Source organism: Salegentibacter salinarum (assembly GCF_900168115.1).
Taxonomy (GTDB): Bacteria; Bacteroidota; Bacteroidia; order Flavobacteriales; family Flavobacteriaceae; genus Salegentibacter; species Salegentibacter salinarum.
Genome location: NZ_FUZC01000001.1, coordinates 519,045 through 576,715 on the forward strand (window position 1 = coordinate 519,045; position 57,671 = coordinate 576,715).

Here is a 57,671-nt window from a genome sequence, read left to right on the forward strand (position 1 = left end):
TTTATTTATTTTATAGGCACTTTCGGTAGCATAATAACCTTCAGCAATCATACTCATTTCCATCTGCGCACTTTTGACTGTGTAGCCTTTTCCAATCATATTCCCGAACATACGGTTTCGGCTAAATACAGAGTATCCTGTAACCAAAAGGTCTCCTAAATAAGCTGAATCGTTTATGTTTCGCTTCATCTTATGTACTTTTTTAATAAAGCGTTTCATTTCTTTTATGGCGTTACTCATCAAAACACTCTGGAAGTTATCTCCATACCCTAATCCGTGGGCAATTCCGGCTGCAATGGCGTAAATATTCTTCAGCATTGCGGCATATTCGGTACCGGTTACATCATCGCTTATTTTGCATTTAATGTATTCACTGTCCAGGTTTTTAGCCACGATTTTAGCCTTTTCTTCATCGGTACAGGCAATGGTAAGATAAGAAAGCCTCTCCAGGGCAACCTCTTCGGCGTGGCAGGGCCCGGTAATTACTCCAATATTATCGGCGGGAACGTGGTGAAATTCTTCAAAATGTTCACCCACAATAAGGCTGCTCTCGGGCACAATTCCTTTAATAGCCGAAAAGATTATCTTGTCTTCCAAAGAAACTGTTAGCGCGTCTAATTCGCGCTTTAAAAAGGCCGAAGGAATGGCAAAAATTAAATAATCTGCTGCCGCAATTGTTTTATTAATATCACTGCTTAGTTCTAACTGGTCGTTATCAAATTCAACCGAGCTAAGGTAATTTGGGTTATGTTCCTGTCTTTTAATATGCTCAATAGCGTAAGTGCTGCGCATATACCAAAAAATAGTATCTACATTTTCGCTTAGCATTTTAACTATTGCAGTAGCCCAGCTACCGCCGCCAATTACGGCAAACTTTGGAGACTTATCCATAGGTTATTTTATTGTAATTCAAAAATAAGCAATTTTCTAAGTATATATAAAAAGACTGCGCTTATAAAGCAAAACATTAATGAATAATCAAAGAAACCGAGACTAAACTTTAACATCTATAAATTTTACCAATTTACAATTCTACACAAGTTTTTGCGTTCTCTTATAGACGATGAGGTTCTTTTTTATATAAAATGGATTTTCTTAGTTTTTTTGGTTGGTTATTTAGTTGAAAACCGCAAACTCGCAATATCTATTGTGGTTTGCGGTTTTTGTTTGAGAATTGAAAAATCTAACAAAAATTTAGGACTAAGAGTAAGACGGATACAAATTTCCTTTTGTACTTTTCTTTCACTAACTTAGTAATCAAGGATATGGGAATATTTTCATTTATAAAAGATGCCGGGGAAAAAATCTTCGGAAAAGAAAAAGAACAGGAAGAAGAAAACATAGAAATTTCTGAAGCGAAGAAAGAGGTTATACGAAAAGAGAATGCAAAAGCGGCAGATAAGCTCTTAAATACTATAAAGAGCCTGGATTTAAAAGTAGAAAATCCGGTAATTAATATTGAAAATAGTTCAGCTATAGTTTACGGCCTGGCGGATTCGCAGGCTGTTCGTGAAAAGATAGTGCTTGTAATTGGCAATTCTGGCGGAATTGCGAAGGTAGATGATAGGTTGGCCGTTAAGAAAGAAGAACCTGAATCTGGTTTTCATACGGTTGAAAGAGGTGAGAATTTAAGCAAAATAGCGAAAGAGCATTATGGCGATGCAAATAAATATACGGTGATTTTTGAAGCCAATAAACCAATGCTTAAAGATCCCGATAAAATATTTCCGGGGCAGGTTTTACGAATTCCGCGCCTGGATAAGAAATAAAGATTAAAGACTGTTTAAAGTTTTTGAGGTTGTTACATTGAGGGCAGACGACGTCCTATAGCTTGTAGTTCCACAATGAAAAAAGTAGGTTCAATCAGCTAACCAGAACAGCTAACATAAGATTTTTTAAACAGTCTTTTGTTTTTTTTAATTCCGACTATTTATAAAAATTCATCAGTTTAATATAATCCCAAACCGCATCAGGCAACATGGGCTTTATAAACTTTCCTTCCTTTACCGCTTTTCTAATAAAAGTTGAAGAAATTTCTACCACGGGAGCCATTACGCGGGTTATTTTTGGATGATCTTTAAACTCATTTTCCACCTTTCCGCCTGAAATTCTTGGGTAAACATATATTTGATGATTTTCCAAAATCACTTCGTAATTCTTCCACTTGTGGAAGGTTTTCAGGTTATCCTCACCCATAATCGGGCAAAATTCGTTTGTAGGATATTTTTCCTGAAGATGTGCCAGCGTAGTACTTGTATAGTTGGGTTGCGGTAAGCCAAATTCAACATTAGAAGGCTTTAAATGTTCAAAACCTTCACAGGCTTTGTAAACCATCTCCAGCCGGTGATGATTTTCTAAAAGCGTACTTTTCTTTTTATGCGGATTATGAGGAGTAACCACCAGCCAAACTTCATCTAAATCTGAAAATTCGGCCATATGGTTGGCAATAATAAGGTGCCCGATATGAATTGGATTGAAAGTCCCAAAAAACAAACCGACTTTCCTATTCATTTTTAGCCGAATTTTTTACGCCTACATACGTTGCCACAAGATCGTAAGCTTCCTGAAGCGCGGTATCTAAATGATGATTTTCAATAATAAAATCGAATTGCGGGGCAGTTGCCAGCTCAATTGAGGCTTTTGCCACACGCATATTTATTTTATCGTCACTTTCGGTTTTGCGCTTTTTCAACCGAATCTTTAATTCTTCAATACTTGGGGGTTTCACAAAAACCGCTAGGGTTTTCTCTGGATAGATATTTTTAATATCCAGTCCGCCAACCACATCAATATCAAAAATCACGTTTTTTCCGTGAGACCAAATGCGTTCTACTTCGCTTTTTAAAGTTCCGTAGAAATTATCGCGATAAACTTCTTCCCATTCCAGGAATTCGTCGTTTTTTATCTTCTTTTTAAAGTCCTCTAAAGAAAGGAAATAATAATGCTGCCCGTCTTTTTCTTCACCTCTTGGTTCACGAGATGTGGCAGAGATAGAAAACTCCAGGTCTAATTCTTTGTGCTTTAATAAATGTTGGACTATCGTGGTTTTTCCCGATCCTGAAGGCGCCGAGAATACGATAAGTTTACCATCGCTCATTTAGAGTACGTTTAAAAGTTGTTCTTTGATTTTTTCCAGCTCATCCTTCATTTGCACCACCAGTTGTTGCATAGGGGCATAGTTAGATTTACTTCCAATTGTATTGATCTCACGCCCCATTTCCTGAGAAATAAAACCGAGTTTTCTCCCGTTGGAATCCTGCGAATTTATGCTTTCGTTAAAATAGGCAAGGTGGTTTTCCAGCCTTACTTTTTCTTCGGTAATGTCAAATTTTTCAATGTAATAAACCAATTCCTGTTCAAAGCGGTTGTCGTCAACATTCTCTTTAAGATCGGCCACCCCTTTTCTAAGGCGTTCCTTTACCGCATTCACTCTTTCCGGATCAATTCTTAATACTTCTTGAAGTAAAGCCTCAATATTATTAACACGAAGTTTCAGGTCTTTTTCCAAAGCTTCCCCTTCGTCTGTTCTAAACTGGTTGATTTCCTCCAGGGCTTCAATCACCGCGGCTTCAATTGCTTTAAATTCAGATTCGTCAATTTCTTCGCGTTCTGTAGTTACAGCATCGGGCATTCTTACTGCCATTTTTAACAACTCGGTTTCGTCACCGTCAACAATACTTTTCAGTTGTTGCATATAATTTTTGACTACTCCCTGGTTTACAGAAGCGGAAGTTTCTTCGCCGGTTATCTCTACAAAAAGGGAAAAATCCACTTTTCCGCGGGTAAGCGATTTAGAAATTGTATTTCTTAGTTGAAGTTCTTTTTCGCGGTATTGCGAGGGGATTCGGGCGTTTACATCAAGATTTTTGCTGTTTAGCGACTTGATTTCAACGGTTACTTTTTTTGATGGGAGCTGCGTTATACTTTTCCCAAAACCTGTCATTGACTGAATCATGCGTGATTTTTAAGCTTGCGCAAAGATAATCAATTCTGTAGCAGCGCAAAGCCGGCCAATGCCTATTTTGCAGATTCTGGATTTATTGGTTCCGTTCGCTTATAAATTTTAATGCTCGCTGTTCGTGATAATATAACTTTTTACGCTGAAAAAAACCAACGTGCCCACCGTGTTTCGGTATTTCAAGATGAAGAAATTCAGAGTTTTTAGCCACTTCTACCGGATAGGAATGTGGTGACAGAAACGTATCATTTTGTGCGTTAAGCAAAAGTGTAGGAATTTTAATCTTCGGTAAAAAGCCTATACAACTGCACTTTTTATAATAATCTGAAGCATCTTTAAAGCCGTGCGCTCTACTGGTGTAAAGTTCATCTATGGCGAGTAGTGAATTACATTGTGTGATTTCTTCTTTAGTGATTTCTGAAGGAAAATACGTTTGCCGAAGTTGTAATTCCTTTTTCAGGTTTTTTATAAATCGCTTTGAATAGAGAAAATTATGGGTTTTGTTAAGTTCTTCCAGGGAAGCGCCTAAATCACAAGGGGTAGAAACGGCTACTGCCGATTTAATTTCTGAAGGAATCTCATTTTGTTCTCCTAAATATTTCAGCATTAAATTGCCGCCCAGGCTAAAACCCACTAGGCCGATTTCTTTATACTTATTTTCCTGCTGAAGATGATTTATCACCGCCTCAAGATCTTCGGTAGCACCCGCGTGGTAACTGCGGTAGAGTCGGTTTATTTTCCCGCTGCAGCTTCTAAAATTCATTGAAGCTACATCCCAAGCGTTATCCTGAAAATGCTTTGCCATCCCGAGCATATAAGGGCGGTTGGCATTTCCGGCGAGTCCGTGCAGTAAAATGATAATTTTCTCGTTTTCAGTCGAATAAAAACTTCGTTCCAAATCAAGGAAATCTCCATCGCTTAATTCTATGCGATTTTTGACCTTAAAACGGAAGTCAACTTTGCGTAAAGTTGCTGCATAAATACTGGAAACATGCGCGTTTTTAAAAATCCCTGGAGCGTTATATTCGGTTTTAATTAGAGGCATATCACGCAAAGTTAAGAATGTTAAGTTTTAAAATAATTATGCGTGCATAATATTTATGCTTAATTTTATTAAAAAAATAGAGAGAATGTACACCAAAGAATTTGAAATACGCTGGAGTGATATAGATGCAAACAGGCATTTGGCCAATACGGCTTATGTAAATTTTATGAGCCACACAAGGATGGCTTTTTTAATGGAGAACGGCTTTGGGCAGAAGGATTTGGCGAAGAATAATATTGGTCCGGTGGTTTTTTACGAGCACATTTATTATTTTAAAGAAGTGTTTGCCGGTAAACCTATAAAGGTGACTTTACAGTTAAAAGGATTGGCAGAAGACGGAATGTACTTTGAATTTCTGCATAATTTTTATGATGAAAAAGGTCGAAATTTTGCCAGTTGTGAAATGATGGGCGCCTGGATAGATTTAAAGGAAAGAAAACTTACCAAATTACCTAAAGCCCTGCGTGATAATTTAGACAGTTTAGGCCATACTGATGATTTTAAGATCTTAACTAAAGAAGATACCAGGAGATTCGGAAAACGGCCACAGCATTTAGAACCGGAAAAGTTAGGATTTTAGGGACTTCCTCGGCGGAATTGATTAAATTCCCGCATCGAAAAACATCAATTTTATATAAAATCAGAAAAAGAACAAACCCGGGAGATCCTTAAATTTTCCGGGCTTGCCTTTTTGGTTTTACTCGTGTTTGTTCTTCTTGGATTAATGCTGGAATGGTATCTTCTACCCATATTTGTTGCGCCACTAATCCTCTCGGTTCTGGCACCGTTTATAGACACACCGCAAGGAAAAAAGCAGGGGAAATTAATCTATCATTCTCCACTTTTTATTACTGAAAGAGAGAAAAATGGAAAAATCATTATTCACGGCGGAACCCTTTTCGATTACTATTATTTGATTGATAGAAACTGGAAAGCGAAGCAACGAATAAGGTATATTTTAAGACAGTATATTTTAGGCCTGGTAAAACTTACAGAATCTTATAATGAAAATGAAGCCGCAGAAATCACCCTGGAAGGCACAAGCTATATCTTAAACGAAAGGACAGCTCAAAAACTGGGTTTTACGAAAAAAAGAACTGATATACTTCAGCAAATTATACTTACTTATAATTATTTGCAGATACTTCTGGCAAATTCTCTTGCGAAAAATAAATTGAGTTTTCCGGCCGTAGGAAAAGTGAATACGTATACCGCGTCACTTTCGACTATTAAAAGGAATAAAAATTATTTAAAAAAACTCGCTGAAAAGCTGAGAGATTAAAACTTAAGGTCGTATCTCGGTTTTCTTCTTGGTTACCATATATACTCCCACAAATACCAGGATGGCAGCTACTATTTTTACCATATTCAGTTGATCTGCGCCAGTTAAAATTGCATAAGTAATCGCAATAAGCGGTTGCATATAAATAAAAACACTAATGGTAGAAGCGGAAAGTTGTTTTAGCGCATAAATATTCAGTAAATAAGTAGAAAATGTGGTTCCTGCTACCACAAAAGCCATTTTCCAAATCGCATCAAAAGGTAAACTCGTCCAATTTACATCGGTAAATTCGCCTATGGTTATTGGGAAATTAATAATAACACCAATTAGAAATAACCATTTCATCAAGGTAAACGCGTGATATTTTGCGGTTAGCGGTTTCACGAGAATTAAATATAGTCCGTAGCTGAATGCGTTTACAATAAAAAGTACGTTGCCCATAGGAATGTTAGGTGCATTCCCGGTGCTTTCGGCGCTAAAAAGGACTAAAACCAAGGCGCCTGCCAAACCAACGATTATTCCCAGGGTTTTAAGTAATGTGATTCTTTCCCTGATGAGAACGGAAGCAAGGATTAGCACCATAACCGGGGAAAGTGTTACAATAACCGAACTGTTTATAGGCGTGGAAAGGCTTAAACCTTTAAAGAAAAACAACATATTAATGACCATTCCAAAAACGGCACAACCTAAAATTCTTGGCCAGTCAGAAGTTGCAATTTTTTCTTTTGGACCCAGGAAACTAATTCCCCAGAAAAGAACAGCGGCACCAAAAACCCGTAAAAAAATAAATCCGAAAGGTTCAATATAAGTGGGCATTACGCCTTTAGCAATCGTATGATTAAGTCCGTAGATCGCACTTGCGCCAATGGCCGCGAAGATGGCCAAAATACGTTTGTTATCCATGAACCGCTGCTTTGGCCGCCGCGACGGTTTTCTTTGAATTTCCTATAAAAATTTCATTATTATTAATAATTATCGGTCTTTTTAGGAATGTGTAATGATCTAAAATTAATTTTTTATAATCGGTTTCTGAAAGCTCTTTTTTATTGAGTTCTCTTTCGCGATAAAGTCGAGCCCTTCGGCTAAATAAAGCTTCATAACTTCCGGCGAGCGCTTTCATTTCTTCCAGCTGTTCTGCAGTAATTTCCTCTTCTTTTATGTCCTGAATTTTAAAAGAATCTGGTAATTCCAGTTCCTTTAAAATCTTTTGGCAGGTGCTGCAGGTAGAGAGATGATATACTTTTTTCATAGCTAATTTTAATTAGTAGTTAAGCCATTTACTTACTTTATTCTTTGGAAAAGAAAGTTTTAATTCTCCTTCGGCATAACTGGCAGCTTCGTACCGATTATAAACCAGAATAACCCGGTTTTTGGTAACGGCAATATTTTCGGGAAGTGCAAAACTATCCTTTTCAAAGAAAAATCCGTTGGAATTTATATTTTCTCCTTCCGGAATCTCATATTTTTTTCTGAATTCTTTTTCAGCAAATTCAGTGAAAGCGTCTAAATCTGAAAATAAATCTTTTTTATAAAGTAATTCGCCTGAAGTGATATCGTAATTAGCATAACGCGTGGCACCATAACCGTGCGCCCCACCGGTAAACAGGTAGAAATTTGTTTCCAGGACCAATAATTTTTTTGTCTGACTTAATACCGATTGGGAAATTTCAACTTCATATTCGGCCTGAGCTTCAGGGAAATCCCTTTTAAAATTCTGAAAATCCTGGATAAATTCACTAACCGCGGCCTTTACATTTTCAGCTTCAGAAGCTACTTCAGTATTATTAAAAATTTTAATCAGACGCTCCTGGTTGTAGCTATTCATTTCTTTCGCTGCCTCCCGGTCTTCCCTGAATTTTAAATAATTAACTCTTATTTTAGGGCATTTTTCGGTTTTACAAGCCTCAAAATCTTTAGGCAAAAAACTTTCTTCATAAAAACTCAGCGCTTCGGTATCACCCTTAACCTGTTTTACACCGGCTTCAGATTTTTCGTCCCGACAGGAAGTGAATATTAAGAAAATAACCAGGAGGGAAAGGATTTTTTGAGACATATAAAAGGCTGTTAAATACGCGAATAAAGATAAACCTATTTTGCTTAAAGACAATGAGCACGCTACATTTGCTATAAACGCAAGAATTATGAAATTTAATACTAAAACCATACATGGAGGGCAGGAAAATATAGATCCCGCTTACGGATCTGTAATGCCACCTATCTATCAAACAACCACATATTCACAAAGTACACCGGGGGGGCATAAAGGTTTTGAATATTCCCGAAGCGGAAATCCAACCCGTTCTGCTTTAGAAAAATCTTTGGCCAGCTTAGAAAATGGGAAATTCGGATTAGGTTTTGGCTCCGGACTTGCGGCGATTGATGCGGTGATGAAGCTTTTTAAACCTGGTGATGAAATAATTTCTACCAACGATCTTTATGGTGGTTCTTACAGGTTGTTTACTTCCATTTTTGAAAATATGGGGATTAAATTTAATTTCATTGCAATGAATGAAGCTGGTAATATTGAAAAATATATAAACGACAACACCAAAATGCTCTGGATTGAAACCCCAACCAATCCTATGATGAATATTATTGATATTGAAGCGGTTTCTAAACTTTCCCAAACATATAATTTACTACTTGCGGTAGATAATACTTTCGCTACTCCTTATCTCCAACAGCCTTTGGATCTCGGGGCTGATATTGTGATGCACAGCGCGACAAAATATTTAGGGGGGCATAGTGATGTAGTTTTGGGCGGATTAGTTGTAAAAGATGAAGAATTAGCTGAAAAACTACATTTTATTCAGAAAGCCAGCGGTGCCATTTGCGGTCCGCAAGACAGTTTCCTGGTTTTACGCGGAATAAAAACTTTGCACCTTAGAATGCAGCGTCACTGTGAAAATGGAGAAGCCGTTGCAAGATTCCTGAGATCACACCCCAGAGTAGGAAAGGTTTACTGGCCTGGATTTGAAGATCACCCCAACCACGATATTGCAAAAAAGCAAATGAAAGGTTTTGGCGGGATGATCTCTTTTTCAACAACAGAAGACACATTAAAAAGTGCAACAAACCTGATTGAAAAGCTGAAGGTTTTCACCCTGGCCGAATCGCTTGGTGGCGTAGAATCTTTAGCCGGGCACCCCGCCACTATGACTCACGCTTCTATCCCAAAAGAAGATAGAGCTAAAACCGGAGTGGTGGATTCCCTAATAAGGTTAAGCGTAGGCATTGAGGATGAAGAAGACCTGATTAATGATTTAAAACAAGCTTTAGAATAGTTATGTTTTTATGCCGCTACTCCGGAGCTCGTGGATTTAGAATGTTGACTTTTATAAATATATCGCTCCTACGTAGCTTAAAACTATAGATTTAGATTCTGGGTCTAATCTATGGAAACCTCATCGAGGCACAATATTTATAGAAAAACAATAGCAATAGTCGAAAGAGCTCCATAGGAACGGTAACTATACAATCGTGAATTCGTGCCTAAAAGAATTATAAAATTTTCTTTAAAATCCATATTAATCGTTGCACTTCGTCCAGGGTGTTATAATGTACCAAACTTACCCTCACCACACCGTTCTTTTCTTTTAAGCCTGCATCTTCAATAAGTTTTTTTGCGTAAAAGTCACCAAATCTAATTCCTATTCGGTAATCATCAACCTTTTCTACTATTTGATCGCTGCTTAGCTCAGTATGCACAAACGAAATTGTGGGAACTCTTTTTTCTCGTTCTGCAATATTTCGACCAATTATTTTAATATCGGGATGTTCATCTAAATAAGTGAGTAAAGGTTTACTTATTCGTTCTTCGTGCCTGCCAATCAGCTCAAAGACCTTATCCATTTTCTCCTGAAATTCGGCTTTCTTTTCTTTTGGAAATTCGTGCTTGAATAAGTGATCAAAATATTCGGTAATACCTAATAGACTGTATGTTAATTCAAAATTGAAATTCCCCGGCTGAAATTTATAAGGAACATCCTTTTTGGTAAAAAAGTAATGGTTAAATCCTTCCATTTTGTACAGCTGATTGTATTTACCATACATTACAGCCAAATGCGGACCATAGGTTTTATACCAGCTAAAAACATAAAAATCTACATCGAGTTTGCGAACATCTACCCTTCGGTGCGGTGCGTAAGCCACTCCATCTACACAAATAAGCGCGCCGGCTTTATGGACCGTTTTCGCAATTTCTTTGATAGGGTTTATACTTCCCAAAATATTTGAAGCGTGGGTTACGGCAACCAGTTTCGTGCGATTGCTCAGTAATTTGTTGAGATCGCTTATTTCCAGTTCCAGAGTGTCCGGGTTGGCTTTCCAGATTTTTACATTAATTCCTTTTTCCTTTAAATCTGTCCAGGGAGAAACATTGGCTTCGTGATCGGTATTGGTAACAATTACTTCGTCGCCTTCTTCCCATTGCTTGCTAATGCAAATACTTAGAATTCGTAAAAGCATAGAGGAAGAAGAGCCAATTACCACTTCTTCCGGTTTCCCGGCATTTATAAATCTGCTGACCTGCTTGGTAGCGTAAGTCAGTTTTTCTCCGGCTTCCCGGGAAACTTTATAGGAAGCGCCTAATTGTACATTATGATGCAATAAATATCCGCTAATACGCTCGGCAACCTTTTTTAAGGTTTGAGAACCTCCGGCATTATCCATAAAAGTAAACTCTCTTTGAAGTGCGGGAAACTGACTCCTTACAAATTCAATATCCATTAGTCTAGAAGGCTTTCGTTGAACAATTCCAGGATTCTACGGTACTCATCGGTCCAGCTGCTTGGTTCTACAAAACCGTGATCTTCTACCGGGTAAATTGCCATTTCCCAGTCTTCTTTGCCCAATTCAATTAAACGTTGGGAAAGCCTTACCACATCCTGAAAATGAACATTTACATCTACCATTCCATGGGCGATCAATAAATCCCCTTCAAGACCTTCAGCAAAATAAATAGGGGAAGATCTTTTATAAGCAATAGGATCTGCCGCCGGTTCGTTTAGGATATTTGAAGTATAGCCGTGATTATAATGTGCCCAATCGGTAACCGATCTTAAAGCAGCACCGGCTTTAAAAGTTTCGGGTTCGGTAAACATTCCCATAAGAGTGATAAACCCGCCGTAACTTCCACCATAAATTCCTACTTTTTCAGGATTGACTCCGTGATTTTCTACCAGGTATTCTACTCCGTCAACCTGATCAGATAAGTCTTTTCCACCCATATGGCGATAGATTCCTGTTCTCCAGTCACGGCCGTAACCAGCGCTTCCGCGATAATCAATGTCGATTACGGTGTAGCCAAGGTCGGTTAACAAATTATGGAACATATATTCTCTAAAATAGCTGCTCCACCATTTGTGAGCGTTTTGCAAATACCCAGCTCCGTGCACAAAGACCACCGCGGCATCATTTTTTACATCGGCTTCGGGCTTATACAATCTCGCTGGCACCATAGCGCCATCTTCGGCTTCAAATTCTATTAATTCCGGTTCTCTCCATTCGTAGTTGCTAAATGCTTCAGATTTTCCTTCGGTTAATTGTTTGGCTTCAGCATTGGCCCTGGTTTTCTTTAAATATAATTCCCAAGGTTTGTTACTGTAGGAATGTAAAATGGCCATATTTTTTTCATCAGGAGAAAGGTAAACATCGTTGTTCCCTTCCATTTGGGTAAGTTTTTCCATTTTACCTCCCAGAACCGGCATTTTATAAAAATGGCGTTCGCCGGGCCCAACTTCAGAAGTAGTTAAAAACCAATGTTTTTTATTGTTAGAAAGTTCCGGATCAAAAACTTCAAAATCACCTTCTGTAAGCGCTTTTTTACTTCCGGTAGTCACGTCTAATAAATACAAATGCGAATAGCCGGTTTCTTCACTCTGGAAATAAATATGTTTATTGTCTGGCAACCAGCCCATTTCTTCACCACCGTAGTAAGCGTAGCCAACCCCAGGCCCCGCAATCCAGGCTTCGTCCCGCTGGCGGTCTAAAGTGTTTAGCTTGCCGGTTTCCAGGTCAATTTTAGCGATCCAACGGTCTTTATTGTCTTTAGAACGAAGGTTCACCACCGCGTGTTCCCCATTTTCAGAAAAATAAACCGTTGTAGGCGCTACTTCTCTTTTAGTTTCTTCCCATTCTTTATCGGGATAATCTTTTACGTAATCGGGTAAATCGGTAATTCCGGGTAAATCGTCTGTTTTTAAAGTATAAACGGTATCCTTTTCCAAATTGTAAATGGCCAGTTCAATGCTGGTTTTATCTTCACCAACTTTACTTCTGGCAGGTAGGTTTGCAGTGTAGCCGGACTCGTCTACATAATTTGGCACATCGGTGCTTCCATCTTGCTTCCGGGTAATAAGCTTGAAAGTCGCAAATTTTGCATTGGGAGAAACCTGTAAATTACTAATATCACGATCTTCAAGGTAAAAGGTATAATCCTCTTTTTCAGCGGTTGCCTCTTGATAGGCTTCCCTGTTTTCTTTTTCGCTTTTACGTTGATTTACAACTTTCAGGAGTTCCAGGTTTTCATCCCTTACCCAGGCATCTTTTTCTGAAGTTTCATCTTCCTTTTCTTCTTCAGCCTTACCTTCAGCGATATTGGTTAGTTGTTTAATACTTCCCGCTTTTCTATCGTATATAAAAGCATTGTCACTTGAGTTGAAGCTAATTTTATTTTCTTCTGCAAGGAATTCAGCATTACTAATAGCTTCTGATAGGTCTAATAATTGAATAGTTTCACGCGATTTCACATCGTAAATAACGAGGTTGCCATCTTTGCTAAAAATCTTTTTGCTTCGGTTTTTATTAAAATCTCCGTAAGTCGGAATTATTCCTCGCTCTTCTTCCAAACTCACTTTACTGATTTTTGAAGTATTGTTCAACTCTATTTTATATAGCGAATCTTCGGCATTTTTTTCAGGATTATAATCAAAATAGATGGTTTCACTATCGGCGCTCCATTTTACATTAGACGGGAAGGTGCCCATCCAATTAGGATCCTGCATAATTTTTTCTAAAGAAAGTTCACTTGTTTGTGAAATTCCGGAAAAACTTAAACCTATAAATATTAAAAAGAGAAACTGAAATTTAAAATTGAAAGGGTTTTGCAGCGTTTTTTTCATCGATTTAAGGAGTTGTGGGTTTATTTTTTAAAACACTGCCAATATAGTTAAATAGATAATATCTGTAAAGAAACCCTGGAAAATGCCCACCAAGATTTAATTAATATCTTTACGCTGAAAAATTAAATTTTAAGAATTCAGAATGAAGAAAAATTTACGCACACTTTTTAGTTTATTCCTTGTAGTCGGGGCATTACAAGTGCAGGCACAGGAAGAGATGGTCGATAAAATTGTAAACGAGGCCAATGAAAATTCAAAATTAGAAGATCTTGCCCACGAGTTGGTAGATGTTGTAGGTCCGCGTTTGGTGGGAACTCCACAGATGAAAAACGCGCACGACTGGGCGGTGAAGAAATATGATAGCTGGGGAATTTCGGCTGAAAACGAAGAATATGGCACCTGGCGAGGCTGGGAGCGAGGCATTACCCATATTGACCTTGTAGAGCCAAGAGTAAGAACGCTCCAAGGAAGACAATTAGCCTGGAGTCCTTCTACAGGAAAAAAAGGAGTAACGGCTGAGGTTGTACTATTGCCAGAGGCTTCAGATTCTACTGATTTCGCTAATATGCTTTCTTTGGTTAAAGGAAAATTCGTGATGATATCGGTAAACGAGCCTACGGGAAGACCTCCTTATAACTGGGAAGAATGGGGCACTGAAAAGTCCTGGAAAAAGATGCAGGGCAGTATAAAAGAAACCGATTCCCTTTGGAGAGACCGAATTGGCAAAACCGGATATGGTTACAGGGAATTACCTAAAGCACTTGAAAACGCCGGAGCTGTCGGAATTATTACTTCTAACTGGTCTCACGGCTTTGGTGCAAATAAAGTATTTGGTGGTTACACCAGTGAAATCCCCACTCTTGACATTAACCTTGAAGATTACGGCTTGCTTTATCGTTTAGCTGAAAATGATAATGCACCCAAATTAAAAGTGGTTGCTCAGTCTAAAGACCTTGGCGAAATGCCGACGTTTAATACTATTGCCAGAATTGAAGGCAGTGAAAAACCTGAAGAGTATATTATCCTTTCAGCGCATTTTGATTCCTGGGATGGTGGAACCGGCGCTACCGATAATGGTACAGGAACTATCGTAATGATGGAAACTATGCGAATTCTTAAGAAACTTTATCCAAACCCGAAGCGAACAATTATTGCCGGCCATTGGGGAGGTGAAGAACAGGGGCTTAATGGTTCCCGAGCCTTTGTAAAAGATAATCCAGAGATTGTTGCTAATGTCCAAGCCTTATTCAATCAGGATAATGGAACCGGAAGGGTTAAGAATATTAACGGACAGGGTTTTCTGCACGCTTACGATTATATAAGAAGATGGCTGGAGCCGGTTCCGCAGGAAATTAAGGGAGAAATTGAAACTTCTTTCCCAGGGACTCCATCCAGTGGAGGAACAGATCACGCTTCATTTGTAGCAGCCGGTGCACCTGCATTTATGCTTAATTCATTAAACTGGTCTTACTGGGACTATACCTGGCATACCAATTTGGATACGTATGATAAAATTGTTTTTGACGATGTGAGAAGCAACGTAATCTTAACCGCGATTATGACCTATATGGCAAGCGAAGATCCTGAAACTACTTCCAGGGAAAAAGCAGTTTTACCAATTAGCAGAAGATCTGGTGAGCAAATGACCTGGCCTGAGCCAAGAGATGCAGAAAGAAAAGGAGGACTGGATTAAACTCCCTGTTTTTTCTGAATAAAAAGAGGTTGCTTGAAAATAATTCTATTTTCAAGCAACCTCTTATCTTTTAAAAATCTCAAAATTAACCTTCAAGATCGGCCCCTACGGGAATCGAGCAATCGTGATAAGGCTCACCGTGAGCAGGGTTTTTAGTCGGTTTTGATTCTTTTAGTCTAATTGGAGACGATGTCATCTCTGAATCTGAACCTGCATTGGTGTTATTATTACTACTTGCTCCGCTTAAAGAAGCACCAACCGGCATATCACAACGGTGACCCGGTTCTCCATGCGGAGGGTTAATATCTGGCGTTTCTGCATTTCCAGAAGTATTTCCGCTCATTTCGGTATTTGGAACAGTTTGGGTTTCTTCAGTAGTTTTTTCTTCTGCGTCTTTACAAGAAGTAAATGCGGCAAGTGATACAACCGCAAGTCCAAGCATAACTTTATTAAAATTGATTTTCATAACAGCATTATTTTAAGTTATAAAGATACTAAATCTATGAGGATTACTCGGTAAGCATCTCCATTTCCTCTTCGGAGACATCTATGAGTCCGGCTTTTGGTAACCGCTTCAGCATTGTTCTCCAATTTTCGTCCTCTTCAAAAATTCTATCAAAAATTTGTTTTGCTTCGTCCAACCTATCACTATTGGCAAGCGCCACAGCTTTCCAAAAACGCATTTCCAGGTTATCTGGAAACATACTTTCAGCCGTGCCATATTCCTCTAAAGCTTTTTCTACATTTCCTTCTTCCATAGCAAGATCGCCGCGGTTCATAAATTCGTATGCTCTCGCCGTTTTTAATAAACGGTCTAATTCTTCTATAGGATTCTCGTGATCATCTACCCTGAGATCTATTTTCTTGTCTTTCCAGACTTCTTCAACTTTATCTGGACCAACCACGATTAAAGCCGCCGATTGTTTCCCTCGAATATCCCCGCCGGCATCCTGTGCGGCTTTTAAAACAGCAATAACTCTTTCAGCTAAGGGTAAATTTGCATTTTCAACAAAAGCTTCGGCCATGGCGGGCACAACCTCGTCATTTAACATCATATTTGCCTGGACCGAAAAATTATCTCCGTTTAAATGTTCAGCTTCTGCTACACATTTTTGCCCGGTATATGCAGCATTATCGCCAGACTTCCCTAAAATGGCAAGTTGTCTAAAATCACGACCTTCATCATTATTGATAAGACTTTCCACGGCTTCCTCGGGTGTATAACCCTGGTCTAATAGCTTCAGTCCTTCGGGACCAAAAGCGGGATTTACAAAAGATTGGGTGGCGACCACTCCAACGCCAGATTTTCCCCAGGCCACGAGTGGGCCAACCGAAAACCAGTGACTTTGAACCCCCACGACCATTTCACCGGTTTTTGCATCCCGAGCCACAATAGAATATGTGTGTGCGAAAGCGTCTCCGCTAATTTCAGCAGTTTGGGCTTTGGTATTTATGGTTGAAATAAATATTAAAGCGAAAAAGAGTAAAAATTGCTTCATAATTCAGGTTTCTGATTAGAAGCTAAAGATAGCGAAACTCTGCTGAATAACTTAAAATGTATGGTGCAGGCTAAGCTGAATTTGTCCTTTGCTTACTGCATCTGTAGTTTGCTTCATATACCCGGCCTGGACTTTTAGATTGTCTTTTAGGGCATAACCCAGGGCAGAATAAAATCGGTTACGATCAAATAATTCTACACTTCGGCCATTGCCAATTTCGCGTTCGCCGTTAATGAATAGTTCGTTATATAAAGCGAGGTAAATAGCATCTTTATTCAGGTTTGGCTGATTTAGTGGAATATTTAAGAACAGGTTGTAACGATAACGGGTTCTAAAATCCTGATCCTCTACCCAGCGTTGCTCGTATCTAAAACGATGGGTAAGGTAGAATCTGTCGCTCAATTTATGCGGAAGCAAAGTCTCCTGGTAAATCCTGCTTTCCCCTGCAGTATTATTACCTTCACCAAATTCTCCCGAAGTAATATTACCATATCCAAGCGTGAATTTTACATCGGCATTTTTAGGGGAATAGGTGAGTCCGCCGCGAATAAGTAATTGCTCCAAATCCCCGCCAAGATCCCAGTTTCTATATTGAATATCCCCCTGAAGTCCCCATTCACTTTCACCAAAATTTGTATTCCAGAAATACATATACCACGCGCCGGTTTGCTCTTCGTCAATTTGAGCATGGACAGAAAATGACATAAATAAACTAAACAGAACTGCGGAAAGGAGTGATTTTTTCATTTTTGCTTTTTCCGCAAATATAACATTCCGTAAGAAAAAAATAAGGATTTGCTATTCTTTCACTTCGGTAACTAGAATATAATCCGGACCACCATCTACAGGATAACCTTCAATTTTTGACCCCGAAATAGTGACTTCCTTACCAACATATTCGTCCAAACTTACTTTTTCACTTTTCAATGCATAAAACTCATCTTCAGTATTTAAAGTGTGAGTTCCATATTGATAAGAAGTTATTCCCTGGCTTTCTATGGTTCCGGTAATTTGCATTTGTTCTTCAGAATTTTGCCTGTCACAATTAGTACTCAAAAAAATGAGACCTGTAACCAGGCTTAAAATAATAGCTTTCATAAAGATTTGGTTTAAAATATAAGCAGGAATAAAAATAATAAAAGGAAAGTAAGCAATTGAAGTTTTAAGTTTTAATATGATGAATTTCTGAAAACATTATTATTTTTGCGGGGCTTACCCGGCCTCGTAGTTCAACGGATAGAATAGAAGTTTCCTAAACTTTAGATCCAAGTTCGATTCTTGGCGAGGTCACTTTAAATGAAATGGGGTGCTTGCCATAAAGCAGGCTGAGATGATACCCAGGAGTTTTACTCGATAATCGAGATTAAAATATTTACGATGTTTTGTCTCGAATCAAGTTATATTTTCTAAAAATGCTTTCTGGGGCTTGCCCCGAGGTCATTTACTCCGAACCTGATCCGGATAATGCCGGCGTAGGGATTTTCTTAGCTGAGGATGCATTACTGCAATTTTCAGCTATTTCATCTCCTCATTTCATTGAAATAAATGAAGACAATGATCGAGGATTTCTTTACACAACTTACCTGGCTACAAGCCCTGGGCACTACTTTTGGAGTGGTTCAGGTGTTACTGGCACGTAAAAACAACATTCATAATTACTTATTCGGAATTGTCTCCATTCTTATAAGTTTGTTTGTAATGTACCAGTCTAAACTATACGCCGATATCATTTTAAACCTTTATTACCTCGTAATGAGTATTTATGGCTGGTTTTACTGGAGATATGGTAAAAAAGAAGAAGAAACTCCCATTTCCTATTCCAGTAAATCTGAACATTTAAAGGCCCTGGGAATTGTATTGACTTGTTTTGCAATAATGAGTTATTGGCTTCGCATTCATACCGATTCTGATGTTCCGTTTTGGGATGCGGCGGTAAGCGGATTCGCCTGGGCGGGAATGTGGCTTATGGCCAAAAGAAAAATGGAAAACTGGATTTTTCTGAATATCAGCAATAGTATTGCTATTCCTTTGCTTATTTATAAAGAGTTGTACATATATGCCGGTTTAACCGTTTTTCTGTTTATTGTAGGGACTTCGGGATATTTTAAATGGCGAAAAATTGTTAAGAATGAAAGAAGACAACAAGCAGCAAGCGCTTAGAGAGCTATGTTTGGGCATAGATATATTTCCTGACGAAGTTTTAAGCTGGATAGTAGCAGAAAATCTCTGGAATATTTGGGTGCCCAAAAAATATGGTGGATTGGAATATACGCTTACTGAAGGACTTTCAAAACTGCAGGAATTAGCTCGAATTGACGGTAGTCTTGGCTGGACGGTAACTTTATGCAGTGGTGCTAATTTCTTTATTGGAAACCTGGAACCTGAAGTTGCAGAACAGATTTTTAAAATTCCCAAAAGTACAATTTTAGGAGGCAGTGGCGGCGTTTTTGGAACAGCTGAAAAAATTGGAGATAATTATAAAATTTCCGGAACCTGGCGCTACGCAACAGGCGCAAATTATTTGACGCATTTTACCTTGAATGCTGAAATTTATGAAAATGGTAAAGCTTTATTAAATGAAGATGGATCACCATACATACGATCGTTTATTTTACCTAAAAACGAAGTAAAAATTATTGAAGATTGGAACACGATGGGGTTAAAGGCTTCGGTTACGCATTCTTTTGAAGTGAAAAATATTCTGGTCCCGGCAGGTTTCAGTTTTATTTATAATGAATTTTACCAGCCGCAGGATATTTTTAAAATTCCGTTTTCTTTTTTTGCCGATTTAACGCTTTGGGTTAATTATGTGGGAATGGCCGAGCATTTTCTGGAAGAAGCACGCAGTTTTACTTCAGCAAGTATTCTGAAGAACTTAGAAAAATGTATTGCTGTTTCCCAGGATGAAGTTTCAGCATATTCCAAAGCTATTGAAGATGAAATTGCAGCCGGCAATAAAATCTTAGATCCTTATTCAGAAGAAATTCATTCTTCAGCTTCCCATTCAGTAAAAAATCTTTCAAAAAATATTATTGAAATCTACCCATTTTTAGGCGTAAAAGCCAGCATAAACGGTCATCATTCAAACCAGGTGTTTAGTGATTATTTTACCGCAACCCAACATCATATTTTTACGAAATAGAACTTTTTAAAATTTGCGAAATTGAAATAAGATTTAAAGTTAATTCATCTGTTTAGTGTTAGAAAATGATTATCATGATCAATGCGGTAAAATATTTAAAAACCGATTAAAAACTTAAGATGAAATATAAAATAAATATAGAGAAAGTTCAAACAGTGGATGAAATCCGGGAATATTGGTCAAAGGAAGATTATATAGAATTGCTAAAAAGATTTGATTATCCTGACGCTGAAGATTCCGATCCTGAAAGTTTAAGGGAATTGCTATTTATGGCCATAACCGATTTTGAACCCGGTGAAGCGGCTAAAGTGATTCTAGATTACAAGCTGGGCGAGGAATTATCTGAAGGGCAAATTGAGCAAATCTCCAACGATATGTTGATAGATACGGTTTGTGAAGAGTATCCTGAAATGGAATTACAATCCAGATTATTCCACGTGAACCAACTGCTTTTTAAAGCCTACAACGGGAAATTCCCCAGTTCCAGCGCTACGATTATTAATTGTTCTATAACTTCTTCAAATTCCGATTCCAGCCTCGATGAAGCTACGATATTGAGAATATTAAACGACGGACTTTCTGACAGGAATATCGTTAAAAGATTGTTTGAAGAACAATTGAATGGAAATGCCGAATTTCCGGAAGCAGAAAATATTATCTGGGATTTAGAGGTTTCAGAAAATGCGCAATATAAGATCATAACATCAGGAAATCTTATTAAAAAAGATGAGGTAATTGCTTCAGAATGGGAGAAGGAAATAGAAGAAGATTCAGATAAATAAACTGAAAAGAATTGTTACAGAGGGATAGAAATTTTATCTATTTTTATCCCTCTAAAATGTAATTATGAAGACTACTTTCTTGCAATTTCTTGCTTTAACCTTGCTATTTGTTTCCTGTTCTACCGATAATAATAATCCAGGAGGTTCAGAAAATCCGGAAACAGAAATTGAAGACACTTTCAATTATTTGGCCCTTCGGGCCGATGGAAATTTATACGAAATTGGGAATAAAACAGGAGAAGTTTCGGCTGTTGGTTCAATTTCAGCAATGCAGAATAATCTAAATATGATTCCCAATGCAGTAACGGCTTCAGAAGAAAAAATCTTTATATACGAACATCTTTTTGATCCCTTTCAGGGTAGGGTTTTGGTAATGGATAAAGAAACCAGGTCTGTAGAAGTTTTTGTACTTGATTTTCCGGTGGAAGTATATGGTGAAAATGCTGGCTTGAATAGTTTAGACTGGGATGCCGGGCAAGGAAACCTGGTAGGAATTGTAAAAGATGAAATGGATTATAATAACAATAATACTAGCCGGGTAGTAAGGATAGATCCCGAAACTATGACCCTGAGTTATGAAGAAATTTCTTTTGAGCATAATTTCACCCTTTCTACGAGCCTGCTTGGTAACAAATTGTTTGCACTAAGCTCCACCACCGGGGAGTTGGAAAAGGCTGAACTTCTGCAAATTGATTTATCCGCCAAAACGCTTAAGCCGCTTGAAATTTCTGATACCGAACTTTTTATAAGCAACCTCGCTAACAACGGAACTGATGATTTTCTTTTTGGTTTATTGCCGGTTAGGGGTAGTTCTTTGATGGGTGAAATGGAAGCCTATAAACTGAATCTTGACAATAATGAATTTGAAGCGCTGCCGGAGGTAGGAAGGTTCTCGGCCCGTCAACTTGCCCGAAAGAGCTTCTGCAATAAGAAATTTAATGAGTTTGCTGAACTGGTTTTTAAAGAGGGCAAAAATCATTTACTCCAGTATAATCACCAGGAAAATGATTTGAGTCTCCTGGAACTAAGTGGAGCCGAGGATTTTGGTTCTTCTATTATTATAATTGATTATGTTGAGGTTCAGTAATATGGTTAAGATTTTTAGCTGAATAATTTTTATTTCTTTTCTAACTAAATACCATTAGCCATTATGAAAAAAGCTTGTACATTATTTCTTTTCAGCCTGTTTGTTTCTCAAAGTTTCTCCCAGGAAAAAATAAAGGTTGCGGTGGCGGGCTTAACTCACGGTCATGTAAATTGGATTTTTAACCGGGAGGGAAAAAACGATATAGAAATTGTTGGTATTTATGAAACCAATAAAGAACTTATTAAGAAATATTCAGAAAACTACGATCTTGATAAATCTCTTTTTTATACTGATTTTGAAGAAATGCTGGATAAAGTAAAACCCGATGCGGTTTCAGCATTTGGGGCTACCAACGAACATATTAACGTTATGAGGGCGTGTGCACCAAGAAAAATTCACGTCATGGTAGAAAAACCATTGGCTACTACCGTAAAAGATGCTAAAGAAATTGAAAAGCTGGCTAAACAACATTCCATTCAGGTGCTTACTAATTATGAAACTTCCTGGTATGCGAGTAATCAATATATAAAAGATTTAGTTGAAGAAGATCAACTTGGGGATATTAGTAAAGTAATGGTTAACTCCGGTCATCAGGGACCAAAGGAAATTGGGGTTAGTGAGGAGTTTCTTGAAATTCTGGTAAATCCTGAGAAAAACGGAGCCGGTGCCTTAATGGATTTTGGTTGTTACGGTGCCAATTTAATGACCTGGCTAATGAAGGGAGAAAAACCTGTTTCGGTTACTGCGGTAACCAATCAGAATAAACCTGAGATCTATAAGGAAGTTGATGATGAAGCCACAATTATTCTTCAATATGGAAAAGCACAAGCTGTAATTCAGGCTTCGTGGGACTGGACTTTTTCAAGAAAGGATATGGAGGTTTATGGTGAGAATAGTTACGCAATAGCCAGCGATGCTACCACTGTAAAAATGCGAACCGATGCAGATAAACCTGAAAATATTGTGAAGCTGGATTCCCTGGAAGCGCCTTACGACGATCCATTTTCTTACCTGGCGGCAGTTGTAAATGGGGAAATAGAAGTAAACGATTTCGGTTTGTACAGCCTCCCATTAAATCTTATTGTTGTAGAAATTTTAGAGAAAGCAATGGAATCGGCTAAAACCGGAAAGACCATACATTTTCAAAAAAATGATTTCTAAAATGTTTCCATAAAAAAAGGGGGATTGACTTTTATTTCAGAATTGCCCCCTTTCTTACCCCAATTATACACTTCAAAATTAACTCAGTTAAAGCTTATTCAGGTTAAATCAAGGTCAAGGAAATACTAAGATTGTATTATCGGTTAGATTTATTTTTAGATTAACATTCATTTAAAAATCAGGAGACAAGCCTTAATTTTTAAATAACCTATCCCAGAATTTTAGGGTCTAATTTTGCTGAAAATAATACTAAAAATTAAGTTATGACTTCAAATGAAAAGAACAATTTGGCTTTGGAAACTTTAAAATTTCCGGTTAGGTACGACAACAGGCAACAAACAATATGGGATGCCAAAGACATGATGGTTTGTGATATTCGCGGCTGGGGAAAAATTCAATTTATGAACAAATCTGAAGCACGCCAGGATGCTATAGGTGAATTAATTGCCAATTTGCTCAATAAATTTCACCGCAACGAAAATTCCAAAATAGACGAAGAACTTTTTAGGATGTTGGCCTCCTAGGTTTAAGTATATTTAATTGATTATGTTAAATCCATTATTAAATTTTAAAGAATTGAATAAGGACCTTATATTTAGCTGCATTATCCTTGAGTATTTTATTAAAAACCGCCCTTCCGGTTTGCTTAACCAACGTCAACATGCGGCAACAATTTATACTTCTATTTTCTCTAGCCCTACTTAGCACTAACCTCAGCGTTTTTTCGCAGGAATACAGGGAAGTATTTAAAAATTTTGATGAGCTCGTAAATATTGAAAACACCAATTTATTATACGGGAAGGAATATGTAGAACAGCACGCCACTATAAATAATAAACATAAATTTTTTCAAACTTCTGGGTTTTTGAATGGAGACGTAGTTTACAGCGGGGAAACTTATTACGACCTCGACTTAAAATATAATGTTTTTGAAGATTTACTTATTGTAAGAGTTAAAAAAGAAGGCGGGGAAGCAACTTATCAATTATTTAAAAATAGAATTGAAAGCTTCAGGATTGATGGGCGAAATTTTATAAATATATCGCCGAAAAAAAATGCCGAAATTCAGGGATTTTTTGAAATATTTAGTGAAGACGCTTCGCTAAAACTACTCAAAAATCATCGAAAGAAATTAAAGAAAATCCTCACTACAAATTTTACTTATTTTGAATTTGAACCGGAGCCGACGCAGTATGCCGTAGCTATTTCAGGGAAATATTTCAAGGTAAATTCCCAAGCGGGTTGGTTAGATGTTTTTCCCGAACATAAGGAGAAGATCGAAAGCTATTTTAGCTCCAATCAGGCTTTAAAAGAAACTGACCCCGATAACTTTTTGCTTCGATTATTTAGCGAGATTTCTGAATCATATAAATCGAATAACTCTTAATTCGAATGAGAATATTTCTAATTTTTCTATTCTTTCTCTGCAATGTTTTAAAGCTTTCAGCCCAGGAAAATCCACGAATTGATCTAAGTTTTGAAGATGCAACGGTAGAAGAAGTTATGATGATGATTGAAGACCGGACCGCTTACAAGTTTTTTTATTCCGAGGAGTGGATCGATGATAGTTTAATTTCAGGTTCATATAACAATGAAGATATAGAAACCGTACTTACTGAAATTTTTAATGCTACAAATCTAAATTTCTTTATTCTCAATGATCAAATTATTATCACCAGGAATAATGTTATTTATGATGAATTGCCCACTAGTTTTTATCCAGAAAGAAGCGCGGATACTTTAGCCAATGATAAACCCGTGGCGGTGAGTGAAGATTCTGAAGAAAGAAATCATCAGCCTGTTTTTTACCGGGAATCAGGAACTGTTGCAGCAGAAGAAATTGAAACAATTTACATAGGGAAGGAAGATAAATCAAACCCCAAAAATCGGTTTATACTTTCAGGAATTGTCACTAATGCTGAAACCGGTTTGCCTATTTCAAATTTATCGGTGGTAACCGCAAGTGGAAATCAGGGTTCGGTTACTAATGAGGAAGGTTATTATGAACTGGAACTTCCGGCAGGCGCCAGTATTATTGAAACTATTTCGCTGGGAAATTTAGACGTTAAAAAACGGATTGTAATTTATAATGATGGTCAACTAAACCTTAGCCTGGATGAAAGTTTTGAGCAGTTAGGAGAAGTTTTGGTAGACTCCGAAGCCGATCGTAATGTGAGGAGCGTTATTGCCGGAGTAGAAAGTATAGACGTAAGCCAAATTAAAAATATTCCCCTGGTACTTGGCGAAAGGGATATTCTAAAGGTTGCCACTACTTTGCCAGGAATAACAACCGCAGGGGAAGGTGCTGCCGGTTATAATGTTAGGGGCGGAAAAACCGATCAAAATCTTATTTTACTTGACGATGCGGTAATTTATAATCCTGCCCATTTCTTCGGAATTTTCTCAGGAATAAACCCTTTTACAACGGGCGAGGTAGATATTTATAAAGGAAATATTCCTGCCGAATACGGCGGTAGGCTATCATCGGTATTTGATATTAAAAGTAAAGACGCTAATACTGAAAAATTCGTGGGGGAAGTTTCAGTGGGTCCCGTAACCAGTAATGTTGCTTTAGAAATTCCTATTGTAAAAGATAAATCTGGCTTGATGCTGGGCGGAAGAAGCACTTATTCCGATTGGATCTTGAGAAATCTGGACGAAGAATCTCTTTCCAACAGCAGCGCATCGTTTTATGATCTTATCGCAAAATACAATCATAAGTTCAGTGAAAAGACCAGTTTGAGAACTACGGGGTATTACAGCCGTGATGTTTTTAGTATTACTTCAGATTCGCTTTTCAGGTACAGCAACCTGGTTTTTTCTGCAAACCTTAATCATAAGTTTAATGAGCGCAATGAGATGGAGGTGGTGGTCTCAAATAGCGGTTACCAGTTTGATATAGATTACGAGAGTGAGTTTAATAATAATTTCACTTCCGGGTATAACATCAATGAAACTGAAGCGAAAATAAAGATGAATTACCGGCATAGTTCTGCCCATAATTTTGAATATGGTTTAAGTAGCAAACTTTATCTTGTAGATCCCGGGGAAATTTCTCCCCTGGGTAGTGAATCTATAGTTGAGCCTTTTCAAATTGACAGGGAACAAGGCCTGGAGAGTGCAATTTTTATTTCTGATAATTTTAAAGTGAATGATGAGTTGCTGATAAGTGCAGGATTGAGATATTCATTGTACGCAGCTATGGGACCAAAATCGCAAAATACCTACGAAGAAGGTTTACCCAGAAACGAATCTACTTTAACAGGATCGCGGGAAGTAGGAAATGGAGAAGTAATTGAAACCTATGCTCGGCCGGAGTTCAGGCTTTCTGCCAGGTATGCTTTTTTGCCCGATTTTTCTACTAAAATAAGTTACAATAATACCTATCAATATATTCATACGCTTTCCAATAACACCACTATTTCGCCCACTGATACGTATAAGCTAACCGATCTTAATATTAAGCCCCAACAGGCAAAACAATATTCCCTGGGATTATATAAGAATTTCAAGGAAAATATGTACGAGTTTAGTGTTGAAGGCTATTATAAAGAATCAGATAATATTTTAGATTACAAAGTTGGAGCCCAGTTATTTTTAAATGAAAATGTAGAAACCGAAGTATTACAAGGCGATGGAAAAGCTTACGGAGTAGAATTTCTACTGAAAAAATCTGAAGGAAGGCTTAATGGGTGGCTGGGATACACTTATTCCCGGTCTTTACTGAGGTTAGATGGGGAGTTTAGGGAACAAAGGGTAAATAATGGAGATTTTTTTCCAGCAAACTTTGATAAACCTCACGATGTTAGCCTGGTTGCTAATTATAAATTAACTAAAAGGTTTAGTTTTTCAGCTAACTTTGTCTATCAAACCGGAAGGCCAGTTACTATACCGGTGGGTAAATTTAACCCGGGAACCGGTCAGCTGCCTGTTTACAGCGATAGGAACCAATTTAGAATCCCCGATTATTACAGGTTAGATCTTAGTTTTAATGTAGAGGGGAATCACAAGATTGAAAAATTCGCACATAGTTTCTGGAATATTTCAGTGTATAACGTGTTGGGGAGGAACAATCCGTATTCGGTATTTTTTGTAACCGATGATGGTGATATTCAGGCATACCAGAGTTCTATTTTTTCAATACCAATTCCTACGATTACGTATAATTTCAGGTTTTAATTTAAAAGATTCAGGACCATGTTTTCAAAACAACAAATATTAATACTGCTTTTTACCGGTTTTTGCCTGTTTCAGTCTTGCGTAGAACCTATAGAATTTGAAACCGATGAATATGAGAATATCCTTGCGGTAAGAGCCACAATAACCGATGATTTAGAAACACAGAAGGTTTATTTAAGCCGAACATTTCTTTTTGGCGAAGATGGTCCCGCGCCTGAAAGCAATGCCTCAGTTCGGATTACCGATGAAGTCGGAAACGAGTATGAATTCAGGGAAGCCGAAAACGGTGAATATCATTCTGTAGATCAATTCAAAGCCCAACCCGAAACCGATTATCAACTTCAAATTGAGACTGCAAATGGCGTTTCTTATACTTCAGAGCCTACCCAATTGGCAAGTAGTTCGCCTATAGATAATGTAGAAGCACAGCGACTCACAGTAAACGGAGAAAACGGGATTGCTATTGAGGTAGATAATTATAATACCAATGACGCGACTCAATTTTATCGTTATGAATATGAAGAAACCTATAAGATAGTTTCGCGTTATAGTTCCGACTCCGATCTTATTTATGAAAACGGACAATTTAAAGTTATTCCTAAAACACGGGAAGAACGGGTTTGCTATAATACCTTAAATTCTACCAATTATATCCTGGCAAATACCAGCAATTTAAGTGAGAATAATGTAGAAAAATTTCTGGTTAAATTCGTTGAAACAGCCAACCCAAAACTCTCGCAACGCTATAGTTTGTTGGTAAGGCAAATTGGTATTAGCAGGGATGCGCATTATTATTACAACGCCATGGAACGTCTTTCAGGCAGCGATAATTTATTTTCTCAAAATCAGCCGGGTTTTGTAGAAGGAAATATTATTTCTGAAAACCCCGATGTAAAGGTTTTAGGTTATTTTAATGTTTCTTCGGTTTCTACCAAAAGAATATTTTTTGATTATCAAGATTTTTACAGCATTGAAGATCCTAGGCCATATTTTAGCGAAGACTGTAATCCTGCACATCCTGTAACGCCTGCAGATTTGGAAAAACTCATTCCAGTGTTGCAAAGTGGTTATGTGAAATTGCTTAGAACCAAATTTCCAACCTTTGAAGTTGTGGAAACCGAATGTATAGATTGCAATGTATGGGGTACAAATGTTAAACCAGACTTTTGGGAAGAGTAAAAAGTTAAAAATGAATAATTTATTTAAAATACTCTTAGTTTTCCTTCCGCTTTGTGAGATGTGGGCACAGCCTGTAACGTCCAATATGCAATTGCAGGAATCTTTTAAAGAACTTCCACAGGAAGAGGTTTTTGTGCATTACAATTCTTCCCTTTTAATGCCCGGCGCTCAATTTTATTACAAAGTCTATGTGCTAAATACTGCTGAAAATAAATTAAGTGGACTCAGCAAAGTAGCTTATGTAGCATTGATTGATAAGAACGGTGAAGAAGTTTTTAAACATAAAATTTACCTTGAGAATGGAGTAGGAGCGAGTGATTTTTTTATTCCAAATTCGGTCAATTCGGGTCATTATAAGTTGGTAGCCTATACCCAATGGATGCAAAACGGAGGTGTTAAAAACAGCTTTAGAGCAGATCTTTTGTCCATAAATCCATACCAGAATGAACAGGATATTATTGATACAGATAAGGAAATTAGTGCTGTGAATTTAAAAGATAATAATTCCGGTGAATTTCTTTCGCTTTCTGTACTGAAAACTACCTATGAAAAAAGGGAAAAAGTCATCCTGGAAATTTTAAATACAGAAAAGATTATAGGAAATTTTTCCATTTCAGTTAATAAGCTCGAGGAATTTGAAGTCCCCGAAAAACCAACCAGCGCTAACTATGGCAGAAATTATGAAATTGAAAATAAATCCAATTCAGAATATTTTATTCCGGAGTTAAGGGGAGAGTTACTATTGGGAAGTATTTCACCTATGCCCATCAATTCAAATCGTAAACCACAAGTTGCTTTATCAATTAATGGAAATCAACAAATTTTTAGAACTTCGGTTGTGAACAACACGGGAGAGTTTTTCGTTAACCTGGATGAAAAGTTTGATGGTGAAACCGCGCTGCTTCAGGTTTTAAACGACGAGGATTCAAATTATAAAATTCAGTTGAGGAAAAAGGAAAAAATCAATACTTCAGCCTTAGTTTTTAAAGATTACAAAATAAGTGCGGAAGCCAATGATGAAATTTTACAACGCAGTATTCATCACCAAATAGAAAACGCTTTTTTTGAAGTAAAAGCTGATAGTCTTCCGGTTGCTGAAATGGAAAATAAAGAATTGTATCCTGGGGAATCACAGTTATATGTACTGGATAAATATACCCGGTTTAAAACGCTAGAGGAGACTTTTGTAGAATTCATTTATTTGGCGAGAATTAGAAAAGATGAACAGGGAGAGCCTGAGTTTAGGGTAAGCGGCATTCAAAACTCCCTGGATTATGGTTTGCCGCCATTATTATTGGTAGATAATGTTTTAGTAGAAGACCATTCTCATTTTATTAATTATCCTTCAGAAAAAGTGGAAAGTATAGAAGTTTTTCGCAATAATTTTTACCTGGGTCCTACGGTGGCGCAAGGTCTAATAAAGGTGAAAACTATTGAAGGTGATTATGTGGAAAGTTTAGATAAGCTAACCGAAATTAAAATTAAAAGTCCGCAGTTGGATAAAAATTATAGTTTTCAAAACTATAATCAGCCTGAAAAATTTAATAGAATCCCCGATTTTAGGTATCAACTTTTCTGGATGCCTCACATTGAGCTTGAAGAGAAAAATAAGGCGATTGAATTCTTTACTTCAGATGTTACGGGCACTTTTGAAATTAGCCTGGAAGGTTTCACTCGGGATGGAGAGCCCATTAGTTTAAAGAAACAATTTGAAGTGAAATAAACTTTTCTCAAGGCTAATTTGCTTCCCAAAACTCCTTAAAACCGTACTTTTGTAGATTCACACACTTTAAAGTAGAATTTATGAAAAGTCGCTTAATATTAAGCCTGTTTTACCTGGCTGTTTTAGGGAGCCTGCAGGCGCAAACGCTTGAATCTCCCAATGGAAACCTGCAATTGAATTTCTCCCTTGAGGAAGATGGTACCCCGGTTTATAAACTGGATTATGAAGGAAAAACTGTAGTAGAAACCAGTAAACTGGGAGTAGAGTTAAAAAATGAAGAACACGCTCTCACTTCAAATTTTAGCATAGAAAATACCGAAGAATATGCTTTTGATGAAACCTGGACACCGGTTTGGGGTGAGGAAAACGAGATTAGAAATCATTATAACGAACTTGTGGTTCATTTAAATCAGGAAGATTCAGAACGTAAAATGCTGATTCGTTTCCGTTTGTTTAATGATGGTCTCGGATTTAGATATGAATTTCCGCAGCAAAACAATCTGGCGCACTTCGTGATTTCAGATGAAAAAACCGAATTTGCCATGACCGGAGATCACACTGCTTTTTGGATCGCCGGCGATTACGATACCCAGGAATACGATTATACCGAGAGTAAACTTTCAGAAATAAGAGGATTGATGGAAAAAGCGGTTACCGCTAATGTTTCCCAAAAGTCTTTTTCCCCAACCGGCGTGCAAACTTCGCTGATGCTTAAAACTGAAGACGGGATTTATATTAATTTACACGAAGCTGCTTTGTTGGATTATCCTGCGATGCACCTTAACTTGGACGATGAAAGTATGGTTTTTGAATCCTGGTTAACTCCGGATGTTAATGGCGACAAGGCTTTTATGATTTCCCCGGGGCAAACTCCCTGGAGAACTGTAATTGTTAGTGATAATGCGAAAGATATCCTGTCTTCCAGAATCACTTATAACCTGAATGAACCTAATAAAATTGAAGATCCTTCCTGGATTAAACCCATGAAATATATGGGTGTTTGGTGGGAAATGATCACGGGAATGAGCTCCTGGGATTATACCGATGAATTTGCTGCGGTTAAACTTGGCGAAACCGATTTTGAAGCGGCCGAACCAAACGATACCCACGCCGCGACTACCGAAAATGTAAAATATTATATTGATTTTGCTTCAGAACACGGCTTTGACGGTCTGTTGGTTGAGGGCTGGAATGTAGGCTGGGAAGACTGGTTTGGAAATTCTAAAGATTATGTTTTTGATTTTGTAACGCCTTACCCCGATTTTGATGTAGATGAAATTAGGGAATACGCGAAAAGCAAAGATGTAGAAATGATTATGCACCACGAAACTTCAGCTTCGGTTAGAAATTACGAAAGGCATTTAGATACGGCCTATCAGTTTATGAAAGCCAATAATTATAACGCCGTAAAAACCGGTTATGTAGGGGATATTCTTCCGCGGGGGGAAAATCATTACAGTCAGTGGATTGTTAACCACTATCAATATGCACTGGAAAAGGCTGCTGAATACGAGATTATGATCAATGCGCACGAGGCTGTAAGACCCACCGGAATTGCGAGAACCTGGCCTAACCTAATCGCCAACGAATCGGCTCGTGGAACCGAATATCAAGCCTTCGGCGGAAACAAACCAAATCACGTTACCGTTTTGCCGTTTACACGTTTAATTGGCGGTCCTATGGATTATACACCGGGAATTTTTGAAATGGATATCAGCAAACTGAATCCAGATAACAATTCCCACGTAAATAGCACGCTGGCGAATCAGTTGGCTTTGTATGTCACGATGTATTCTCCATTGCAGATGGCAGCCGATTTACCTAAGCATTACGAGCAGTTTATGGATGCATTTCAGTTTATAAAAGATGTTGCGATAGATTGGGACAAAAGTGTTTACCTGGAAGCTGAGCCCGGAGATTATATCACCATTGCCCGAAAGGAAAAAGACGGGAATAACTGGTTTGTTGGAAATGTAAACGGGGAAACCCCAAGAATTTCAGAAATTGAATTCGATTTTCTTGAAAAAGGAAAATCTTATATCGCCACGGTTTATGCCGATGCCGAAGATGCGCATTACAAAGAGAATCCGCAGGCTTATGAAATCAAAAAATATCGCGTAAACAGCAAGTCTGAACTTTCACAAAAATCTGCTCCCGGTGGTGGTTATGCAATAAGCATTATGGAAGCTGATAAATCTGAAATCAGGGATTTAGAGAAGTTGTAATTCGTATAATGTAGAATTTAGATTGTATACTGTAAAAAATAAAGTTGAAACCCTCGTCAATTGGGCGGGGGTTTCCTTTTTAGAAACCTTAATTCAGTAGAAATTAATAAATAATTTATAGTTTTAAGCAGAGTTGATCAATCACAATTGCCAGAGCTCTACTTTGGGATGGGGTTTTACGATTTAGCATCGTTCAATATATGGCACTGAGATTTTTATAAATTAATAGCTATAAATTCTATAATTTGAACATAAGTCAATTCATAGAAAATACCTTTAAAAATCTTATTCCGGCGCCCTTTACTTTAGCGGTGCTGCTTACGCTAATTACGCTTTTTGTCGCATTTTTCTTTACCGACCAAACAAGCATCACTTCTGCAATTCAAATCCTCGATTTCTGGCAAACAGGGATGTGGGATCCTGCCCTCATCGTCTTTATGGTGCAAATGATGCTCATTTTGGTTCTAGGACACGTTTTAGTGCTTAGCAAACCTGTTTCCTGGCTTACGAGTCAGTTAACTAAAATTGTGACCGGAAATGCAAGCGCAGTGATTATTGTTTCGGTTTCCACAATGCTGGTGGCGTTTTTTAATTGGGGTTTGGGATTAATCTTCGGGGCTATAATGGCCAGAAAAGTAGCCGAAGCAGCTCCACCCGCGGATTTAAAATTAATTATCCCTTAATTGGAGCAGCCGGTTACGTGGGTTTAATGGTGTGGCACGGCGGAATGAGCGGTAGTGCACCACTAAAAGCCGCACAGAACGGGCATTTGGCCAGTCTTTTTCCGGGCGCAGATTCTGAGTTTCTTTCACAGTTACCTAACAACCTTCCTACTTCATGTACTATTTTTTCCTATTGGAATTTATTGATTTTCGCAATTTTATTGGTATTAATTCCGCTAACGCTCTATCTTCTTTCCAGAATCAGCGGAATAAAAACAGTGAAAACTGAATATGAAACAAAATCACATCACATCGCAAGAATTACGGGTGCCGAAAAATTAGACCATTCAAAATGGTTGAGGTTAGTTTTTGGGATTTTACTGCTTACAGCTTTTTTTGCGAGTTATTCCGAAGAACTTTTAATAGGGAATCTAACCCCTAATATGCTAAATTTTCTGATGCTATGCTTGTGTATATTGTTGCACGATTCTTTCTTTTCATTCTTAAAAGCTTTGCAGGAAGCGATTGGAGGAGCGGCTGCAATTTTAATTCAGTTTCCGTTGTATTTTGGGATTATGGGCGTAATGCGCGAAACGGGTTTAGTTGGAGATATTTCCAGCTTTTTTGCAAGTATCGCTACAGATGTTAGTCTGCCGGTTTACAGTTTCTTCAGTGCAGGTTTAGTAAATATTTTTGTTCCCAGTGGTGGTGGTCAATGGGCAGTACAGGGTCCCATTATCCTGGAAAGTGCTTTAAAACTTGGAGTTCCGCTAAACAAAGCGGTGATGGCTCTGGCCTACGGAGATCAAATAACCAATATGCTGCAACCATTTTGGGCTTTACCATTGCTTGCAATTACAAAACTAAAAGCTCGCGAAATTCTTCCTTATACCCTGGTGATGATGCTGGTGGGAACATTGGTTTATATAACCGGGTTGTTATTGGTATAAGTAATTTCAGATAAATTGAAAAAATCACTAATAACAGTTTAAGATTTCTTATTTTATATAGGAATCAATTTTTCTCATTATGGTGCCACCCAAGAATAATCCGATAAAAAGGCATGAAGCCATTCAACCTTTAAGCAGAGAGCACCACCAGGGGCTTTTACTTTGCTGGAAAATCAGGAAAGGTATTGAAACCGGTGTGGAACTGCAGCGTATAAAAAATTATACCGATTGGTTTTGGAAAAACCAGTTACAGGAACATTTTAGAATTGAAGAAAAATATGTATTTCCGGTTTTAGGTGCCAAAAATGTATTGGTAAAACAAGCCTTGGAAGAGCACGAACATCTCGCATCATTATTCTGTCAGAATAATGATATTGCCCTTGCATTAGAAATGATTAAAAACGATTTGGAAGGTCATATTAGGTTTGAAGAACGGGTACTTTTTAATGAAATTCAGGAGAAAGCTTCAGCAGAAGAACTTCAGTATATTGAACAACACCACGGCAAAGAAATCTCCTGCGGGGTTTGGGAAGATGAATTCTGGGATTAAATTTATCTAATTCATAAACTTATGCAGCTTTTCGTAAATGTTGCCTACCAGTCACTTCCTGTTTTAACCTAAAAACAGTGTCTTTTTCATAGGCCAGAAAATAATAGATCACAAAGAACAGGAAATACATAATCATTGATTTCTGTCTAAGGATTATTCCAAGATTAGACATTACAAATGTCATTGCAAAAGAGGTAGTAAAAAATAAGATTAGGCTGAGTTTTACGTGGCCCGGAGCTGTTTTTAAGAATCCGAAAAAACTCTTTTTAAACAATTTCCCGAACAACAATAAATAGACTAAATTTTCTATAGAAACTATTACTCCCATAATTCCGGGGGCATCAAAAAACAGGGGTCTAAACCAAAAAGTAAAGAATTTTTCTAAAAGCGAATAATCTGTCATTGGTACACCCGATGTGGCATTATCAAGGTTGTTGGATCGGTTTTCAGTAAACGATAAGAAATCTGCAATTAGGTTTTGAGAATTCCCAAGGTTTACCACATCCAGAATTTGTTTATGAAAAAGCAATAAAACCCCGGTTATAGCGCCAACAAAAATGGCTTTTTGCTTTAAACTAATCTGATTTTTATTGATGAATATACTCAGCAACCCGGCTCCGGCCAGTAGTAAAAACATATGTGGTCTTATGGCAAAAACCAGTAAGGATCCTAAACTTAAACTATAAATTCTGGTTTGGGGTTTTCTAAGTGCATAAGCGAATAACATTAAGCCTAAAAAGATAGGTGCTCCTTTGCCCAGAGATGCCGTCCAGAAGTGCATATTTGGTAGAAAAAGAATCAGAACCAAAAAATCTATTTTTTTAAAGATCTTGATATTTATAGCTATATTTTCTTTGAAAAATAAGTAGGCATAAACAAAACCCATAAAACCAATCCAGCTAAAAAGCAACATCATCATTTCGTAGCTGAAGCCGAAGAAATTTATAAATGGATAGGATAGAAAATCTATAAAAGATGTTCCGGTTTCTAAAAATCCGCTCCAGGTTTTCCCCTCTTTTCCCGATACGCTGAAATAGCGCTTTGAATCTGAAGGATTAAAAAAGGCGTAGGTGTAATAAACTCCGGCAAAGATTAGATGATAATAGAACAATTTATTCATCAGGTTTGCTGAGAAAAAATCGTGTTTTTCACTAATCATTTTGAAAATATATTGGTTTGCCAGGTGCAAAAACGGAATAAGCATTACCGCCTGCAACAGGTTATGAATTAGGTTTATATCTGGGGACATTTTTTAAAATCTATTTATCCCCTTAAAACCAATTTTCTTACCTAAAACTTTTAATTATGATAGCTTTAAGTTTTAAGCCAATAATTAACTGAATTTAAGTCTATAACGATGAAATATTTCGAAGTTAACAATTCTTTCAAATTCGAAAACTGTGAACTTCTACAGAAGTGTTTCCACAGGTGTGTAAATTTCAACAATGGAATTTAGAATTTAAAACCAAAGGTGAAGGTTAACCTTCCGCCATCGTCTCCGTAATAATAGCCCGTATTAGCTGTAAAAGCGTTAAAGCCATTAATCCAGATAGATCCGCCATAGTTGTTTCTCCATTTATCTGAAGTAGAATCCTCTTCCCAAACACGTCCGTAATCAAAGCCTGCGCTTACTCCAATTTGAAGCGGAATAAAATTGGTTCGGATTCGGCTTATTCCAACCCTAAGATCGGTAGAGTGGTAGAAAGATTGTTTCCCGTTGAAACGTTCCCAACGATAGGCTCTCAGGTTTTCGTTTCCGCCTAGGATAGCACCATCATAGTACTCATAATTATCCCCGAAGATGGCTTTACCGCCAACTTTTGTTGCTAAAACTGCAATTCCGCTTTCGTGCAACGGATAATCTATTGCCAGCGACGGACTCAAATAGGCAAATTCGTTATTGTAGCCGTCAATATTGGTTTTATACCCCGTGGTGATATCAGCTTCAAATCCGCGGGAAGGATATGATGGATTATCCCGATTTTCATAGTGGTAATTGACTTCCCCACCTGCATAAAGTTGCCGTTCAAAAAGGTCATTATCTTCAGAAAAAGCATCAGCTATAAATCGTTCTTCATCATAGGATACTTCTCTGGATTGTAAAAAGGGCTTCGCATAAAAACTTCCGCCGGAATTTCCGCGCCATATTAATGAAGGAGCAATTTCCCATTGTTCTATTCTTACCCTGTTATAATCCCGGCCATCAGCATCGCGATCGTATTCAGAATTTATTCCTTCTCCAAAATAATTTACTGCAAAATTAGGACTGGTATAACGCGCAGCAATTCCCAGGTTCCAGTTATAGAAAATATGGGCAAATTCCCCAAAATACCCTACTTCAAACCCATTGGTTGCAAAATAATATGATGCATCAAAAGTATGTTGGGTATTAAAAGGATTATTAGTGAGACCGTAAGTTGTGAAAGTGTCTCTTAAGCCTAGTGATAGGCCTTCATCTCCATTGTAATCTACCTGGGGCATAATTTTATTCTCACTTTTCTTACGCTTATCGGGATCAAAAGCGTTGATCTCATAAGAATCTACCAACCATTTTTTAGATTTTGGGTTTTCAATAATGTTCTCTTTACTTTTCTGATCGAATAATTTTACGTTTCTAGTATTTTCAAAATTATAAATGTCTTTTCCTTCTCCACCTACTATTTTTAATTTTATAGGATTATCTCCTTCCCCGGTTACACTAAAGCTGTCTTCATTATCTAAACCATAAATCCAAATTTCTTCAGTTTCATCGGCCTTATAGGTGTGATTAAAAGTTTCGTTGCCATCTTCATCTTTTACAATTACTTCGGTTAAACCATCATTTTTTCTCGTAATTATAAAGCTATCGTCTTCTTTTGTGCCGGTTAGAACCTGGAAATCATTTAAATATTTGTAATATCTCCTGGCAATATCCTCAAGGTTTTCACGGCGTTTTTTAAGATTTGCTTTTATGCTGTCTATAGTTTCATCCTGAACATTTTCTGGTAAAAGTGCGAAAGATTTTTCAATTTCTTCGTCGGTTAATTTCTCCTGAATAAAATCTACCTGTTCCTTCCATTGGTTCCATCCTGCATTTTTAATAATTCTTTGATCTAATGAATATCCTGAAAGATTGAACCATTTTACGTTATCTACATTCTCATCATAAGTTTCCATTTTCCTCACTAATGGAAAACCAAGTTTAACAAGATCTAAAACAGGGCCATCGTATTTAGGAAAGGCGAAATCACGGTCTCTCGGGATTGGCCTATAGGATTTTTTCCCGTTGTCTTCTTCGAATTCTGCCCATCGCCACTGGTCAAAATGCCTGTCCCAGTCACCCACAAGCATATCTAATAAGCGTGCTTTTATAAACTCGCCTTCATCGGGTTGGTTGTCTTTGCTTTCTTTTAAAGCGATTAAAAAGTCGGTAGTGCTTAAAATGTCGTTAGGTTGTCCAAATCTTTCAAATTGTTTGTTCTCATCACCTACGTGAGCTTCAAACATATATAATTCGTCACCATAGTCGTCATTATTGGTACCCAGGGCTTTTTGTTTTGGCACATAATAAATATCCGGGTGACCGGCAATAATATCAAGGGTTTCAGTAATACGATTTAAAGAGAAAGGTGCATAAGGATGGGCAGTTGTAAATAGGTCTAAAGCATAACGCTGGGCAACTGTATTTTCTATATAATCTTTTATGTAATGATCTTTTATGGCTGCAGCCTGTAAAAAGCGGGTGGCACTCTTTCTAAGGGCACGAATGGTAAATTCATGATCCTCTTCGCCAATAAACCTGAGAGATCGCGACTGCATGCCGCCACCTTCTTTTAAAGGTTCCAGATCACCATCCAGGGTATCTAAGAATAATACTCGGGCATCTATTTTTTTACTGTAAACATCTCTATAATGATCACCCCAAATAAGGCTGTAAAATTTAGATTTATCAGTTTCTTCTTCAGAGTAAATTGAAGCGCTAACGGTATCTCCAACCTGTTCCTTGGTTTTATAAGAAACCTCTTCCATTCGGCTTTCTTTCCGCTTTATTGGAGCTGTAAAGATTAAGCTATCTTCCAAAGGTTTAACTTCATAGAATTCAGCAAGTGAACTTCTATCTTTAAAGATCTTTAATTTGGCATATCCCATTTTCGTAGAAGCAAAATGCTCGTCTTTTCTCACTTTTGCTTTTTGAATATCTTTAGTATAGCCGCTGATTATTTGAGGGATACCATCGTCTTTTAGAAACTGCATATTGGCATCATTTCCGGAAACAAAAATTACATCGTCAAACTGGCTGGCAATAGTTTCCAGGCGACCACGCAGGTAACTATATTCTTCGTTATAATATGCCTGGGGAGAAAAACCGCCAATTTTTTCAAAGAATCCATTTTTGGTGTTGCTTAAAACAGGATGAGGTACCGAAACCACAATGGTTTTTCCATGATTATCTTTAATGTCATCTTTAAATTCTATGAAAAATTGTTCCCTGGTTTTTATTTCACATTTGGTATTGATGATGGGGTGCTCGTCCCAGTCTTCCAGGTACCACTGCGAGTCTACAGTAATTAATTCTACCTGGTCTGTAATTCCATTGCGTTCTAAAGGGCAACCATCATCCGGCCAAACTTCAATATTAGATTGATTATCCTGTAAAAAGGATTCTAAATCGTCTATTGCACCCTGACCTTCTTTAGTCCATTCATTATAGCCGGGCGTGAAAATAACATCGCCATTAAAATCTTTAAGCGGTTCTAAAAGGTATTTTTTTAGTAATTCTTGATAGGCTTCGCGCTCTCTTTCATTTTTTGGATAACCTTTAGGTTTAAGAAAATTCCCGGGTACCAAAAGAGTAGCCTTTTCTTCTTTTTGAGAAGCTTCTACTATAGATTTCATTATTTTGCCAGCATCCCCTTCTAAATCGTTGCCAATATTCCCAGCGACATAAAAAGTATGTTCTAAGGCTTTGGCATTTTGATTTTCAGCAGGGCCATTTTCCTGGGCACCGGCAAAAAAAACCGTAAGTATAAAAATATTTAGAAATAAAAGTGTATTAATCTTCCCCATGTGTAAGTGCAAAGTTTGAATTAGAATAAAATCCAATTTTTTAAAAAACGGCGATACAACAATAGGTTTTAACGCATTATAACACTTGTCTTTAGTAAGTCTTTAACGTTGGTTAATTGAGTGAATTAATTTAAATTTCGCTTCTCTATAAAAAAGCGTTTAAGTAATGCTGAAGCCTCTTTTGCCAGAATACCGGATTTTACTTCGGTTTTTGGATGCAGTTTAACCCCGGTTTTTCGGTAACCGCGCTGTTTATCTTCTGCAGCGAAAATCAGTTTTGAAATTTGGCTCCAATATAAAGCACCCGCGCACATTTGGCAGGGCTCCAGGCTCACATACATGGTGCAATCTTTTAAATATTTTCCGCCGATAAAACTGGCAGCAGCGGTTATAGCCTGCATTTCGGCGTGAGCGGTCACATCGTTCAAGGTTTCGGTTAAATTATGTCCGCGAGCGATTACCTGATTATTAATCACCACCACAACCCCAACAGGAATTTCGCCTCTTTCAAAAGCTTTTTCGGCTTCATCCAGGGCTTTTCGCATAAAATATTCGTCATCGTAAGGCTGCAGCATTTAAATAATCTTTTCCACGGAAAGATAAAAATTATAAAATTAGCTTCTGAACAAATCCTTATAAGAAATAAGTTTTCAAAGCTTAACTTTGCGCACTATGAACCTCAAGATTTTAGAAGATATAAACTCACCTGAAGAACTGCGAAAACTCCCGGCTGAAAAGTTACAGGAAGTCTCGGCAGCGCTCAGGAAATTTATTATAGATATAGTTGCAACCAAAGAAGGGCATCTTGGTGCCAGCCTTGGCGTGGTAGAATTAACACTTGCTTTGCATTATGCGTTTAATACTCCTGAAGATTTATTGGTTTGGGATGTGGGACACCAGGCTTATGGTCATAAAATTTTAACCGGTAGACGAGAGAATTTTCATACTAACAGACGACTAAACGGAATTAGCGGATTTCCAAAAAGGGAAGAGAGCCAATACGATACTTTTGGCGTGGGGCATTCTTCTACCGCAATCTCGGCCGCCCTGGGAATGGCTATAGCTTCAAATCTGAATGGCAAATTTAAAAAGCATCATATTGCGGTTGTGGGAGATGCTTCTATTGCCAGTGGGATGGCTTTTGAAGGATTAAATCACGCTGGAGTAACCAAAGCTAATTTATTGGTGGTACTCAACGATAATGCCATTGGGATAGATCCCAGCGTTGGAGCTTTAAAACAATATTTAACTAAAGCGCGGGTTGGTTTTAAGCCAAAGCAAAGCAATATTATTGAAGCGCTTAATTTTAAATATTTTGGACCGGTAGATGGGCACGATATTACGGGCTTGCTTGAGGTTTTTGAACAAATGAAGCAAATTGAAGGACCAAAGTTTCTTCACGTGATTACCACCAAAGGTAAAGGTTTAAAAAAGGCTGAAGAAGACCAGGTGAAGTATCACGCGCCGGGGAAATTTAGTCCTGATACCGGTGAACTTTTACCTTATGATACCGCCGGGCTTCCTTTAAAATACCAGGATGTTTTTGGACTTACTTTGGTAGAATTAGCTAAAAATAACGAAAAAATTATCGGGATTACGCCTGCAATGCCAACGGGAAGCTCTTTGAAATTTATGATGCAGGCTTTTCCCGAAAGGGCCTTTGATGTTGGCATAGCCGAGCAACACGCCGTAACACTCTCTGCAGGGATGGCTACCCAGGGTTTTAAGGTTTTTTGCGCTATATATTCAACTTTTTTACAGCGCGCTTACGACCAGGTTATTCACGATGTAGCCATTCAAAAATTACCGGTAGTTTTTTGCCTGGATAGGGCAGGGCTGGTAGGGGAAGATGGCGCTACCCATCACGGCGTTTTTGATATTGCATATTTAAGATGTATCCCTAACATTATAATTGCCGCGCCTAGCGATGAAAATGAACTTAGAAACCTGCTATATACCGCCCAGCTCGATTTAAAACTCCCCATGGCAATAAGATATCCACGAGGAAGAGGCATTAAAACAGACTGGGAAACCCCTTTTAAAGAAATAGCAATAGGAAAAGCCAGGCGCCTGAAAGAAGGTGATAGAATTGCTGTTTTAAGCATTGGAAATATGGCCCAAAATGCTGTTAAGGCCATAGAAAATATTACAACAGAAAAAATTGGGCATTTTGATATGCGCTTTGTAAAACCGCTGGATGAAGAGCTACTGCATATTCTTTTTCAAAAATACCAAGCCTTTATTACTATTGAAGATGGAGCGGTAGTCGGCGGCTTTGGTAGTGCTATTTTAGAATTTGCCTCAAAGCACGATTATAATGTTAAAATTAGGAATTTAGGTTTGCCAGATAAATTTATTGAACAGGGAAATATAGATGAGTTACAAGAAATTGCGAAAATTAGCGTTGAATATATTGAGAAAGAAATAGTCACTCTTCTTCAAAATCTTTAATTTTGCCATTCCGAAAAATCTAAATTAACTAATGAAAACCAAAGTCTTATGTCTTTTAGCCTGCTTAATTTACTTAACCACAACCGCGAACAATTCAATTTCAGATTACTATTTTGACATTTATAACGATACTATAAAACCTTCAGATTCTATTAAAGTGGTACAGGATACTACCGAGGTAGATTCGGTGGTAGTGACGTTTTGGACAGAAAAGAATGAAGTTGGAGTAAACCTAAGTGAGGTTGCTTTTATTAACTGGAACGCCGGTGGAAACAATTCAATTTCTGCATTGGTTTACGGTAATGTGGAACGAAATTATAATAAAGACCATCTTAACTGGCGTAACCGGGCCACGGTGCGCTATGGTATAAACTCTCAGGAGGGCCAGGAGCTTAGAAAAACCGAAGACGAATTACGTTTAAATTCATCTTTTGGATATAGAAAAGATTCAGTTTCCAACTGGTTCTATTCGGCAAAATTTAATTTTAACACGCAGTTTACTAACGGGTATAAATATCCGGACACCGATAGTCCTATTTCGAAATTTATGGCTCCGGGGTATTTATTTCTGGGTATTGGTACAGAGTATTCAGATCCTGTAGAAGATCTTACCATATACATTTCACCGGTAACTCAAAAATCGACTTTTGTGCTGGATCAAAGATTAGCTAACGAAGGGATGTTTGGTGTGACGGGAGCCGTTAGGGATACGCTTGGCAACATTGTAGAAGAAGGAGAAAATGTGAGAACTGAATTTGGTTTCCTGGTTACCAGTGATTTTTCAAAAGAAGTTTTTGAAAATGTTGAACTTGATAACCAATTAAGTCTGTATTCAGACTATCTCAATAAATTTGGAAATATTGATGTGGAGTGGCAGTTAAACGTGAATTTAAGAGTAAACGATTTTATAAAAGCTAATGTAGGTTCCCATTTGCGTTATGATGACGATGTGAAATTTAAGGAAGATACTAATGGCGATGGAGAACTGGAAACCACCGGGCCCAGGGTGCAGTTTAAGCAAATGCTTGGGGTGGGGCTCGTCTACGAATTTTAAAGGTGCCGGCTGTCTAAGCCAGCACCTTTTTATAATTTAATTCCCTTATATTTTTCAAAAGAAGCAACGGTAAAACCATCGGTTAAAGAGGCGGTGTGTGAGCAAATTGCAAGTAAGCGTCTGTAAACCGAATTCTCATCCTGGAGATACGCTAAATTTGGAACTGATTTTAATACCAGTTTATTGAAATTAGAATTTTCTTCTGCTTTCTGCGGAAGTAAGGCTTCAGTATAAGTATCTAAAAGGTGCGAAAGCATTTTATAGCCTGCAATTTCTTTACTAATTACCTCTTCACTCTCGTAGATTTTTTCAATACTAATTTTAATAATATCGTCTATTTGCGCTTCGTATTTACTCCTATCTAACAATCCCTGATGAAATTTTCCTGAAAGGATTGCATCTTCATTTTTCAAGAAGGTTTCTACCGCTTCAGTAATTAAGGTATTTATGGCAAGCGCTCTTAGGTAACTTAACCTATCTGCGGTATTGGTGAGACTGTTGTACTTCCCGGTATTTATATTGTCTTTTACAAGTTTTATAAGATATTCCAGCGCATAATCCTCATCAATGAGCCCCAGGTTTATCCCATCTTCAAAATCTATTATAGTGTAGCAAATATCATCGGCTGCTTCTACCAGGAATGCCAATGGGTGGCGGTAATAACTTACATCGCCCCCTTTTCCGGTTTTTATTAAGCCGAGTTCGGTTGCAAGCTCTTCAAAAATCTCTTTTTCTGTCTGGAAAAAACCAAACTTTTTATCAGCAACATTTTGTGTGGGTTTATGCGGTAAAGATTCTTTAGGATATTTTATAAAAGCTCCCAAAGTTGCATAAGAAAGCCGAAGCCCCCCGTCGCTACCCGGTCTATTTTGGGTAAGAATCTTAAAACCGTTGGCGTTCCCCTCAAATTTTACAAGATCCTGGTATTCTTTTAAAGAAAGTTCATCTTTAAAACGTTTTCCATTCCCGTGACTAAAATATTCCCCGATCGCTTTTTCACCTGAATGGCCAAAAGGCGGATTTCCAATATCGTGAGCCAGTGCCGCTGCGGCTACAATGGCGCCAAAATCGTTCATTCTATAGGCGTGGGTTTTCTCAAGCTGAGGATGTTTCTCCAGAATTTTTTGCCCTGCCAGTCTACCTAAGGATCGGCCAACTACCGAAACTTCTAAACTATGCGTGAGACGGGTATGCACAAAGTCGGTTTTTGAAAGTGGAATTACCTGGGTTTTATCCTGCAAACTTCTAAAAGCCGAAGAAAAAATAATTCGGTCATAATCTACCTCAAACCCAAGTCGGGTTTCATTTTGTTCTTTTCGTAAGCGTTTATTGGTATCTCCAAAACGTTTTAAGGAAAGAAGTTGCTCCCAGTTCATCATAATTTAATGCTGTATAAAATTGAATTTGTAATGCAGGTTCAAAAATAGAAAAAGCTTAGGAATATTGGCCAAATGAAAGCGTTTTGCTGAAAGGTCTTGATAGTTTCAGTCAGACAATTTAGAAATTGAAGGAGGGTGAAACCGGGCAGCGGTGGATAAAAAAACTGAAACAGCGACATATTGGGGAGCATGGCGCCGGTTCCAGTTTTTACAAATCAGTTTTTTTACTGACTTTATTAAACTCCTTGTCTGTTTTATTAATTTGAGAAAAATCCTGTGCTCTCTTGCTAACTAAGATTTCTTTGGCTAAATCCTCTCTTATTATGCTTCGGTTTAGCATTAAATCGGTAAACAATCTTCTGCTTTCGTACTCCAGGTATTCGGTTAAAGATTTCGTTTTCAGTTCAATTAAATCTAAAGGAAGAAATTCAGCAATGAATTCTTTTTCTATAGCTACAGCTTCACCAATAATTTGCTGTATTTTTTTATCTGAAATTTCCTCTAGAAGATGATCTCTAAATAACTGCACTGCAAAATCACGATGCAGGGCTTTATCGCGGTAAATCATCTCGTAGGTGTAACAAAGTCCTGGTATTAAACCGCAATTTTTTATCCAGAAAATAGAAGCAAAACTACTGTAGGAAAAGATACTTTTTGCCGTTGCAAGGGCTACTAATTTTTCAGCAAAAGAAGTGCTGTTCGACCATTTTTGCAACCATTCTTCCCTCGCAATCGTAGCAGGATGCTTTTGAATTTCTTTAAAAATCTCTTCTTGTAAAGTGGTATTAAAAAAAGAATTTATACACATACTATAAGCTTCTGTATGTGTATTTTCCATGACTAGTTGTAAATCCAGAAAGGATCTGGCCTCAGGAAGATTAATCTTTTCGCTAATTTTTTTGGTTAAACCGCTCAGGTTTTTTTCTGTAGAAAGAATTAAACCAAGAACTTTATTAAGAAACTGGCGTTTCTCCCCATTTAATTCTTCCCAGGCTACTAAATCTTTTTGAATATCTATTTGTCCTAAAGTCCAGAAGTTAGCTTCAATAGCTTTATAGGCATCCCAAATATCGTTATGCTTAACAGGAAATATTACAAATCTGTCTTTGTTATCCCGAAGCAGGGGTTCCTGTTTACTCATTTATGTGGGGTGTTACCGTTTATTTAAAGGTTCAGTAACAAATATTAAAAAATATTCTCATTTTGTTAATATTATTTGTTTAATATTTTTACAAAGTTTTCAACACAAAAAACTAATAATTAGCAGTTTGGAGTGTCTGATATAGCTAATAATGCAAAAAATACAACTAACAAATGTTGAAAAGTATAGGGCGAAACAAATGTTAAAACCCCTAATAGCCTGCTTTCGGGAGAATAAATATATTAATCTTACTTTTCAGCAGAAAAATACCAGTTAATTTCTGAAGGGATATTTTCAATGCGTTGAATTTCTGTTGTTTTTGGAAAAATCTTTCCGGTAGAATCTTCAAAAACTTCAGTGATGTGATATTCAATAAGATTCCATCCTTCTTTTAAATCTAAAGAATAGTTTTTTGACGCCTTAAAACTTTCATTTTGGTTCTTGGTAAAAGTTGTATTGATACAGGTGCCTTCTACGGTAGCCGGTTCATCGAGATATGTCCACTCTAAATATTTCCCCGTATCGCTATTTTTTTCGCTAAAAGTAAAGAAAAAGTCTGCAACTGCTTTATTAGATGCGGGCATTAGCAAACCCAGAATTTCCTTTTCATTTTTAAACACTACCAGCTGTCTGGGGAGACTGCTTAGGTTGGTCTCTCCATTTTTATAAGATAAACCGCCAGACAGGCATGGAAAGGTTCCAGAAACGGTTTTTAAGGATGCCTGCCAGTCGTCGGGAGATTTTTCCTGTTCCTTCTCCATTTGTTCCTTCATTTTTTGAAGAAAACCAGGCTGCAGTTCAAGCGTTAAATTTCCGTTTTCATCTATACTTCCAAATTCCTGGGTGCTGCCCGAAATAAAATCCAGCACTCCAATTTTGGCTGTACCATATTCCCAGTTCTCCACATTAGCTTCAATCAGGTTTTGAGAAATTGCATTAAAACTAAATAGAAAACAGGTTAATAAGCTTAGAATTAAAGTTTTCATCTTTAAATATTGGCAAACCATTTCTCAAATTGATGCCCAAGAATGGGAACCGGTTTTGTTTTATGATTAACAGCGTTAATAAGCCCCATAATCCATAAATACAGCAAGAAAATTGAACCGAGGAAACTTAGGATCCATCCAAGAATCGGGATCATTCCAATAATAAAAAGTCCTAAACTAAGCACTACCAATCCCAGGGATTGTTTAATATGAAATCCTGCAAATTCGTCTTTTTTATCGTTGTTTAATACAAAAGCTACCACGAGCCCAATGATGGTTAAATAAGCAATAATTGCTATGGTTTTTGGATCAAAAGTGCTCTTCGCGTCGTTAGTGTGCTGTGTGTTTGAATTTTCCATGATTTTATTTGCTATTTAGATGCGCCCAGGGCAGAATAATTTTCTTTGTTTATTGAAAAAGATTTTTTCTCAAGGCTGGTACAGCGCATATTGGTGTTATGATCTGAATTATTTTTATCTACCATTATCATTTCCATCATTAAAGCATCGCCATCTTCCAACCAGTCAGCATTCCAGCCTTTTGGGATATTGCTTTTCTCATCACTGTACATATTAGCAAAACTAATGGGAGCTTCCCGTGTAAGATAAAAGGTAAACTTGTGTTCTTCGGTTTCGGTTTCATAACCCTGGCATTCGTAACCCAGAATATTTTTTGTACCAATTTTCTTTAACTCTGAATTTTCATAAGGGTTCGCTTCTTCTTCAGTATTACTGAGATCTATTTTACTGGCGGTAATAAAGTTGGTATCTTCAGAAGAGAGATACATAACGGTAAGTTTTTTATCCATATCAAGCACCATAAACATACCCTCGGCTTGCGGCACCCGCATTCCAAAATAGGGAGCATCCTCCTTAAGAAGATAGGTCATGTCTACATTGCCATCTTTGGTTTCCATACTTAACTGGTATTCCCAGTTAAAATCGTAAGATTGTGGAACTTCGCTAACATCCACGCGATTAGCGCCCATTGGTATAGGACTGTTCTTGAGGTCGGTTTCCCACATTTTGTTGAGGGACTTGTTAGCCTCGTTAGCAGCTTTATCAGAAATATTCTCGGTAACTGCATGTTCAACTTTTTTTTCAACTTTTTCTTTTAATTTCTTTAAAAACTGGGCCTCTGTAGTAGAAACACATAATAAAAGAGAGCACCCTAATAGAATTAGTTTTTTCATAATTTAAATTTTAAGTTATAAAATATACTGCAAGCGAAAACTTACGGGTAGGGGTAAAAACTGAAAAATGTAGGGGAATAATTCAAATACCGGTTTGAGGGTGAATACCGATTTTTTAAGGGGCGAAATTCAAAAATTAAAGGTACAAAATTTTTTAGAATATTTAAAATAATACCCTGTAAATCAAATGTATGGGTGGGAATCTCAGTGTTTAGAGGTCTTTTGCGGCTGCTTCTAACTGGTTGTACCAATCTTCGCCAAACTTTCTAATGAGGGCGTCTTTAGTGAATTTATACACCGGCACCTGAAGTTCGGCTCCAAGGCTGCAGGCATCATCACAAATTTGCCATTTATGATAGTTTACCGCAGAAAATTCAGAATATTCCTGAATCCTTATAGGATATAAGTGGCAGGAAATAGGTTTCTTAAAATCAATATCGCCCTGGTTGTAGGCTTCTTCAATTCCGCAGAGAGCAATACCGTTATCATCAAAAGTAACGTAGGCACAATCGGCGCCATCTATTAACGGGGTTTCAATTTCGTCAAGATCGGTGGTAATATAGGTACCTTGTTTTTCTATGGCATCTATACCTTTTTGCCTTAAATAGGGTTTTACTTTGGGATAGATTTCGTCTAAAATTTGACGCTCTTCGGGTGTTACCGGTGCGCCGGCATCGCCATCTACACAGCAAGCACCTTTGCAGGCCGAAAGGTTACACACAAAATCTTTGGTTAAGATCTCTTCTGAAACTATGGTTTTTCCTATTTGAAACATTTGGCAAATATAGTTTTATCGGGATTTTTATTGAAGAAAATGTAACTCAATTTTAATAAAAAATTTACCTGGTAATTCCTTGATGCTGTGTTTTTAAAAATTAATTTTGCGCAAAATTTTTCAAAAAGTGAGTTATGTGGAAATTGCTCGATGCAAAACAAATTTTTACCGCGGGAATGATCCTTTTTGCGGTAATTGATATTATTGGAAGTATCCCCATTATTATAGACCTGAGAAGAAAAGTAGGTCACATTCAAAGTGAAAAGGCCTCGGTTGTGGCAGGTTTTATTATGATTGTATTCCTTTTCGTGGGGAAAGAGATTTTGAATTTAATTGGGATAGATGTAAACTCTTTTGCAGTAGCAGGAGCGTTTATATTATTTTTTCTGGCCTTGGAAATGATTTTGGGAATTACACTCTATAAAGATGATGAACCAGAAACTGCATCAGTAGTGCCGTTAGCGTTTCCATTAATAGCCGGTGCAGGTACGCTTACCACCCTGGTTTCACTTCAGGCAGAATATGAAACGGTAAATATCATTGTAGCAATACTTATCAATATTATCTTTGTATACGTGGTGCTAAAATCTTCTACCAGAATGGAAAAAGTTTTAGGCAGCCAGGGAATTAGTGTAATTAGAAAAGTATTCGGCGTAATTTTGCTGGCTATTGCCGTAAAATTATTCGCCACAAACATTCAGAGTTTATTTTCATGAAGTTATTTATTTATACCGTAATTTTTTTCGCAGTGGTCATTATTGGCTATAGCGCAACTGTATTGAATTTTGATGATCTTTTAAAAGGCGATAGCGGGACATCAGTACTTGTTATTGTAGCGAGTCTTTGCGTAATTATTCTTATGGGGATTTTATTAACCTCAAGAAGCATTGCGAAAAAGCATAATTCTTAATATGAAATTTGATGTTCTTATTATAGGCGGTGGTGCGGCAGGCATGTCTTGCGCCCTTATTTTGGGGTCTGCACTGCAGAATAATATTGTCTCTAATAAAAAAGTGGGAATACTTATTCATCAAAAAGCTTCGCATTTAAATTCGGCGCTTCTAAATAATGTTTTGGGGGTTGTACCGGGAACTCCAGGACAGCAAATTCTAAAAGAGGGAATTCTACATTTAGAAGAACAATATCCTGAAATTGAACAACTAGCTAAAGAAAAGGTGAAGGATATTATTCAGTTAAATGAAGGTTTCAGGGTAGTTACCAACAAGAACACTTACGACGCTGAAAATGTTGTGATTGCCACAGGTTATACCAGTCCTTTTAGAATAACAGGATTAGAAGATGAAATAATTCAGCATCAAAAAGCTAAAGCTTCTAAAGATCGAATTCAGTTAAAAAATGAAGATCATTTAGTAAAACCGGGATTATATGTTGCCGGTAGCCTTGCAGGATGGCGCAGTCAATTTTCTATTGCTTGCGGGAGTGGTGCAAGTGTAGCTACAGATATCTTAAGTTTGTGGAAAGGAGAGCACACTAAAGTGCACGATAAGCTTTTATAACATAATATAGCCTGTGACCATCAAAGGGATTGATAGTAACATTAAAATTAGGCAGGTACGGTGCAATCTTCTGTAAAGAAGGGCAAGCCTTAATTTCTCTTTGAATTCTATATCCTCGGTTTTTTTAATCTGATTTTTAATGGAAGTAACCGAAACGTTCGCTGAAGAAACCAGAATATCTTTTTGTAAAAAGAGTAATGCACTATTGTCCAAAAGCCGGAAGCTCACCGCGATTATGAAGAAAAAAAGCGGGGAAACGGTTAAAAAAATTATAAAATTATCATGATTCGCACTCACGAATGCAAGCTATTAATTTTTTTGCGATAATTCAAGAACTTTCTCAATAGCAGGATCATTTTCATTAATTAATTTCTCGAAAGCTGTGGTACCGTAGAGTTGTTGGGCAATTACCGCTTTTAGGTATTGCTTTAATAAAGTAGTATGGTTATTTACACTAAGGCGAATATTTCCATTCCCAACAAATCGAACAAAGTCCTGTACCATTTCGTTAGAGATTGTCACTTTTTCATCAAAATCTTCACGCTTTACATTGTTGTAAAAAGTACGGTTTTCTTCCAGTACGTTAAAGATAAACCGACTCATATAACCGCCGTGTAAGAGAAGTTTTATATTGTTTCTTTCATTATTACTGTCTTGCGGAATAAACACATCGGGAATAATTCCCCCACCGCCGTAGACAATCTTTCCTTCAGGAGTTTCGTATCTAAGCGAATCGTCTACATTTATGCTATCTGCATTACTAAGCTCCCCGTTTTTATAGCGCCGCATATAATCTTTAAAATAGCTTTCGTTCCCGTTGTCATAAGGTTTTTGAATAGAACGGCCTGTTGGTGTGTAATATCGGGCAATGGTTAATCTTACTGCACTACCGTCTCCCAGATCCATTTCCCGTTGCACAAGACCCTTGCCATAAGATCTGCGACCTACGATGGTTCCACGATCATTATCCTGTAAAGCGCCGGCCACAACTTCACTTGCCGAAGCCGAATTTTCATTAATAAGAACAAAAAGATCACCCTTCTCTAAAAGGCCTTTTCTTTTGGAAAAAGTTTCTTCAACCGAGCCACTTTTGTTTTTGGTATAAAGTATCAGTTTATCGTCTTCCAGAAATTCATCTACAATCTTAATCGCTTCAGAAAGATATCCGCCAGGATTGTCCCTAAGATCCAGGGCTATTTGATTGGCGCCTTCTTTCTTAAGTTTTTCTAAAGCCTCTTCAAATTCTTTATAAGTGGTTTCAGAAAATCTATTCACTTTAATATAACCTAACTCAGGAGATAACATATATGCAGCATCTACACTTTTTAAAGGAACACGGCCACGTTTTACTTTAAAGGTGAGCAAGTCTTTAATCCCTTTTCGTTTTACTTTTAGCGTTACGCGGGAATCTTCTTCACCTTTTAGATGTTTGGTAAGCGAATCGTTAGTGATATCTTTATTAAAAAGCGGAGTGCCATCGGCGTACAAAATACGGTCGCCACCCCGAATCCCAATTTTTTCACTGGGACCGCCTTCCAGGGCCTGAATTACAACTACGGTATCGTTGACATTGTAGAAACTAACACCAATTCCCACAAAATCACCCTGCATATTTTCTATAACACCTGCATATTCTTCTTTTGGAATATATACCGAATGCGGATCAAGATTTTCAAGAATTTTATTAACCGTAATATCTACAATACTATCGGTATTTACATCGTCTACATATTCATAGTCTATGTAGTCTATAAGTCGGTTGAGTTTTTGTTTTTTCGGGTTTGAAGAAAATAAGGCATCAGAAGAAGAAAAATCCAGTTTCCCGCCCAACAAAACACCTGCGGCACAAGCTGTAGCGAGAAGGATAGGGATTAATATTTTTTGCCTGGTATTCAATCTTCTAAATCGTTAATTTGTTCGAGGGTTACTCCCGCTTTTTTAAGAAAATCCAGCCCGGAATTATCTTTATAATCTATATGATAAACCAACCTGGTAATTCCTGCCTGGTGAATTAATTTACTGCATTCCTTACAGGGAGACATGGTGATGTAAAGTGTTGCACCATTACAGGATTGCGTAGATCCTGCAACTTTTAGAATAGCATTGGCTTCAGCGTGTAGCACATACCATTTGGTGTAACCTTCATCATCTTCACAGTAATTTTCAAAACCTGTGGGAGTGCCATTGTAACCATCAGAAATTATCATTCTATCTTTTACAATAACTGCGCCAACCTGCTTTCTTTTACAATGTGATAATTTACTCCATTCGCGGGCAATTCTTAAATATGCTTTATCGTACTTTAATTGTTTTTTCTGATCCATATTAGCGGTATAATCCGGCATTTTTAGGCTTCATTTTTCGCCTTATTTTTAATTCACTAATTTATTAAATAGCCTGAAAATTTTCCTGAAGAATTGGTAAAATAATACCTATTACTATGGCTGAAGTTACTAATATCCAGTCCCTTTTGGACACCGAGAAGATATTTTGGGCAATAAAACTAAGAATAATCACAGCAATCACTACAAGTACCTGTGCGGTTTCTATACCAAGGGCGAATTCTAAAAGTGGTAGAAATTTACTTTCGGTATTTGAAGCTACCATTTTAAAATATGATGAAAAACCAAGCCCGTGAATTAAGCCGAAAAAAACGGTGGTGAAATACAACGGATTATGATTCTTATTGCGTTCTTTTCTACTTGCTGTAATAATATTGTATAAAGCAGTGAGGATTATTGTAACAGGAATTAGCAATTCTACCCAGGCCGAATCTACTTTAACAATTTCGTAAACCGAAAGAAATAAAGCTAAGGTGTGGCCAATGGTAAATAAGGTTACCAGCCAGAGAATTCGTTTCCAGCTGCTAAAAGTATAGGCTGCAACCAGAACAATAAGAAATAAAATATGGTCGTAAGCCTGCCAGTCAAGAACGTGTTCCAGACCTAATCTAAAGTACAGCCAGAATTGGGACATAATAAAAATATTAGAAAAACCCGAAAGTACAACTTATTCAGAATATTGCAAAAGCTTTTGAGGCTCTTAGTTTTATACCTTAATGTGTATAAAATGGCATTCTAAGAGCCGTTTTGGGAACTATCATTATAATCGACTTTTTATTACTTTTTGCTGAAGAAAATTTTTGGGTTTTTGTTGTTTTAAATTGAAATGAAGGATTGGTAGAATATTTATTGTTGAATTTTTTCCGCTATAAACTCAACATTAACGTTGGTTTAAAGAGTGTTGAATATGATTTTAGGTAATTTTGCTTGTTAAGCAGATTGCGAAATACTGGTTTTTAGGGTTTCCAAAGAACTTTTAATAATTAGAATTGAATTTATTTCACCGCTAAAAAATCGACTATGAAGAAGAATCTAATGAATATGCAATGTCTTGATATCTATCTTTCCTCCTTAAGCCAGGAAGAATATGAAGAAATTGAAGACGAGATTACTGTTTCTGATATTAAATTGATGCCACTTCGTAGCTGGGATATTTATAATGAGCATTTCGCAAATCAAATATTGAGTTTAAAACAGCAAAAAGCAATTAATTCGTTTAAAGAATTGGCCAGGAAATTCGACTGGAAGAACAATTGGAACGAAATATTTAAAGACAAAACTTTTGATGCTTTGGTTTTAACTAATCAGGAAGTTAAAATTCAATGGGTGAGTGAGGGCTTTACCGATATGACCGGTTATAGCAGCAGGTTTGCGATAAATAAAACACCTCATTTTTTACAGGGCAAAGATACCGACAGGGTTGTTTTAAACCGAATTAAACATAAACTATCTCGAGATGAGCCTTTTACCGAAGTTTTGGTGAACTATAAAAAAGATAAAACTCCTTATAAATGCGAAATTAGTGTCATCCCGTTGATTAATGAAAGAACTACACATTATTTAGCCCTGGAGCGCCAGGCATAGACCTTTCGCATTTCCTTAAATTTTTGTAATTTCTGATGAGAAATCAGGATTATGAAAAAAACCATCCAGAATATTAAAATTGAAGTTTCCCGGGGAGATATAACTAATCAACCCGATTTAGAAGCTGTGGTGAATGCCGCCAATGCCGAACTTGCTAGCGGCGGTGGAGTAGCCGGTGCAATTCATCGCGCCGCGGGCCCAGAACTTTATGAAGAATGTAAACCTCTTGCTCCCATTGCTCCGGGCGAGGCTGTAATAACAGGCGCTTATAATTTGCCAAATCGGTTTGTGATTCACTGTTTAGGTCCTGTTTATGGCCGCGACAAGCCTGAAGATAAGCTTTTGGAAGATTGCTATAGGAACGCTTTAAAACGAGCTGAAGGGAAAAAAGTAAAGTCGATTGCTTTTCCCGCAATTTCTACCGGAGCTTTTGGTTACCCTATAAAAGAGGCGACAATGATCAGTTTTAATACAATTTTAGCCGAAATCCCTAAACTTAAACACCTGCAAAAGCTTAAATTTGTGCTATTCAGTGAAGCAGACCTTGAGATTTACGAAGCGATGCTTGCCGAAGTTTAAACCAACCAAAAGCTATGCTAAATTTTTCCGCTACTTATACCGACCAGTATCAACTGGCAATGTCGCAGGTATATTTTAAAAACGGCCAAAAAGACCACACCGCGATCTTTGATTACTATTTTAGAAAACTTCCTTATCACGGTGGTTATGCAATTTTTGCCGGACTTCAGGATTTACTCAAAATTATTGAAAACTTAAGATTCAGCGATAAAGATCTGGAATATCTGAAAAAACAGGATTTTGATGATGATTTCCTGGAATACCTTAAAGATTTTAAATTCCGCGGGAATATTTATTCGGTACAGGAAGGTGACGTGGTTTTTCCCACACGGCCTATTTTGCAGGTAGAAGCCAATATTATTGAAGCACAAATTATTGAAACTATTTTACTTAATTTACTCAATTTTCAAACTTTAATAGCGACAAAAGCCAGTCGAATCAAACTGGTTTCTGGAGAACGCACTTTATTGGATTTTGGTTTAAGAAGGGCACAGGGTCCCGGCGGTTATTATGCAACCCGCGCCGCAATTATTGGTGGTTTTAACGGGACCAGTAATGTTATTGCTGGAAGGGATTTTAATATCCCGGTTTCGGGAACTATGGCACATTCGTTTATTCAGAGTTATGATGACGAACTTTCTGCTTTTAGAGATTTTGCTGAAGGCAGGCCTAAAGATTGCGTTTTACTGGTAGATACTTATGATACCTTGAAAAGTGGTGTTCCAAACGCTATTAAAGTGGCAAAAGAAATGGAAGAGCACGGTCAGAAATTAATGGCAATAAGGCTTGATAGTGGCGATTTAGCCTACCTCTCCAAACAGAGCAGGAAAATTCTGGACTCTGCCGGACTCGACTATGTAAAGATTGCAGCGTCAAATCAGTTAGATGAAAATGTAATAAAAAGTTTGCTGGAGCAGGGCGCAAAAATAGACGTTTTTGGTGTGGGAACAAATCTCGTTATTGGTAGTCCTGATGCGGCATTAGACGGAGTTTATAAATTGGCTTATTCCAACGGGAAACCAAGGATTAAAATTTCAGAAAGTATTGTAAAGGTTACGCTTCCGCATAAAAAGCAGGTGTACCGTTTAAGAGATACCGAAGGTAATTGCGTGGGCGGTGATTTGGTAGCTCTTTTTGAAGAAGAAAATATTAAAAATATGATCCATCCTTTTGAGCCTTATAAACAAATGAGAATTGATAGTTTAGAAAAAGAAGCTTTATTAAAACCCGTAATGGACAACGGGGAAAATAAACTGGAAGAAAAATCGTTACAGGAAATCGCCGAATACAGTAAGGACCGTCTAGCAGAACTTTCTATAGAGTATAAACGTTTTAACAATCCGCATATTTATAAAGTGGGTATCAGCGAAGCATTAAAAGCCGAACGCGATATATTAATAGCATCTTTTAAAAATTAAGAACTATGAAAACCTTGATTATTATAGATCCTCAAAACGATTTTATGCCTGGTGGCTCACTTGCTGTACCCAATGGGGATGAAATTATCCCGGCGATAAATAAACTCCAGGAAAAGTTTGATTTAGTTATTGCATCCCAAGATTGGCATCCTAACGGGCACGCCAGTTTTGCCAGCAGTCATAAAGGAAAAAAAGAGTTTGAAACCATTGATTTAAACGGGATCGAGCAAGTGATGTGGCCGCAGCATTGTGTAGAAAATACCGCAGGTGCCGAGTTTCACAGCGATTTAAAAACCTCAAAAATTGAAGCTATTTTTAGAAAAGGAACCAATCCTGAAATAGACAGCTACAGCGCTTTTTACGATAATCAACATCTAAAATCTACGGGACTTTCTGGATATTTAAAGGAAAAGAAAGCAGAAGACCTATATTTCTGCGGGCTTGCGGCTGAAATTTGTGTTCATTTTACGGCTAAGGATGCTATAAAAGAAGGTTTTAAAGCTACAATTATTGAAGATGCGACAAGAGCACTAAATAAAGAGGCTTTTAAAAAAGCAAAAGATGAATTAAAAGAAATGGGAGGCAAAATTATTACTTCTAAAGCTATTGAAAATTGATATAATAAACATAGCCCACATTCACCCAAAAAATATAATCGTTGAATTTATTCTGCGGCGCGTCAATATTTAATCCGTCAAGCCAGTCGCTGCCGTAATATTGTCCGCGGGCTTCAATTAAAAGATCGTGTCTAAATCCCAGTCGGTAACGTAAACCCAATCCCCCAATTATGGAATAAGTGCTGCCACGTTCAAAGTTTATCCCGCCTATAAAAGTCGGGAACACGTTTTTAGGGTTTTCCAAAGAACCTAAATCGGAATATGCATCAGCTTTATGAGATACATAATGCCCACCTAAACTTATATAAGGCGAAAACATATACCCCGAATGTGTAAAATCCCGAATTCGAAAAGGATGGTATTCCAAATGTATTCCACCTTCAATAATTTCACTTTCACCGTGCATTGCTCTTAATAACTGGCCGCCAAGGGTTGGTTTGCTGGCTACAGGACCAAAATGCTCTAATTTGGAATAGAAATAATCCAGTTCAGTCCTAATTCTAAAATGATTGGTAAAAAAGGAAGTGGCTTGCGAGTAATGGCAATCGGTTTTATATGCAAAATTCATATAATGGGAAATCCCAATTCCGTAGCCTGCATTGTTAAGGTTGTTCCTAACATTCCAGCGTTCGCCATAATCGGTAAAAAATGAAGCCGGCCCGGCCTTAACACCAATTTCGTGTGCAATACCAAATTGAGCATAACTCTTTCCCTGAAAGAATAATGTAAAAACTAAAAGAGCTGTAAATATCTTGCAATTATGCATAGTTCAGGCTTGGGGGTGCAACAAATATATAAAAACTACTTTAACAAAAAATTAGATAAATTATTCGATTTATAAAATGCTGAAAGTAAGAAGTTAATTTTATATGAAAAGATAAAAATTTGAGGTCAATTTTTATAGAACTCATATATTTGCAGTACAAAACACAGCTTTTTTTATAAACTATTTGAAGTATCACATAATATGGAACAAAATATTCAAGATTTCCTAGATAAAGTATCAAAAAGGAATCAAAATGAACCTGAATTCATGCAGGCCGTGCACGAGGTTGCGGAAACAATTATTCCTTTTATAGAAGAGAATAAAAAGTACCAGAACAAGCAACTTTTAGAGCGTATGGTAGAGCCAGAACGTGTAATTATGTTCAGGGTTTCCTGGTTAGATGATGAAGGTAATATTCAGGTGAATCGCGGTTTTAGAATTCAAATGAATTCAGCAATCGGGCCTTATAAAGGTGGCTTGCGTTTTCACCCTTCCGTAAATCTTAGTATTCTTAAATTTCTTGCTTTTGAGCAGGTATTTAAAAACAGCCTTACCACCTTACCAATGGGTGGCGGAAAAGGTGGAT

The 57,671-nt window shown here is 37.4% G+C and carries 56 protein-coding genes and 1 tRNA gene (2 of these 57 cut by a window edge); 30 read left to right on the forward strand and 27 right to left on the reverse strand.

Going from position 1 to position 57,671, the window contains the following annotated elements:
* A protein-coding gene (locus tag B5X53_RS02295; RefSeq protein WP_079711607.1) for an NAD(P)H-dependent glycerol-3-phosphate dehydrogenase crosses the window boundary here: on the reverse strand, positions 1-891 show its 5' portion. 105 nt of this gene lie to the left of the window's left edge; 891 of the gene's 996 nt are visible here — the first part of the coding sequence; the start codon lies at positions 889-891; the stop codon falls past the left edge of the window.
* 374 nt (positions 892-1,265) lie between these two features.
* On the opposite strand from B5X53_RS02295, the gene lysM reads away from it, so the two are divergent.
* Positions 1,266-1,769, forward strand: a complete 504-nt coding sequence (lysM, locus tag B5X53_RS02300; protein WP_079711608.1) for a peptidoglycan-binding protein LysM — start codon at positions 1,266-1,268, stop codon at positions 1,767-1,769.
* A gap of 157 nt (positions 1,770-1,926) precedes the next feature.
* Here lysM and nadD read toward each other — a convergent pair whose 3' ends face one another.
* From nadD to B5X53_RS02320, 4 genes are all read right to left on the reverse strand, one after another.
* On the reverse strand, positions 1,927-2,511 hold the full coding sequence (nadD, locus tag B5X53_RS02305) for a nicotinate (nicotinamide) nucleotide adenylyltransferase (protein ID WP_079711609.1): 585 nt from the start codon (positions 2,509-2,511) through the stop codon (positions 1,927-1,929).
* Entirely contained in the window at positions 2,504-3,097 is a 594-nt protein-coding gene (gene gmk, locus B5X53_RS02310) for a guanylate kinase (RefSeq protein ID WP_079711610.1), read from the reverse strand. The genes nadD and gmk overlap by 8 nt, the downstream gene beginning before the upstream one ends.
* Entirely contained in the window at positions 3,098-3,955 is an 858-nt protein-coding gene (locus B5X53_RS02315) for a YicC/YloC family endoribonuclease (RefSeq protein ID WP_079711611.1), read from the reverse strand.
* 82 nt (positions 3,956-4,037) lie between these two features.
* On the reverse strand, positions 4,038-5,003 hold the full coding sequence (locus B5X53_RS02320) for a YheT family hydrolase (protein WP_079711612.1): 966 nt from the start codon (positions 5,001-5,003) through the stop codon (positions 4,038-4,040).
* A gap of 55 nt (positions 5,004-5,058) precedes the next feature.
* Here B5X53_RS02320 and B5X53_RS02325 point away from each other — a divergent pair, with 55 nt between their 5' ends.
* Together B5X53_RS02325 and B5X53_RS02330 are read left to right on the forward strand one after the other, a co-directional pair.
* Positions 5,059-5,583, forward strand: a complete 525-nt coding sequence (locus B5X53_RS02325; protein WP_079711613.1) for an acyl-CoA thioesterase — start codon at positions 5,059-5,061, stop codon at positions 5,581-5,583.
* A gap of 123 nt (positions 5,584-5,706) precedes the next feature.
* On the forward strand, positions 5,707-6,285 hold the full coding sequence (locus B5X53_RS02330) for a hypothetical protein (RefSeq protein ID WP_101022999.1): 579 nt from the start codon (positions 5,707-5,709) through the stop codon (positions 6,283-6,285).
* 3 nt (positions 6,286-6,288) lie between these two features.
* On the opposite strand, the gene B5X53_RS02335 is transcribed toward B5X53_RS02330, so the two are convergent.
* From B5X53_RS02335 to B5X53_RS02345, 3 genes are read right to left on the reverse strand one after another with little or no spacing between them, the layout of a single operon-like run.
* Positions 6,289-7,188, reverse strand: a complete 900-nt coding sequence (locus B5X53_RS02335) for a DMT family transporter (RefSeq protein ID WP_079711615.1) — start codon at positions 7,186-7,188, stop codon at positions 6,289-6,291.
* Positions 7,181-7,534: an arsenate reductase family protein gene (locus tag B5X53_RS02340; protein ID WP_079711616.1), complete on the reverse strand. Its 354-nt coding sequence runs from the start codon at positions 7,532-7,534 to the stop codon at positions 7,181-7,183. The genes B5X53_RS02335 and B5X53_RS02340 overlap by 8 nt, the downstream gene beginning before the upstream one ends.
* 12 nt (positions 7,535-7,546) lie before the next feature.
* The gene (locus B5X53_RS02345; RefSeq protein WP_159447901.1) at positions 7,547-8,338 is read right to left on the reverse strand and encodes a DUF3298 and DUF4163 domain-containing protein; all 792 of its coding nucleotides are present in this window, start codon (positions 8,336-8,338) and stop codon (positions 7,547-7,549) included.
* Between the two features lie 88 nt (positions 8,339-8,426).
* Between B5X53_RS02345 and B5X53_RS02350 the strand changes: the two genes are divergently transcribed.
* Positions 8,427-9,569 (forward strand): cystathionine gamma-synthase, encoded by a 1,143-nt coding sequence (locus B5X53_RS02350; RefSeq protein WP_079711618.1) that lies wholly within the window; start codon positions 8,427-8,429, stop codon positions 9,567-9,569.
* A 217-nt stretch (positions 9,570-9,786) separates the two neighbouring features.
* On the opposite strand, the gene B5X53_RS02355 is transcribed toward B5X53_RS02350, so the two are convergent.
* Together B5X53_RS02355 and B5X53_RS02360 are read right to left on the reverse strand one after the other, a co-directional pair.
* Positions 9,787-11,013 (reverse strand): cysteine desulfurase-like protein, encoded by a 1,227-nt coding sequence (locus tag B5X53_RS02355; RefSeq protein WP_079711619.1) that lies wholly within the window; start codon positions 11,011-11,013, stop codon positions 9,787-9,789.
* Positions 11,013-13,406 (reverse strand): S9 family peptidase, encoded by a 2,394-nt coding sequence (locus B5X53_RS02360; protein WP_079711620.1) that lies wholly within the window; start codon positions 13,404-13,406, stop codon positions 11,013-11,015. The genes B5X53_RS02355 and B5X53_RS02360 overlap by 1 nt, the downstream gene beginning before the upstream one ends.
* 142 nt (positions 13,407-13,548) lie before the next feature.
* Between B5X53_RS02360 and B5X53_RS02365 the strand changes: the two genes are divergently transcribed.
* Positions 13,549-15,099: a M20/M25/M40 family metallo-hydrolase gene (locus B5X53_RS02365; RefSeq protein WP_079711621.1), complete on the forward strand. Its 1,551-nt coding sequence runs from the start codon at positions 13,549-13,551 to the stop codon at positions 15,097-15,099.
* An 85-nt stretch (positions 15,100-15,184) separates the two neighbouring features.
* Here B5X53_RS02365 and B5X53_RS02370 read toward each other — a convergent pair whose 3' ends face one another.
* Genes B5X53_RS02370 through B5X53_RS02385 form a run of 4 tightly spaced genes read right to left on the reverse strand, consistent with a single transcriptional unit; the run spans position 15,185 to position 17,696 of the window.
* Positions 15,185-15,565, reverse strand: coding sequence for a hypothetical protein (locus B5X53_RS02370; RefSeq protein ID WP_079711622.1), 381 nt, complete (start codon positions 15,563-15,565; stop codon positions 15,185-15,187).
* Positions 15,566-15,608: 43 nt separating this feature from the next.
* Positions 15,609-16,598 (reverse strand): DUF1028 domain-containing protein, encoded by a 990-nt coding sequence (locus B5X53_RS02375; RefSeq protein ID WP_101022998.1) that lies wholly within the window; start codon positions 16,596-16,598, stop codon positions 15,609-15,611.
* A 51-nt stretch (positions 16,599-16,649) separates the two neighbouring features.
* Positions 16,650-17,345 (reverse strand): DUF2490 domain-containing protein, encoded by a 696-nt coding sequence (locus B5X53_RS02380; RefSeq protein WP_079711624.1) that lies wholly within the window; start codon positions 17,343-17,345, stop codon positions 16,650-16,652.
* Between the two features lie 51 nt (positions 17,346-17,396).
* The gene (locus B5X53_RS02385) at positions 17,397-17,696 is read right to left on the reverse strand and encodes a hypothetical protein (RefSeq protein WP_079711625.1); all 300 of its coding nucleotides are present in this window, start codon (positions 17,694-17,696) and stop codon (positions 17,397-17,399) included.
* Positions 17,697-17,816: 120 nt separating this feature from the next.
* Here B5X53_RS02385 and B5X53_RS02390 point away from each other — a divergent pair.
* The 15 genes from B5X53_RS02390 (at position 17,817) to B5X53_RS02455 (ending at position 34,238) form a co-directional block, all read left to right on the forward strand.
* Positions 17,817-17,888 (forward strand) — tRNA-Arg (locus B5X53_RS02390).
* Between the two features lie 264 nt (positions 17,889-18,152).
* Positions 18,153-18,758, forward strand: a complete 606-nt coding sequence (pnuC, locus tag B5X53_RS02395; RefSeq protein WP_079711725.1) for a nicotinamide riboside transporter PnuC — start codon at positions 18,153-18,155, stop codon at positions 18,756-18,758.
* Positions 18,727-19,740 (forward strand): acyl-CoA dehydrogenase family protein, encoded by a 1,014-nt coding sequence (locus B5X53_RS02400; RefSeq protein ID WP_079711626.1) that lies wholly within the window; start codon positions 18,727-18,729, stop codon positions 19,738-19,740. The genes pnuC and B5X53_RS02400 overlap by 32 nt, the downstream gene beginning before the upstream one ends.
* A 119-nt stretch (positions 19,741-19,859) precedes the next feature.
* Positions 19,860-20,522 carry a hypothetical protein gene (locus B5X53_RS02405; protein ID WP_079711627.1) on the forward strand — a complete coding sequence of 221 codons (663 nt, stop codon included), beginning with the start codon at positions 19,860-19,862 and terminating at the stop codon, positions 20,520-20,522.
* 64 nt (positions 20,523-20,586) lie between these two features.
* Positions 20,587-21,609 (forward strand): hypothetical protein, encoded by a 1,023-nt coding sequence (locus B5X53_RS02410; protein WP_079711628.1) that lies wholly within the window; start codon positions 20,587-20,589, stop codon positions 21,607-21,609.
* Positions 21,610-21,672: 63 nt separating this feature from the next.
* Positions 21,673-22,770: a Gfo/Idh/MocA family protein gene (locus B5X53_RS02415; RefSeq protein WP_079711629.1), complete on the forward strand. Its 1,098-nt coding sequence runs from the start codon at positions 21,673-21,675 to the stop codon at positions 22,768-22,770.
* A gap of 263 nt (positions 22,771-23,033) precedes the next feature.
* The gene (locus tag B5X53_RS02420) at positions 23,034-23,294 is read left to right on the forward strand and encodes a hypothetical protein (RefSeq protein ID WP_079711630.1); all 261 of its coding nucleotides are present in this window, start codon (positions 23,034-23,036) and stop codon (positions 23,292-23,294) included.
* Positions 23,295-23,431: 137 nt separating this feature from the next.
* A complete protein-coding gene (locus tag B5X53_RS02425; protein ID WP_079711631.1) occupies positions 23,432-24,157 on the forward strand; it encodes a hypothetical protein in 726 nt (241 codons plus the stop codon).
* A gap of 5 nt (positions 24,158-24,162) precedes the next feature.
* Positions 24,163-26,949 (forward strand): TonB-dependent receptor plug domain-containing protein, encoded by a 2,787-nt coding sequence (locus B5X53_RS02430; RefSeq protein ID WP_079711632.1) that lies wholly within the window; start codon positions 24,163-24,165, stop codon positions 26,947-26,949.
* A gap of 18 nt (positions 26,950-26,967) precedes the next feature.
* Positions 26,968-28,128 (forward strand): DUF4249 domain-containing protein, encoded by a 1,161-nt coding sequence (locus B5X53_RS02435; RefSeq protein ID WP_079711633.1) that lies wholly within the window; start codon positions 26,968-26,970, stop codon positions 28,126-28,128.
* Between the two features lie 10 nt (positions 28,129-28,138).
* The gene (locus B5X53_RS02440) at positions 28,139-29,851 is read left to right on the forward strand and encodes a hypothetical protein (protein ID WP_143533230.1); all 1,713 of its coding nucleotides are present in this window, start codon (positions 28,139-28,141) and stop codon (positions 29,849-29,851) included.
* 80 nt (positions 29,852-29,931) lie between these two features.
* Complete coding sequence (locus tag B5X53_RS02445; RefSeq protein ID WP_079711635.1) at positions 29,932-32,076, forward strand: glycoside hydrolase family 97 protein; 2,145 nt, start codon at positions 29,932-29,934, stop codon at positions 32,074-32,076.
* Between the two features lie 245 nt (positions 32,077-32,321).
* Entirely contained in the window at positions 32,322-32,759 is a 438-nt protein-coding gene (locus tag B5X53_RS19445; RefSeq protein ID WP_232763990.1) for a TIGR00366 family protein, read from the forward strand.
* 26 nt (positions 32,760-32,785) lie between these two features.
* The gene (locus B5X53_RS02450) at positions 32,786-33,688 is read left to right on the forward strand and encodes a TIGR00366 family protein (protein WP_262507247.1); all 903 of its coding nucleotides are present in this window, start codon (positions 32,786-32,788) and stop codon (positions 33,686-33,688) included.
* Between the two features lie 79 nt (positions 33,689-33,767).
* Positions 33,768-34,238 carry a hemerythrin domain-containing protein gene (locus B5X53_RS02455; RefSeq protein WP_079711636.1) on the forward strand — a complete coding sequence of 157 codons (471 nt, stop codon included), beginning with the start codon at positions 33,768-33,770 and terminating at the stop codon, positions 34,236-34,238.
* Between the two features lie 19 nt (positions 34,239-34,257).
* Here B5X53_RS02455 and B5X53_RS02460 read toward each other — a convergent pair whose 3' ends face one another.
* The 3 genes from B5X53_RS02460 to B5X53_RS02470 all read right to left on the reverse strand — a co-directional run bounded on the left by B5X53_RS02460 (position 34,258) and on the right by B5X53_RS02470 (position 39,859).
* On the reverse strand, positions 34,258-35,487 hold the full coding sequence (locus B5X53_RS02460; RefSeq protein ID WP_232763988.1) for a hypothetical protein: 1,230 nt from the start codon (positions 35,485-35,487) through the stop codon (positions 34,258-34,260).
* A 203-nt stretch (positions 35,488-35,690) separates the two neighbouring features.
* Positions 35,691-39,284, reverse strand: a complete 3,594-nt coding sequence (locus B5X53_RS02465; RefSeq protein WP_079711637.1) for a BamA/TamA family outer membrane protein — start codon at positions 39,282-39,284, stop codon at positions 35,691-35,693.
* A 125-nt stretch (positions 39,285-39,409) separates the two neighbouring features.
* Positions 39,410-39,859, reverse strand: coding sequence for a nucleoside deaminase (locus B5X53_RS02470; protein WP_079711638.1), 450 nt, complete (start codon positions 39,857-39,859; stop codon positions 39,410-39,412).
* Between the two features lie 97 nt (positions 39,860-39,956).
* Between B5X53_RS02470 and dxs the strand changes: the two genes are divergently transcribed.
* Positions 39,957-41,735, forward strand: a complete 1,779-nt coding sequence (dxs, locus tag B5X53_RS02475) for a 1-deoxy-D-xylulose-5-phosphate synthase (protein ID WP_079711639.1) — start codon at positions 39,957-39,959, stop codon at positions 41,733-41,735.
* 31 nt (positions 41,736-41,766) lie between these two features.
* Entirely contained in the window at positions 41,767-42,789 is a 1,023-nt protein-coding gene (locus tag B5X53_RS02480) for a DUF3078 domain-containing protein (RefSeq protein ID WP_079711640.1), read from the forward strand.
* A 29-nt stretch (positions 42,790-42,818) separates the two neighbouring features.
* On the opposite strand, the gene B5X53_RS02485 is transcribed toward B5X53_RS02480, so the two are convergent.
* From B5X53_RS02485 to B5X53_RS02510, 6 genes are all read right to left on the reverse strand, one after another.
* A complete protein-coding gene (locus tag B5X53_RS02485) occupies positions 42,819-44,165 on the reverse strand; it encodes a deoxyguanosinetriphosphate triphosphohydrolase (protein ID WP_079711641.1) in 1,347 nt (448 codons plus the stop codon).
* Between the two features lie 211 nt (positions 44,166-44,376).
* Positions 44,377-45,309 (reverse strand): ribonucleotide-diphosphate reductase subunit beta, encoded by a 933-nt coding sequence (locus tag B5X53_RS02490; RefSeq protein WP_079711642.1) that lies wholly within the window; start codon positions 45,307-45,309, stop codon positions 44,377-44,379.
* A 248-nt stretch (positions 45,310-45,557) separates the two neighbouring features.
* Positions 45,558-46,295, reverse strand: coding sequence for a hypothetical protein (locus B5X53_RS02495; protein WP_079711643.1), 738 nt, complete (start codon positions 46,293-46,295; stop codon positions 45,558-45,560).
* A 2-nt stretch (positions 46,296-46,297) separates the two neighbouring features.
* Positions 46,298-46,654: a DUF4870 domain-containing protein gene (locus B5X53_RS02500; protein ID WP_079711644.1), complete on the reverse strand. Its 357-nt coding sequence runs from the start codon at positions 46,652-46,654 to the stop codon at positions 46,298-46,300.
* Positions 46,655-46,665: 11 nt separating this feature from the next.
* Complete coding sequence (locus B5X53_RS02505; protein WP_079711645.1) at positions 46,666-47,487, reverse strand: DUF4412 domain-containing protein; 822 nt, start codon at positions 47,485-47,487, stop codon at positions 46,666-46,668.
* 211 nt (positions 47,488-47,698) lie between these two features.
* The gene (locus tag B5X53_RS02510; protein ID WP_075325235.1) at positions 47,699-48,262 is read right to left on the reverse strand and encodes a DUF3109 family protein; all 564 of its coding nucleotides are present in this window, start codon (positions 48,260-48,262) and stop codon (positions 47,699-47,701) included.
* Between the two features lie 134 nt (positions 48,263-48,396).
* Here B5X53_RS02510 and B5X53_RS02515 point away from each other — a divergent pair, with 134 nt between their 5' ends.
* From B5X53_RS02515 to B5X53_RS02525, 3 genes are read left to right on the forward strand one after another with little or no spacing between them, the layout of a single operon-like run.
* Positions 48,397-48,978, forward strand: a complete 582-nt coding sequence (locus B5X53_RS02515; protein WP_198550705.1) for a MarC family protein — start codon at positions 48,397-48,399, stop codon at positions 48,976-48,978.
* Positions 48,975-49,172, forward strand: coding sequence for a hypothetical protein (locus B5X53_RS02520; RefSeq protein WP_079711646.1), 198 nt, complete (start codon positions 48,975-48,977; stop codon positions 49,170-49,172). The genes B5X53_RS02515 and B5X53_RS02520 overlap by 4 nt, the downstream gene beginning before the upstream one ends.
* A 1-nt stretch (position 49,173) precedes the next feature.
* Entirely contained in the window at positions 49,174-49,779 is a 606-nt protein-coding gene (locus tag B5X53_RS02525) for an FAD-dependent oxidoreductase (RefSeq protein WP_079711647.1), read from the forward strand.
* A gap of 309 nt (positions 49,780-50,088) precedes the next feature.
* Here the strand turns inward: B5X53_RS02525 and B5X53_RS02535 are convergent, their stop codons facing one another.
* From B5X53_RS02535 to B5X53_RS02545, 3 genes are all read right to left on the reverse strand, one after another.
* The gene (locus tag B5X53_RS02535; RefSeq protein ID WP_079711649.1) at positions 50,089-51,675 is read right to left on the reverse strand and encodes a S41 family peptidase; all 1,587 of its coding nucleotides are present in this window, start codon (positions 51,673-51,675) and stop codon (positions 50,089-50,091) included.
* Entirely contained in the window at positions 51,672-52,103 is a 432-nt protein-coding gene (locus B5X53_RS02540) for a deoxycytidylate deaminase (protein ID WP_079711728.1), read from the reverse strand. The genes B5X53_RS02535 and B5X53_RS02540 overlap by 4 nt, the downstream gene beginning before the upstream one ends.
* Positions 52,104-52,167: 64 nt before the next feature.
* Positions 52,168-52,755, reverse strand: a complete 588-nt coding sequence (locus tag B5X53_RS02545) for a HupE/UreJ family protein (protein WP_079711650.1) — start codon at positions 52,753-52,755, stop codon at positions 52,168-52,170.
* Between the two features lie 386 nt (positions 52,756-53,141).
* Between B5X53_RS02545 and B5X53_RS02550 the strand changes: the two genes are divergently transcribed.
* From B5X53_RS02550 to pncA, 4 genes are read left to right on the forward strand one after another with little or no spacing between them, the layout of a single operon-like run.
* Positions 53,142-53,705, forward strand: a complete 564-nt coding sequence (locus B5X53_RS02550) for a PAS domain-containing protein (RefSeq protein WP_079711651.1) — start codon at positions 53,142-53,144, stop codon at positions 53,703-53,705.
* A 51-nt stretch (positions 53,706-53,756) separates the two neighbouring features.
* Positions 53,757-54,284, forward strand: a complete 528-nt coding sequence (locus B5X53_RS02555; protein WP_079711652.1) for a macro domain-containing protein — start codon at positions 53,757-53,759, stop codon at positions 54,282-54,284.
* A 14-nt stretch (positions 54,285-54,298) separates the two neighbouring features.
* Complete coding sequence (locus tag B5X53_RS02560) at positions 54,299-55,702, forward strand: nicotinate phosphoribosyltransferase (RefSeq protein WP_079711653.1); 1,404 nt, start codon at positions 54,299-54,301, stop codon at positions 55,700-55,702.
* A gap of 5 nt (positions 55,703-55,707) precedes the next feature.
* Positions 55,708-56,319, forward strand: a complete 612-nt coding sequence (gene pncA / locus B5X53_RS02565) for a bifunctional nicotinamidase/pyrazinamidase (protein WP_079711654.1) — start codon at positions 55,708-55,710, stop codon at positions 56,317-56,319.
* On the opposite strand, the gene B5X53_RS02570 is transcribed toward pncA, so the two are convergent.
* A complete protein-coding gene (locus B5X53_RS02570) occupies positions 56,306-57,085 on the reverse strand; it encodes a THC0290_0291 family protein (RefSeq protein ID WP_079711655.1) in 780 nt (259 codons plus the stop codon). The two genes, pncA and B5X53_RS02570, sit on opposite strands and share 14 nt — an antisense overlap.
* Before the next feature lie 201 nt (positions 57,086-57,286).
* Between B5X53_RS02570 and gdhA the strand changes: the two genes are divergently transcribed.
* On the forward strand, positions 57,287-57,671 hold the start of the coding sequence (gene gdhA, locus B5X53_RS02575; protein ID WP_079711656.1) for an NADP-specific glutamate dehydrogenase. It continues 959 nt past the right edge of the window; only the first 385 of its 1,344 coding nucleotides appear in the window; its start codon is at positions 57,287-57,289; its stop codon lies beyond the right edge, outside the window.

What these genes read in the sequence shown, in the direction of transcription:
- lysM (WP_079711608.1), top strand. Translation starts at nt 1,266, where the DNA reads ATGGGAATATTTTCATTTATAAAAGATGCCGGGGAAAAAATCTTCGGA.
- nadD (WP_079711609.1), bottom strand. Translation starts at nt 2,511, where the DNA reads ATGAATAGGAAAGTCGGTTTGTTTTTTGGGACTTTCAATCCAATTCAT.
- gmk (WP_079711610.1), bottom strand. Translation starts at nt 3,097, where the DNA reads ATGAGCGATGGTAAACTTATCGTATTCTCGGCGCCTTCAGGATCGGGA.
- B5X53_RS02315 (WP_079711611.1), bottom strand. Translation starts at nt 3,955, where the DNA reads ATGATTCAGTCAATGACAGGTTTTGGGAAAAGTATAACGCAGCTCCCA.
- B5X53_RS02320 (WP_079711612.1), bottom strand. Translation starts at nt 5,003, where the DNA reads ATGCCTCTAATTAAAACCGAATATAACGCTCCAGGGATTTTTAAAAAC.
- B5X53_RS02325 (WP_079711613.1), top strand. Translation starts at nt 5,059, where the DNA reads ATGCTTAATTTTATTAAAAAAATAGAGAGAATGTACACCAAAGAATTT.
- B5X53_RS02335 (WP_079711615.1), bottom strand. Translation starts at nt 7,188, where the DNA reads ATGGATAACAAACGTATTTTGGCCATCTTCGCGGCCATTGGCGCAAGT.
- B5X53_RS02340 (WP_079711616.1), bottom strand. Translation starts at nt 7,534, where the DNA reads ATGAAAAAAGTATATCATCTCTCTACCTGCAGCACCTGCCAAAAGATT.
- B5X53_RS02345 (WP_159447901.1), bottom strand. Translation starts at nt 8,338, where the DNA reads ATGTCTCAAAAAATCCTTTCCCTCCTGGTTATTTTCTTAATATTCACT.
- B5X53_RS02350 (WP_079711618.1), top strand. Translation starts at nt 8,427, where the DNA reads ATGAAATTTAATACTAAAACCATACATGGAGGGCAGGAAAATATAGAT.
- B5X53_RS02355 (WP_079711619.1), bottom strand. Translation starts at nt 11,013, where the DNA reads ATGGATATTGAATTTGTAAGGAGTCAGTTTCCCGCACTTCAAAGAGAG.
- B5X53_RS02360 (WP_079711620.1), bottom strand. Translation starts at nt 13,406, where the DNA reads ATGAAAAAAACGCTGCAAAACCCTTTCAATTTTAAATTTCAGTTTCTC.
- B5X53_RS02365 (WP_079711621.1), top strand. Translation starts at nt 13,549, where the DNA reads ATGAAGAAAAATTTACGCACACTTTTTAGTTTATTCCTTGTAGTCGGG.
- B5X53_RS02370 (WP_079711622.1), bottom strand. Translation starts at nt 15,565, where the DNA reads ATGAAAATCAATTTTAATAAAGTTATGCTTGGACTTGCGGTTGTATCA.
- B5X53_RS02375 (WP_101022998.1), bottom strand. Translation starts at nt 16,598, where the DNA reads ATGAAGCAATTTTTACTCTTTTTCGCTTTAATATTTATTTCAACCATA.
- B5X53_RS02380 (WP_079711624.1), bottom strand. Translation starts at nt 17,345, where the DNA reads ATGAAAAAATCACTCCTTTCCGCAGTTCTGTTTAGTTTATTTATGTCA.
- B5X53_RS02385 (WP_079711625.1), bottom strand. Translation starts at nt 17,696, where the DNA reads ATGAAAGCTATTATTTTAAGCCTGGTTACAGGTCTCATTTTTTTGAGT.
- pnuC (WP_079711725.1), top strand. Translation starts at nt 18,153, where the DNA reads ATGATCGAGGATTTCTTTACACAACTTACCTGGCTACAAGCCCTGGGC.
- B5X53_RS02400 (WP_079711626.1), top strand. Translation starts at nt 18,727, where the DNA reads ATGAAAGAAGACAACAAGCAGCAAGCGCTTAGAGAGCTATGTTTGGGC.
- B5X53_RS02405 (WP_079711627.1), top strand. Translation starts at nt 19,860, where the DNA reads ATGAAATATAAAATAAATATAGAGAAAGTTCAAACAGTGGATGAAATC.
- B5X53_RS02410 (WP_079711628.1), top strand. Translation starts at nt 20,587, where the DNA reads ATGAAGACTACTTTCTTGCAATTTCTTGCTTTAACCTTGCTATTTGTT.
- B5X53_RS02415 (WP_079711629.1), top strand. Translation starts at nt 21,673, where the DNA reads ATGAAAAAAGCTTGTACATTATTTCTTTTCAGCCTGTTTGTTTCTCAA.
- B5X53_RS02420 (WP_079711630.1), top strand. Translation starts at nt 23,034, where the DNA reads ATGACTTCAAATGAAAAGAACAATTTGGCTTTGGAAACTTTAAAATTT.
- B5X53_RS02425 (WP_079711631.1), top strand. Translation starts at nt 23,432, where the DNA reads ATGCGGCAACAATTTATACTTCTATTTTCTCTAGCCCTACTTAGCACT.
- B5X53_RS02430 (WP_079711632.1), top strand. Translation starts at nt 24,163, where the DNA reads ATGAGAATATTTCTAATTTTTCTATTCTTTCTCTGCAATGTTTTAAAG.
- B5X53_RS02435 (WP_079711633.1), top strand. Translation starts at nt 26,968, where the DNA reads ATGTTTTCAAAACAACAAATATTAATACTGCTTTTTACCGGTTTTTGC.
- B5X53_RS02440 (WP_143533230.1), top strand. Translation starts at nt 28,139, where the DNA reads ATGAATAATTTATTTAAAATACTCTTAGTTTTCCTTCCGCTTTGTGAG.
- B5X53_RS02445 (WP_079711635.1), top strand. Translation starts at nt 29,932, where the DNA reads ATGAAAAGTCGCTTAATATTAAGCCTGTTTTACCTGGCTGTTTTAGGG.
- B5X53_RS02450 (WP_262507247.1), top strand. Translation starts at nt 32,786, where the DNA reads ATGGTGTGGCACGGCGGAATGAGCGGTAGTGCACCACTAAAAGCCGCA.
- B5X53_RS02455 (WP_079711636.1), top strand. Translation starts at nt 33,768, where the DNA reads ATGGTGCCACCCAAGAATAATCCGATAAAAAGGCATGAAGCCATTCAA.
- B5X53_RS02460 (WP_232763988.1), bottom strand. Translation starts at nt 35,487, where the DNA reads ATGTCCCCAGATATAAACCTAATTCATAACCTGTTGCAGGCGGTAATG.
- B5X53_RS02465 (WP_079711637.1), bottom strand. Translation starts at nt 39,284, where the DNA reads ATGGGGAAGATTAATACACTTTTATTTCTAAATATTTTTATACTTACG.
- B5X53_RS02470 (WP_079711638.1), bottom strand. Translation starts at nt 39,859, where the DNA reads ATGCTGCAGCCTTACGATGACGAATATTTTATGCGAAAAGCCCTGGAT.
- dxs (WP_079711639.1), top strand. Translation starts at nt 39,957, where the DNA reads ATGAACCTCAAGATTTTAGAAGATATAAACTCACCTGAAGAACTGCGA.
- B5X53_RS02480 (WP_079711640.1), top strand. Translation starts at nt 41,767, where the DNA reads ATGAAAACCAAAGTCTTATGTCTTTTAGCCTGCTTAATTTACTTAACC.
- B5X53_RS02485 (WP_079711641.1), bottom strand. Translation starts at nt 44,165, where the DNA reads ATGAACTGGGAGCAACTTCTTTCCTTAAAACGTTTTGGAGATACCAAT.
- B5X53_RS02490 (WP_079711642.1), bottom strand. Translation starts at nt 45,309, where the DNA reads ATGAGTAAACAGGAACCCCTGCTTCGGGATAACAAAGACAGATTTGTA.
- B5X53_RS02495 (WP_079711643.1), bottom strand. Translation starts at nt 46,295, where the DNA reads ATGAAAACTTTAATTCTAAGCTTATTAACCTGTTTTCTATTTAGTTTT.
- B5X53_RS02500 (WP_079711644.1), bottom strand. Translation starts at nt 46,654, where the DNA reads ATGGAAAATTCAAACACACAGCACACTAACGACGCGAAGAGCACTTTT.
- B5X53_RS02505 (WP_079711645.1), bottom strand. Translation starts at nt 47,487, where the DNA reads ATGAAAAAACTAATTCTATTAGGGTGCTCTCTTTTATTATGTGTTTCT.
- B5X53_RS02510 (WP_075325235.1), bottom strand. Translation starts at nt 48,262, where the DNA reads ATGTTTCAAATAGGAAAAACCATAGTTTCAGAAGAGATCTTAACCAAA.
- B5X53_RS02515 (WP_198550705.1), top strand. Translation starts at nt 48,397, where the DNA reads ATGTGGAAATTGCTCGATGCAAAACAAATTTTTACCGCGGGAATGATC.
- B5X53_RS02520 (WP_079711646.1), top strand. Translation starts at nt 48,975, where the DNA reads ATGAAGTTATTTATTTATACCGTAATTTTTTTCGCAGTGGTCATTATT.
- B5X53_RS02525 (WP_079711647.1), top strand. Translation starts at nt 49,174, where the DNA reads ATGAAATTTGATGTTCTTATTATAGGCGGTGGTGCGGCAGGCATGTCT.
- B5X53_RS02540 (WP_079711728.1), bottom strand. Translation starts at nt 52,103, where the DNA reads ATGGATCAGAAAAAACAATTAAAGTACGATAAAGCATATTTAAGAATT.
- B5X53_RS02545 (WP_079711650.1), bottom strand. Translation starts at nt 52,755, where the DNA reads ATGTCCCAATTCTGGCTGTACTTTAGATTAGGTCTGGAACACGTTCTT.
- B5X53_RS02550 (WP_079711651.1), top strand. Translation starts at nt 53,142, where the DNA reads ATGAAGAAGAATCTAATGAATATGCAATGTCTTGATATCTATCTTTCC.
- B5X53_RS02555 (WP_079711652.1), top strand. Translation starts at nt 53,757, where the DNA reads ATGAAAAAAACCATCCAGAATATTAAAATTGAAGTTTCCCGGGGAGAT.
- B5X53_RS02560 (WP_079711653.1), top strand. Translation starts at nt 54,299, where the DNA reads ATGCTAAATTTTTCCGCTACTTATACCGACCAGTATCAACTGGCAATG.
- pncA (WP_079711654.1), top strand. Translation starts at nt 55,708, where the DNA reads ATGAAAACCTTGATTATTATAGATCCTCAAAACGATTTTATGCCTGGT.
- B5X53_RS02570 (WP_079711655.1), bottom strand. Translation starts at nt 57,085, where the DNA reads ATGCATAATTGCAAGATATTTACAGCTCTTTTAGTTTTTACATTATTC.